This is a genomic window from Glutamicibacter soli (genome assembly GCF_003309065.1).
Classification (GTDB): Bacteria; Actinomycetota; Actinomycetes; order Actinomycetales; family Micrococcaceae; genus Glutamicibacter; species Glutamicibacter soli.
On sequence record NZ_POAF01000004.1, the window covers coordinates 286,297 to 342,309 of the forward strand.

The following is a 56,013-nucleotide window of genomic DNA, read 5'->3' on the forward strand; positions in this document are numbered from 1 at the left end:
ATAGCCTGATCGGTATTGCCCTTATGGGGATGAGTGAAGACCGTGAAGCTGCGCAGTTGCGTGGTGTGGATGTCCGACGTTTTGCATTTCTGGCTTTTGCCTTTACCGGCGTTCTGGCAGGATTTTTAGGGCTCTTTGTCGGCCCGAAAACTTATGCGGTGGCAACGCTGGGTGCGTCACTGGCACTCAAAGGATTCGTTGTACTCGCCATCGGTGGTTTTGGATCGTTGACCGGCACTCTCGCTGGCGGACTGATCGTAGGGCTTACGGAAGCCCTCGCCAGCCGGTACATCGGTGCTGACTTTGCGAACCTGAGCGTATTCCTAATCTTGGTCGTGATTCTAATGGCGAAGCCTTCAGGGCTGTTCAACCGGCAAAAAGAACGGACGGTATGACGTGTTAGCACTTTGGTTGAAAATCCGGGCACTGCCGACATGGGCGTTGCCGCTCCTTCTCGGAATCGTGCTGTTGCTGTTGCCTTCCTTGGGCATGAACTATGGAATGACCCGACAGGTTATCCTCACTTTGTTGCTGGCTCTCATTGTCTCGGGGCTGAACCTCAACTTGGGCTATGCCGGTGAGTTGGCGATGGGGCATATTGCAATGTATGCGGCGGGTGCCTACACGGCTGGCCTTATTGGCAAAGCCGGAATCACCGAAATCTGGGTCCAGCTTCTTGTCGGAGCTCTGGCTGCGTTAGTCGTTGGCCTGGTTTCGGGAGTTCCGGGCCTGCGACTCGGCGGCTGGTCCTTGGCCATGACATCATTCTTCCTGATCCTCTTGATCCCGGACGTCCTCTCGATTTTCAAGGAGTCGACCGGTGGACGCAATGGGCTGACGGGAATCGCCACTCCCACGCTTTTCGGGGAGCCGGTAACGGAAAATCAGTACTACGTTCTGGTCGTCGTAATAGCCATTCTATGGTTTGCTTTCATGCGCAACGTCGTGGTTTCCCGACACGGAACTGCATTTCAAGTGCTCAAGCAAAGCCCTGTGCTTGCCTCATCGTTAGGCATTTCCGTGTTCCGTATGAAACTTTCTGCTTATGCGCTGGGTGCAATCCCGGCAGGCTTGGCCGGCGTCCTCTTTGCCAACCTGGATATGTTCATTTCGCCAGAAGCCTTTACCTTCACCGTGGCTATGACAGTACTGGCCGCGTCCATATTCGGAGGTTCGGCCAGTGTTTACGGTGCCTTGGTTGGTGCTGGGGTTCTCCAATTCGGCTTGAACCAAGCAACCAACTTCCAGGAATATGGGCTGATCATCACTGGTGGATTCCTGCTCTTTGGAGGAGTCCTCTTTAGCGGAGGAATCGCCGGTGTAGGGCAGAAGATTGTCCGCAAGCTGGACTACAAGGCAGCGGAGCAGGCAGGACGTTCAAAGGGCAGCTCTGCGGAGAATGCCGTTGCGGATGTGGAAGTGCTGCAAGGTGCAAATCTGTCTGTGCAAACGGTTTCAAAGGCATTTGGCGGTAACAAGGCGTTGTCTCAGGTCAGTCTCGAGGCAAAGCCCGGAGCCGTGACAGCGATCATTGGTCCGAACGGCTCTGGCAAAACCACACTGCTGAATATGATTTCTGGATACTACGAAACGGATGAAGGCGTTATCGCGCTGGACGATTTGCAGATCCAGGGGCAGCCTTCCTATAAGGTCGCTCGATCCGGCGTTTCGAGAACTTTCCAGACGCCCAATATCCCGAAGAATCTGAGCGTCATTGAAGCGGTCGAATCCGGCCGGTACTCGACGCAGAGGGCTTCGATCCTTCAAGCAGTCTTTCGCACTCCAAAATTCCGCCGTATTCGCCGCGAGGATCGTTCCGAAGCGCAACGTGTGCTTAACCTCGTGGGTCTCGGATCGCAGCTCAATGCTGATGCCGATTCGCTCCCGCTCGGCAACCGTCGGTTATTGGAAGTTGCCCGTAGTTTGATTGGCTCACCCAAGGTCATCTTGTTGGACGAGGTTGCCTCGGGGCTGGATGAAGACGAGCTTGACGTACTTGCTGATCTCATTCTGCGGCTTCGCGAGGCAGGCTTGACCGTTGTCATCGTCGAGCACAACTTCCAGCTAGTGCTGCGGCTAGCGGATGTTATTTACGTTCTTGCCCAAGGCTCGGTGATGGCTCACGGCGCACCTGCCGAGATTGAGAAGAACCCGCGGGTCATGGAAGAGTACCTGGGCATTGTTTCGGACTCTGATGGAACTAGCTTGGTAGGAGCATGAAATGACTGAAGAGAATATCCTGCTCGAAGTCGAACACCTGCAGACCGGCTACGGCGATCTGAAAGTCGTGCGTGACGTTTCCTTGACCGTTCGCAGTGGTCAGATCACGGTCCTCTTGGGACGCAACGGTGCCGGAAAAACTACTACCCTGCGAGCAATAACGGGACTGAACCGAACTTATGGCGGTGAGGTCCGGTACCTTGGAAAGAAGTTGGGTGAGACCGTTGCTCATCGGCGCGTTGCACAGGGCATGTCATATGTTCAAGAAGGTAAAAGGGTCTTCCACGAACTGACGATTGAACAGAACCTGTTGCTTGGCGGTTTTTCGACGAAGTCGAAGAAGCGTGCGCTGCTGGAAGCAGTTCAGGAGATCTACGAGTTCTTCCCGATCCTCGGCGACAAGAGAAGTCTCCCAGCGTCCAGCATGTCTGGTGGGCAACAGCAGATGCTAGCCATCGGCCAAGCCTTAATGGCCAAGCCAAAACTTCTCATCCTTGACGAACCAAGCCAGGGCCTGGCTCCTGCCATCATGAAAGAAGTCATGGAGCGCGTGCACTCGCTCAAAGCCACAGGACTTGGAATTCTGCTCGTTGAGCAGGCCGTTCAGGAATCGCTGGAGATTTCTGATGAAGTTTCCGTGCTTGATATGGGTCGGACATCCCTAGCTGGCCCGGCCTCGTCAATGACCCTTGAACAACTCCAAGAAGCGTACTTCGGCACCAGTGAATCAGTGCCTGCGAAGCAGATGGCGGAGTAGATAAGAATTGCTACTCGATCCCATTGAGCCGTCGTGCCAATGGGTGATAGAACTATAATCATGTCAACATAGAAACAAGCATTTGCTTGGTTGTCGCACATTGTCTCGCGGCAAGGAGAAAGGTGGGAAAACGATGTCAGTCGTTATTGACCTTAAGGACCGGGTAGTGCTCGTTACGGGCGGCGCCCGCGGAGTCGGTGCCGGAATCACCCAGGCATTTCTCGACGCCGGCGCCGTCGTGGAGATCTGCGGACGCAGCCTCCCGGAGGCCGGCGGAATCAGCGAGCACCCTTCGGTGCACTTCACCCAGGTGGATGTCCGCAACGCGGAGCAGGTCCAGGACTGGGTTTCCGAGGTGCACAGCCGTCGCGGCCGCATCGACGTCGCCGTCAACAATGCAGGAGGCTCGCCCTTTGGCCGCTTTGAAAAGGGCTCTGCACGCTACCTGCAGGCCATCACGGAACTGAACTTCCTCTCAGCCGCACATGTCGCCAGCGCAGTGCTGCCGGTGATGATGCGTCAGCCTGAGAAGGGCTCGGTCGTGAACATCACCTCCATCAGCGCCCGCCGCCCGAGCCCGGGCACCGCGGTGTACGGCGCGGCCAAGGCCGCGCTGGAAAGCCTGACTGGAAGCCTCGCGGTGGAGTGGGCGCCGCACATCCGCGTGAACGCAGTCAGCTGCGGCCTGGTGGCCACCGAAGGCGCCGTAGACCACTACGGCGACGAGGAAAGCTTCGAGCGCGTTGCGGCAACCATCCCGCGCGGACAGCTCGCAGCGCCAAGCGAGATCGGCGCCGCCTGCGTCATGCTCGCCTCGGATATGGCATCCCACATTACCGGCGCGGTGCTGGACGTGGACGGCGGCGGAGAATGGCCGGCCTTCCTGGCGCACACCCCGAACGCCGATGAACTGAAACCACTTGAACTTGAAGTAGAAGGAGCACTCTAATGGCAGAGGCAGTTATTGTTTCAGCGGCGCGTTCGCCGATCGGCCGAGCCTACAAGGGCTCGCTGCGCGAAATGCGCGGCGACGACCTGGCCGCGCAGATGGTGCAGGCAGCGCTCAGCGCGGTGCCGGAACTGGACCCGAACACCATCAACGACCTGATGATGGGCTGCGCGCAGCCAGCCGGCGAGCAGGGCTACAACATCGCCCGCATGGTCGCCATGCAGCTGGGCCTGGACTCGGTTCCAGGCACCACCGTGCACCGCTACTGCTCGTCCTCGCTGCAGACCACCCGCATGGCATTCCACGCCATCAAGGCCGGCGAAGGCGACGTCTTCATCTCCGCCGGCGTGGAAACCGTATCGCGCTTCGGACTGGGCAAGTCCGACGGCATGCCGGACACCAAGAACCCTGCCTTCCTCGCGGCCATGGACCGCACGAAGGCGCTGAATGAGGATGCTTCCTCGCGCTGGAGCGACCCGCGCGCCAAGGGCGAGCTGCCGGACATATACATCGCCATGGGGGACACCGCGGAGAATGTCGCCCAACTGCGCGGCGTCTCCCGCGAAGCCCAGGACGAATGGGCAGTGCGCAGCCAGAACCTCGCCGAAGCAGCAGGGCTTCGCGGATTCTGGGAAAAGGACATCACACCGGTCACCCTGGGCGACGGCACCGTAGTGTCCACCGATGACGGACCGCGCGCCGGCGTGAAGCTGGAGAAGCTCGCCACCATGGCCCCGGTATTCCGCGAACACGGGACCGTGACCGCTGCGAACTGCTGCCCGCTGAACGACGGTGCCGCAGCACTGGTGATCATGAGTGATACCAAAGCCAAGGAACTGGGCCTGAAGCCCCTGGCACGCATTGTGTCCACCGGCGTGGCCGCGATGACTCCCGAGCTGATGGGTCTGGGGCCGGTCGATGCAGTCAAGCGCGCCCTGGCCAACGCCAAGATGTCGATCAAGGACATGGACATCATGGAGCTCAACGAGGCCTTCGCCGCCCAGGTGCTGCCGTCCATCGACGACATCGGCATCGACCCGAACAAGGTCAACGTCAACGGCGGCGCGATCGCCTTGGGTCACCCGTTTGGCATGACCGGCGCCCGCATGACCACCACCGCGATCCACGCGCTGCAGGAACGCGACGAGCAGTTCGCCGTGGAAACCATGTGCGTGGCCGGCGGCCAGGGCATGGCACTGGTGCTGGAGCGCTTGAACTAACACCAATCCACGAGAACCGACAGAACCGCGCATGTCTGGGGAGGAAATTCCCGAGGCATGCGCGGTTCCGTCTTCATGCAATAGCCCGGCCCTGCTTTTTGTGGTGATCCAAAGTCACGCTGAAGTTTTGTGGCTTTGAATCTATGGCAATTCAAGGTTCTTGCGAATACGGCTAACGCTGATCGCCAACGGGCTGCGGTAATACATCCTCGATCATTCTTGCCACGACAAGTAGATCCTTTTCGTAATTGCGAACAATTTTCCTCTTGACGTTCTGGAAATCACGGTAGTCAATGATGAGCAGCGTCAATCCTTGCTCAGGAATCATTGTCGCCTTTTGGGCGTCATATAGCTTGCGCTGTTCACCGCGCAGGTGCCCCGATGCGGTGACCTTGTTGTCGAAGAATGGGACGGCTTCTGAGTGCTGTTTCTCGTGGTACTCGACCACGAGTCCCCTGTCTTCCCAATAGCCATCGACCGGGAGCGGCGCTCGGAGCCCGGTCTTTTTCGAAGGCAGTCCCAGAAGCCAATCGAATGTTTTCTGCTGCTCGCAACCAGAACCTAGCACTTCATTGCATAGTTTGAGTACGTAGTACTCATCGCTCTTTGCCCGTTTCGATGTCGGCTGCGGTTCGGGTGTGTACTTTGGTGGTTTGGGGAAATACCGGTCTGTTCCCGAATCCAACCCCCAAGCTTCGTCGAAGTCCCCGTAATCGCCGTAGGCGAAGGGTAGATCCGTAGGTTTGCTGACCTGGCTCATGAGTTGTGAAGACCAGTCCACGTAGGCGCGGTTTCCGGTGTCTTCGAAGCCACTTCGCTTCAGGGAAGGCATCGCATCGACAATGGCCTCGGCAACGTCGACGTGGCTCACATCGGCGGGGAATTGAATACATTCGTTGAAGACATTTCCGTCGGCAGTTGTATACCGACATGACTCTTCCGCGTCGTAGGGAGCGCCAAACTCATCGCCGACGTGCCACTCGGTGACGTTGAAGATGATAATGCGTCAAGCGGTGCCCGAGGCATTCCATCCGGGCAAGATTCTCAAGCCCCGGTACCCGAGACGGTGAAGCAGCCTGACTGCTTCCAAAATCCTGAGGGGGAGTTGCGGATCCATTGTCCTCCTTGAAACTGTCTACTTATCGAATGTTCCCACGGAGTTCCGACACGTTAAAAGCCGGGCCGGGAAGCTGTGAAACAGCTCCCCGGCCCGGCTCGATCATTCGATTGACTAGCCTACTGGCTGCGGTACCGGTACCTCACGATTGCGTACCGCGCGCGGGTCGATGACCTCGCGGATCAGGCGCAACTCCTCGTCGGTTGGCAGGCGCGTTTCCGGCGCGTTGGAGGCATCCAGCGGGAATCCGGTGTTGTCGGTGACTTCCTGCGGATCCACGCCCGGGTGCACCGAGAGCACCTTCACGCGGCCGTCCTCGTCGTAGCCGAGCACGGCGAGGTTGGTGATGATGACACCCAGATGGTGATGCTTGAGGCCGGCCGCCTTGGCGCGGTCGTTGCCCACGCCGGAGACCATGTCCACTGAAGGGACGAACAAGCGTGCGCTGTGGCGTGCAATCCAGTAGTCCACGCGGTGGTTGGCGGTATTGCCAGGCGCCCCGCGCACGCCGATGAGCTGGCGCTTCGGCTTGTCCCAGTCGCCGATCAGCGAAATGTTCTGGTTGCCGTACTGGTCGATCTGGCTCGCGCCCATGATGCTCTGGCGGCGGCCGGTGGCCACGATGTCGAAGATGCGGCGGAACGGAGCCCAGCCCTCGATGACACCGCCGGCGGAGGCCGGCTTGCCTAGTGGGGAGGCTTCGCTCATCATGAAGGCTTCGCCGTCGCTGAGGATGATGTCCGGCGAATGGGTCAGCTTGGCCAGGCGTGCGCCAATGGATGGGACAATGCCCACCGCATGGGCGAGCAGCTCGCCGGATTCGCGGTAGATGTCCGAGCAGGCTGCAACGCAGATCTCGGCAATGGTGGCGTCGTTAGACATTGGCTTTCTCCTTTTCTGCGTGGAAGCGCTCGACGGCTGCATGGAATGCCGCCTCGTCGCCTGCCAGGAATTCTGCGGTGAAGGCATCCCACGCCGCCGGGTCCTTGGCGGATGCAGCGTAGTGCTTCTGGAAGACTTCGTCGCGGCCGTAGTCGGGCTCGCAGGTGGTGAAGTGCGCACCGCGCGGGGTCTCGACGACGCCGGTGACGTACATGCGGCTGAGCATCAACGTGTGGTACGAACCTTCATCGAGCAGATTTTCGGTCGGAACGATCTTCTCGGTGCTCACGAAGGTGCGGTCGGCGGCCATTGCGTAGAGGTCGTCGAAGTACGGGTCCGGGCCCAGGAACTGGACGTTGCCGGCTGCGTCGGCACGGTTGACGTGGATCAGCGCGACATCCATGCGGATGGCCGGAACCGCAACGTACTCGTCGTCCGAATACGGAGACTTGACCGTCTTCAGATGCTTGTTGGCTGGCAGGACATCGGAGCCAAGACCTGCAAGGGTTGGCAGGAAGGACAGACGTGCGGCGCCGGCGCGCAGGCCGGTCACGAACATGCCCTCATCGTATTCCTGCAGCTCCAGCTCGCCGCGTTCACGGGCTGCCGTGAACAGAGGATCCAGCGGGATGCTGTCCAGGGTGACGAAGCCGTAGATCAGCTTCTTGACTTTGCCGGCTGCGACCAGCAATCCGACGTCCGGGCCGCCTAAGGAGACCACGGTCAGGTCCTTGACGTCGGTCCGCAACAGTTCGCGGACGAAGGCCATGGGCTTGCGCCGCGAGCCCCAGCCGCCGATGCCGATGGTCATTCCAGACTTGATGGACGCTACCGCGTCACTGAGTTCCAATCGCTTGTCAGGCATTGGGTTTCCCTCATTTCTTCACCGAATAATAAACCTAGCGCTCGCTTGGTTGTAAGGCTAGCATGGATGAAATGAATTAGTCAGGGCAGTCCCATCGGTCAGCAACCGTGATGCATGTTGACTTGATTCATGGTTCATGAGGTTCGCATCAGTGTGAAGCCTGCGGTCGCAACGTAGTTGCCCCAGTTTGGCCAGCTGCGGCAAGCGCTAGCAAGGTACCAAGCGGTGCTTGAATCCCGAGTAGACATTCCAACGTTGGTTGGGTCGGCCAAGCGATCTGCAGGCCGAACGGCTGGATCGAAGGAGGTGGCACGTCATCGCCCGTGAAAACGTATTGGCATGTCCCGGACGATTTCTGCCGAGCCCGAGCTGGGCATTCTGTGCGGGACGGATCCGGAATTGCGAACATAATCCGCTTTTGCCCAAGAGTGGGTTCATTTCCTGCACTGCGGTTCATTCTCTTGGGTGCTCCGTTGTATTCATCTCCGTAGATTGCATCGCTGCGTGGCTGATCACGAGAAGTAGGCCAATTGCCGAAATTATCTGGCCGACGGTTGCGTGTTTTGCCTGTGGAGAGTGCTGCCGGCGTGACGGAGAACAAACTACGATTTGCGCATGGGCAGAGGAAAAATTGCTTGGCTGGTGGCAGGAACACTGACGGTGTGTGGGCTGTTTTGGTTTTTTACGAGGCCTGCCGACTATGTAAACGGGGTGTTCCAATGGATGCACCCCGGTGCTCAGGCATTGGCGGCGGTCGCACCCATTGGCACCTTGGTAGCTGTAGGCACGGCATCATTCCTCGCTTATCGAACACTTCGCTACAGGACCCGTGTTGACGACGCGGATCAATGGTGGAAACGAGCGCAATACGGAATCGATCTGGTTCACGGGACTGCCGCGCAGAAGGCTGCGGGGAGTGACCTCATCAAGACGCTTCTCGGTCCTTGGCTCAAAAACGCCGAGGACGGTGCCCCGGTGAAAAAGGCAAGGAAAGCGCGCAAGCGAGCCGGAGCCTACGGATGGCGGGTGTCGGAGGATGAGAAAGAGATGCTGAATCGAATTCTTCAAAGAGCTTTGGAAGGGAGCGCCCCGGACTCCCTGACCGACAAGGAGCTCGAAGAATTAGAAGCTAAGGAGAAAGAGGGTAAGAGATCGTGTGCCGCCCAGTTGGAGAACGCCGATCCAAGTGATGCGACGATAGAAACGTCAACTGCCAAAAACAAAACTTCTCAGCCGAATCATGGGTCCGGCCGTAGAATGAGCATGGGAGAGGAGGTAGCAGATGAGCCCAAAAAAGAAGGCGACGGATACGGATATTCAGCTGACGACCAAGGCTCGCGTGGTTAAACTTGGGGACAATTACATTGTGCTCGGCCAGAACAATGAGCCACTGACTGCAAGGTATCCCGCTGACAGCTTTCGATACATAACGGACGGGGCGAAGTCAGCCTACCAACTGGCTACCTTGGACGGTAAGAGGCCAAGCGACGCGATTATTGCCCTGGCAAATTACGTTCCTCCCGGACCAAGAACTGCATAACGAAAAGCCCCGCCAAATGACGGGGCTTTGTCGTAGTTAGAGGCGCTGTTGCCGGGGAAAGCCGGGGCTAGGCGCGGCCTCCTGGAGGGCCCAGGATCAGCATGACGGTGAAGATCAGTGCGACGCTCACGACTGCGATCACCGCGGTCAGGATTGGGCGGCCGACCATCCAGCGGAACAGGGTGTCAATCCACTTGTCATCGTCCGGGTGATCGCTCTTGGTGGTGCGCCATTCGCCTTCCAGGCGTCCCTGCTTCTCCAAGCGGCGTTCATAGGGAATCGTCAGGTAAGGGACGATCGAGGTGGCTGCGGCAAGCACGATGGAGCGCTTGGTCCAGCGCTGGTTGATGCCGACGAGCACGCCGGTGGCAACGTAGGACAGGAACACGAAACCGTGCATGAATCCGGCAATGGAAACCGGCCAGTCGCCCACCTTCACGACGTACTTCAACAGCATGGCGATGATCAGAAGCGTCCAGGTGACAGCTTCGGCCCGGGCAACGATGCGGAATAGGGTGCGTGGTGACATAACTTGATTTCTGTCCCTCGGGATTGCGAATAACTCGGTTCTCCGTTTAGAACCCACCAAAGTCTAACGGGTGCTCCTGTGTGCACAATTTGAACGATGGGCCGGCTATGGCTCCGGCATGAGGCAAAAAAAGACGCCATCCCGTCCGCCGAGAATCTGCGGCGGACGGGATGGCTGCTGCGAGGCCGATGCGGTTAGGCCGCGGTCAGGCCCAGCAGTTCGCCGAGACGCTGGCGGTGCGTCCGGGCTTGCCCGAAGAGCTGGCTGGTGGCATGAGCGCGCTTGAAGACCAGCTGGGCATCGTGCTCCCAGGTGATGGCGATGCCGCCATGCAGCTGCACGCACTCCGCTGCGATGTGGTCCAGCGCGTCCGAGCACCAGGCCGCGGCGGATGCCGCACGCTGCGGCAGGTCGTCGGCTCCGGTGCCGGCGGACCATGCGGCGGCCCAGGCCGCGGTGCGCGCGGTCTCCACCTGCACCAGCATGTCGGCCATGCGGTGCTTGAGCGCCTGGAAGGATCCGATGGCGCGTCCGAACTGCTCGCGCTGCTTGGAGTATTCAACCGTCATGTCCAGTCCGCGCCGGGCGGTGCCCGCCTGCCAGCAGGCCAGCGACACCAGGGCGATGTCGCGGACCTTGGCCAGGGCGGCTTCGGCGTCCAGGGCCAGTGCGCGGGCCGGCACCTGGTCCAGGGTGTAGGTGGCGAAACGCAGGGTGGTGTCCACCGCAGGGGTGGAGATCCGCCCGATCGCTTCCGGATCCAGGATCTCGAAGATGCCCGGTCCGTTCTCGGTCTGGGCCACGGCCAGCACCAGGTTGGCGCCCAATCCGTCGATCACCAGGGTTGCCTCGCCGTTCAGCACCCAGTCCTCGCCCTGCGGGGCGGCGGCAAGGTCGTTGGATGCGGGATCCCAGCGGCCCTTGGAGTCCGCCCAGGCGAGCGTGGCCAGGGTTTCGCCTTCGGCGATGCCCGGCAGCAGTCGCTCGCAGGCCTCGGTGTTCCCGGATTCGAGGATGGCCGCGGTGGCCAGCACGGCCGAGGAGAGCAGCGGGGACGGAGCCAGGTGGTAGCCGAGGGTCTCCAGGACCAGTCCGGTCTCCAGCCAGCCGCAGCCTGCCCCGCCGAATTCCTCCGGGATCGCCAGGGAGGCGACGCCGATTTCCTGGGCGAGCACCTGCCACAGCTGCGGGTCGTAGCCGCGCTCGGATTCGGCCGCGCTGCGCACTGCCAGCGGGTCGGCATGGCGGGCCAGTACCGCGTGCAGGGTCTTGGCCAGTTCGTTTTGTTCGTCGGTTAATGAGAAGTCCATGATGTCCTCTAGCTGGCAGGCGACAGGATCGCGGCGGGAGCCAGGATCGACGCGGCGATGCGTGAACGGTGGTAGCGGCCGGTGCCCCAGGCCGAAGCCAGCGCGTGCACCCGGGTGAGCCACAGGCTCAGGTCGTGCTCCTGGGTGTAGCCGATGGCGCCGTGCACCTGCAGTGCGGTGCGGGCGGCCAGGATTGCGGCGTCCGAGGCGGCGACCTTGGCGGCGGACACGCTGCGTTCGCCGGCCGGGGTGCCCAGATCCAAGGCCGCGCCCTTGAGCAGCGGGCGGGCGAAGGTCAGCGCCACGCGGACGTTGGCCAGCTGGTGCTTCAGCCCCTGATATTCGCCAATGACGCGGCCGAACTGCTCGCGCAGCTTGGCGTAGGCCACTGCCTCTTCCAGCAGGCGTTCGCCGGCGCCGAGCAGCATGGCGGCGCTGCCCAGAGTGGCGCGGTCGATGGCCAGCGCCACGGCCTGCGGATCCAGCGCGGCGGCCGGGCCGGCAGGGACCAGCTCATGCAGGGTACGGGCCGCGTCGATGGACTCCTGTCCTTCCCCTGCCCCGGCAGGGGTGATGGAATCCTCGGTGACGATGAACTGCTGCGAGCACAGCTGCGCATCCAGCGCGTAGGGCACGAAGCCCGGGATCGCGGCGGTGGCGATCACCGAGCCGTCAGCCAGGGATTCGCGCAGCGCTGGATCCACCAGATCCGGCAGCAATGCCGCGGATTCCAGGTAGGGGCCCGGGGCTGCGTGGTAGCCCAGACGCTCGAAGGCGACGATCAGGTCCACCGGGGTGCCGCCCATGCCGCCGTCGGCCTCGTCGATGCACAGGCCCAGCAGGCCGAGCTCGGCAAGCTGCTCCCACAGTGCGCGGGCCGGAGCCGCATCGCCTTCCGAGGCCGCGCGGGCCACGGCGGTGCCGCCCACGGATTCGATGACCTGGTCGATGGCCTCGGCCAGCGCCCGCTGTTCCTCACTGATTACGAATTTCATGACGCCTTCCGTCCGTCGCCGCCGCGTGGCAGGCCAAGTATGCGTTCTGCAATGATGTTGCGCTGGATTTCGTTGGTGCCCGCGTAGATCGGGCCACCCAGGGCGAAGATGTAGTCATCCACCCAGCGTCCGCCGGCCTCCGCGGAGGCAGAGCGCAGTTCCGCGGCCGGGCCGAGCAGATCCAGGCCGGTCTGGTGGATCGCGATGTCCAGTTCGGACCAGAAGACCTTGTTCACGCTGCCTTCGGCGCCGATGTCGCCGCCTTCCTGCAGCGTGCTGACGGTGCCCCAGGTGTACAGGCGGTAGGCCTCGGACTTGATCCAGGCATCCACCACCGCGTCCTGGGCGAATGGATCCTGCTCCTGGTTGCGCTGCCACAAGTCGATCAGCCGGTCGGTGGCGGCGCAGAAGCGGCCGGGGGAGCGCAGCGACAGGCCGCGCTCGTTGCCGGCGGTGCTCATAGCCACGCGCCAGCCGTCGCCCGGGGCGCCGAGCACGTCCTCGTCCGCGACGAACACGTCGTCGAAGAACAGCTCCGCGAACCCGGTGGTGCCATCCAGCTGGGTGATCGGGCGGACCGTCAGGCCCGGCGCATCCAGCGGGAACAGGAAGTAGGTCAGGCCGCGGTGGCGCTGCGCCTCGGGATCCGAGCGGAACAGGCCGAAGCCGCGGTCGGCCCACGGGGCGCGCGAGCTCCAGGTCTTCTGGCCGTTCAGGATCCAGCCGCCGCGCTCGTCGTCGCGCTTGGCGGTGCTGCGGATGGAGGCCAGGTCGCTGCCGGCGCCCGGCTCGGACCAGGCCTGGGCCCAGATCAGGGTGCCGTCGGTCATGTCGCGCAAAAAGCGCTCATGCTGCGCCTCGGTGCCGTGCCCGAACAGGATCGGAGCCAGCAGCGAGATGCCGTTCTGCGCCACGCGGGTCGGGGCTCCGGCGCGGTAGTACTCCTCCTCGAAGAGCACCCACTCGATCAGCCCGGCGCCGCGGCCCCCGTATTCCTCCGGCCAGGATACGACGGACCAGCGTCCTTCGGCCAGCTTGGCTTCCCACTGACGGTGGGCGGCGAAGCCCTCCTCGGTGTCCATGGAGGGCAGCGGGGTGGCCGGCACGTTTTCGGCCAGCCAGGCGCGTGCTTCGGCAGCGAACGCGAGCTGCTCTTCTGTCAGGTCAAGATCCATTTATTTTGCCGCCTCCGCCATGTTCTTGGCTCCCATGCCGGCCAGGGAATCCTTGCCGACCTCTGCGTTGTGTGCGTGGGCTGCGTGGTGCAGCCCGAAGACCGAGTCCATGCCGGCGCGCAGGCCCTGCAGGTCCTCGGATTGGTTGACCGCCTTCTTGGCCAGGGCCAGGCCGAGGCGGGGCATGGCGCCGATGCGCTCGGCCAAATTCAGCGTGTGCTCCTCGAGCAGTTCGCGGTCAACGACGTGGTTGACCATGCCCAGCTCGTAGGCGCGGCGGGCCGTGAAGCGGTCGCCGGTGAACAGCATTTCCTTGGCCGCGCGGGGGTTGGTGACCCACGGGTGGGCGAAGTATTCCACGCCGGGAATACCCATGCGGACCACCGGGTCCGAGAAGAATGCGTCTTCGCTGGCCACGATGAAGTCGCAGGACCAGGCCAGCATCAGGCCGCCAGCGATGCAGGCGCCGTGGACCATGGCGATGACGGGCTTGGGCAGTTCGCGCCAGCGGCGGCACATGCCCAGGTAGACCTCGGATTCGCGGGCGAAGCGGGAGTCGACGCCCTCGGCGCCGACGTGGTCCCACCAGACCACTGCCTTGCGCTCGAAGCTCTGGTCGGCGTCGCGCTCCGGGGTGCCGATGTCGTGGCCTGCGCTGAAGTGCTTGCCGTTGCCCGCCAGCACGATGGCCTTGACCGCGTCGTCCTCGACGGCGCGGGTGAACGCGGCGTCCAGGGCATAGGTCATTTTCGAGTTCTGTGCGTTGCGGTACTCGGGGCGGTTCAGTCGAATGATCGCCGTGGTGCCGCGCACTTCGTAGGTTACGACGCCGTCACTGTCGTTCAGAGTCATCGCGGGCCTCCTTATCCTGTGTCGCATTTCGGCTGGGAACCCAGCCGTGAAAACTTGCTTGGGACTACAGTAACCAAACAAGTGCTTGGTTTGCTAGCATAAGCGAAGATCAACCGAGAGACCAATGGATATCGAGAGTGAGGGGGATGTCGTGGATCTGAATTATTCGGCGGAAGATGACGCGTTTCGTCAGGAATTCCGGGCTTGGCTTGAAGCAAACCTCGTCGGCAAGTTCGCCGCACTGCGCGGACTGGGCGGCTCGGGGCGCGAGCACGAAGCCTTCGAGGAACGCCTGGAGTGGAACCAGCACATGGCCGCCCACGGCTGGAGCTGCGTCAGCTGGCCCAAGGAGCACGGCGGCCGCGGGCTGAGCCTGCAGCAGCAGGTCATCTTCCACGAGGAGTACGCCCGGGCCAATGCGCCGGCTCGCGTGAACCACCTGGGCGAGGAACTGCTGGGCCCGACCCTGATCGCCTTCGGCACTCCTGAGCAGCAGGCCCGGTTCCTGCCCAAGATCATCGCGGTCGAGGAACTGTGGTGCCAAGGCTACTCGGAGCCGGGAGCAGGCTCCGACCTGGCCGGGGTGAAGACCAAGGCCCGGCTGGAAGACGGAAAGTGGGTTGTCGACGGCCAGAAGGTGTGGACCTCGCTGGCGCACACCGCTGACTGGTGCTTCGTCATCGCCCGCACCGAGCCGGGATCCGTGAAGCATCGCGGCCTGTCCTACCTGCTGGTTCCGATGGACCAGCCCGGCGTGGAGATCCGCCCGATCCTGCAGCTGACCGGAACCTCGGAGTTCAACGAGGTCTTCTTCGACGGCGCCACCACTGATGAGGACCTGGTGGTGGGCGAGCCCGGCGCGGGCTGGTCGGTGGCCATGGGCACCCTGGGCTTCGAACGCGGTGTCTCCACGCTCGCCCAGCAGATCGCCTTCCAGCGCGAGCTGCAGCTGATCATCGACCTGGCGCGCACCAACGGAGCGATCGAGGATCCCATTATCCAAGACCAGATCGTCAAGTCCCAGATGGGGCTGGATATGCTTCGCATGCACGGGCTGCGCACGCTCAGCGGCGAGCAGGGTATCGAGGCCTCGATCACCAAGCTGCTGTGGGCTCCATGGCACCGCTCGCTGGGCGAGCTGGCCATGGCCGTAGCCGGCGCTGGCGGGCTGACCGTCGCGCAGGCGCCGTATGAGCTCGACGAGCTGCAGGCCCTGTATCTCTTCAGCCGCGCCGATACCCTCTACGGGGGATCGGACGAAATCCAACGCAACGTAATCGCCGAGCGCGTGCTCGGCCTGCCCAAGGAGGCACGAGTATGACCATCCAGCGCATCGCACAGCCGGCGCCAGAATACGTTCCCGCCCATGGTCTGCTCGCCGGACGACGCGTTGTCGTGACCGCCGCAGCCGGAGCCGGCATTGGGGCCGCGGCGGCACGCCGCTGCCTGGAGGAAGGTGCGGACCTGGTGGTGCTGGGCGATACCCACGCCGGCCGGCTCGAGGCCTCCGCCAATGAACTCGGCGCCGAGTTCGGCGCCGAGCGCGTGCGCTTCGCCGTCTGCGACGTGACCAACGAGGAGCAGGTCCAGGCGCTGCTGGACGTCGCCGAGGAAGCCGGCGGCGTGGACGTCATGATCAACAACGCCGGGCTGGGCGGCACCGCCTCCATCCTCGACATGGAAGACGAGCAGTGGGAGAAGGTCGTGAACGTGACCCTCACCGGCACCTTCCGCTCCGTGCGCGCCGCCAGCCAGCGCATGGTGAAGAACGGCACCAAGGGCGTCATCATCAACAACGCCTCGGTGATCGGCTGGCGCGCCCAGGAAGGGCAGGCCCACTACGCCGCCGCGAAGGCAGGCGTCATGGCGCTGACTCGCTCGGCAGCCATGGACGTGGCTCCGCACGGCATCCGCATCAACGCAGTCGCCCCGTCGCTGGCCATGCACCCGTTCCTGGCCAAGGTCACCTCGGACGAGCTGCTGGAAGAGCTGACCTCCCGCGAGGCCTTCGGCCGCGCCGCCGAGCCCTGGGAAATCGCCAACGTCATGGTCTTCCTGGCCAGCGACTATTCCTCGTACATGACCGGTGAAGTGGTCCCCGTCAGCAGCCAGCAGGCCTAAAGGAGAGAACAGATGACTGAGGCTTACATTATTGACGCCGTGCGCACCCCGGTGGGCCGCCGCGGCGGTTCGCTGGCCGAAATCCACTCGGCCGACCTGGGCGCCCACGTGATCTCGGCGCTGGTCGAGCGCACCGGCATCGACCCCGGCGCGGTGGACGACGTGATCTTCGGATGCACCGACACCCTGGGCTCCCAGGCCGGCGACATCGCCCGCACCGCATGGCTGGTGGCCGGGCTGCCGGACCATGTGCCGGGCGTGACCATCGACCGCCAGTGCGGTTCCAGCCAGCAGGCGGTGCACTTCGCGGCGCAGGGCGTCATGTCCGGCACCGCAGATTTGATCATCGCCGGCGGTGTGCAGAACATGTCCAAGATCCCGATCTCCGCGGCCATGATCGCCGGCGCCGAGTTCGGATTCACCACGCCCTTCGCCGAGTCCCCTGGCTGGGTCGCCCGCTACGGCGACCAGGAGGTCTCGCAGTTCCGCGGGGCGGAGATGATCGCCGAGAAGTGGGACATCACCCGCGAGCGCATGGAGCAGTTCGCGCTGGAAAGCCATGAGCGCGCAGCCGCCGCCGTGGACGAGGGCCGCTTCGACTCGCAGGTTGTTCCGCTGAACGGCCTGGAGCAGGACGAGACCATCCGCCGCGGCACCACGCTGGAAAAGATGGCGACGCTGAACACGCTCACCGAGGACGGCCGGCTGACCGCCGCGGTGGCCTCGCAGATCTGCGACGGCGCCAGCGCCGTGCTGATCGCCTCCAAGAAGGCAGTGGAAGAGCACGGGCTGACCCCGCGTGCCCGCATCCACCACATGTCGGTGCGCGCCGACGACCCGGTGTGGATGCTCACCGGCCCGATCCGCGCAACGAAGTATGCGCTGGAGCGCGCAGGCATGGGCGTGGACGAGATCGACCTGTTCGAATGCAACGAGGCCTTCGCCCCGGTCGTGCTGGCCTGGATGGACGAGCTGGGTATCGACCGCGAGAAGGTCAACGTCAACGGCGGCGGCATCGCCCTGGGCCACCCGATCGGCGCCACCGGCACCCGGCTGATGACCACGCTGCTCAACGAGCTGGAACGCACCGGCGGCCGCTACGGCCTGCAGACGATGTGCGAGGGCGGCGGCCAGGCTAACGTCACGATCATCGAGCGGCTCTAGCCTTCGGCCCGCAAGCCCATTAACCAAAGATCCCCGCCGGGTAGACCCGGCGGGGATCTTTTCGATCATCACTCGCACCTTTATGAGGTACTTATAACTGTAGGACCCGGAACTGTGCCTGCCCTATGCAGGGCATCGGCACTGCCCGGGGAACTACTTGGCGTTGACCGACAACGGAACGTCGACAGGTTCCAGCTCGCCATGCGGCGGGTTCTTCGGAATGAAGCCGGCCAGGATCACGGCGGCCACGGAGAACCCGGCGCCGAGCAGCAGTGCCGCGCGGAAACCCTGCTCGGTCGGGATCATGGCGCCATGGAAGTCGGTGGACATCTGGGCCAGCACCAGGCCGATGACCGCGGCGCTGGCGGTGGTGCCCAGCGAACGCATCAGCGTGTTGAAGCCGTTGGCCGCGGCGGTTTCGCTGCGCGGCACCGAGCTCATGATGATCGACGGCATGGCTCCGTAGGCGAAGGCCACGCCGCTGTTGACCAGGGTCGCGGTGAGCAGCAGGCCCCAGGTGCTTCCCATGCCCCACAGGCCCACCACGTAGCCGACGGCCAGGATGGAGATGCCCAGCATCAGCGTGAACTTGGCGCCCAGCTTGTCGGAGAGCTTGCCGCCCACCGGGGAGAGGATCAGCATCATGAAGCCGGCTGGGGCGACCCACAGACCGGCGGCCAGGACGGACTGGCCCAAGCCGTATCCGGTGCTGGATGGCAGCTGCAGGATCTGCGGCATGAGCAGCATGCTGACGTACATGCCGAAGCCGACGAAGATCGAGGCGATGTTGGTCAGCAATACGCGGGGGATGACCGCGGTGCGCAGGTCAACCAGGGGGTCGGTGGTCCGCAGCTCCCAGAAGCCCCAGAAGACCAGCGCCAGCAGCGACAGGCCGAAGAGGCACAGGGTCAGCGGCGAGGCCCAGCCCCAGAAAGAGCCCTTGGAGATGGCCAGCATCAGCGCCAGGATGCCCGTGGACAGGCCGATGGCGCCGAGCCAGTCGAAGCGCTGGCCGGCGGCTCCGGCCTTCATGCCCGGGATGAACTTCCAGATCAGCAATGCGACGATCAAGGTGACCACGGAGCCGCCGACGAACAATGCGCGCCAATCGGAGAATTCGATGACCGCGGCGGAAATCGGCAGCCCGATGGCGCCGCCAGCTCCCAGGGTGGCGCTGACTGTGGCGATGGCGGAGGAGAGCTGTTCCTTGGGCACGAGGTCGCGCAGCATGGCGATGCCCAGCGGGATCATGCCCGAACCGAAGCCCTGCAGGGCGCGGCCGATGATCATGATCGTGACGTTGGGGGCGAAGGTGCAGACCAATCCGCCGAGAATCAAAGGCAGAGCGAGGATCAGGATCATCCGGCGCTTGCCGAAGAGGTCACCCAGGCGTCCGGAAATCGGGACGGCCACCGCTCCGGCGAGCAGCGTGGCCGTCACGATCCAGGCGGTGTTGTCGGCGGAGGTATTGAAGATCTCGGGCAGTTGCGGGATCAGGGGCGCAACCATCGTCTGCGTCAGTGCAGAAGCGATGCCGGCAGTTGCCAGGATGCCGACGGCGGTTCCCGGAGGAGTGGCGGATTTTTTGGCGCGATGCGTCAAGGGGTCCTTTCAGGGTGATGTGTAAGATACATACAGTATTCATAATACACATTCCGGGGTACGATGGAAGGCCTGAAAGGGCGTGAATACCATCAAGCGACACACTGCAGATATCGAGTACGAGCAGATGCTTCTCAGCCGCTATTTCGTGGCGCAGCATCGGCGGGGAAACGGATTGGACCGCAGCGCGTACCTGATCCTGAGCCACATCGATGCGCGCGGGCCGATGACGATCGGCGAGCTGAGCTCCGCGCTGCGTCTGGACGCCTCGACCTTGCAGCGGCAAGTGGCCGCGATTGTGCGCGACGGGTTGCTGGAGCGGGGCTTGGACCCGAACGGAAGCGCCGCCCGAAAGCTGACGATGACCTCGCATGGCCGCGACATGCTGGAAACCGATCGTGACGGATATATCCAGGACCTCGACGCCATCACTGCAGACTGGTCGGCGGAGGACGTCAACACTTTTGCCGAACTGCTGCGGCGCTACAACGGGGCCATCGAGGAGTTCCGGGACGTCAAGAATTCACGTTGACCCCCGCGGTAGCCGCGTGCGGGGCTTTTCCAGCTGCCATCTCGACCATGGCCAGACGGGCACGAAGTCTGAATGAAACCTTGGATGCATCGAAGATCGGTGTATTGAAGCGTAGTCTCGGGACGACCGTTGAACGTTTGGACCAGCGAGGAGTGAACAATGGATGGATGCGAAAGCAAAAACTACAACTTGTCACTGTCCCTGACAACGGATCAATATGACGACCTGACAACCGCGCTGGAAGCGCATCGTGACGGCTTGCGCCGCATCGCCGGCCAAGCCGCCAACGGCTTCGGTCTGGGTTCCGGATACTGGAATGGGCGGGCCGAGGAAGTCCAGGAGCTTTTGAGCTGTGTGCGCCGGCTTGCGCAAGGCGAAAATTCCTCCGGAGTCAATGATGCTTCAGGTAATTCGTCGAGGCGCTTCCCTCCGAAATGACGGGCAGTTCATATTGATAGTCGAAAGGGCGATTCGAGTTGCCAGCTGTATTCGCGGCGTCCGAGCTTTCCGGAGCAGGATTGCTTGGCACAAGAGTTGAGGCCGTTCCATCTTGATGGAACGGCCTCAATCATGCGCGGGCGGCGTACCGACGCTCCGCAATGGCCGTGTCGGACTAGATGGCGAGCCGCCGCACGTATTGCGGCATCCTGGTGCCGGCGTACCCGGAAACTCGGGACCAGATGCGCGACTGCGCTGTGCTTCCAATACTTCACCCGGCAGGTGAGCATGACTTCGAGCTCGGCTCGCGCGAACAGCGATCCGATCTGCATGGCATCCGCTTCAACGTCAACGGTTTCAATGCCTGATTGGGCCTGGCAACTCAGTAGCTTGAGCTCATCGGAAGCTGGGTCGATGATGGCCACGAGGACCGTTTTCCCGCGCATTCACACCAGGCCCATGGCATCGGTGACGGATTCCTTGGCTCCAATCATGGCAACCGGCATGTGTACTGGCTCCACCTTGTTTGTATCTTTCCGAGCGGTCACATCAGTCACGGCGCACACCTCGCCAACGCAGGTTTCGGCGTGGATTCGCGATGCTGCGCAGTGTCCAAGAAATACCATGGGAAAAAGTAGTCCACTTTTCGAGGAACTTGCGCGAAGCCCCACGTGAATGTTCCGGTGGACGGTGAAGTTCGCGCCGGGGATTTCCCATGCAAAGCGCCCGGAGCTTCGCGACAAAGTCGGACTGGTTCCCTCAGCGGGCTGGTAATTGTTTTTCGAATCCAGGGTGCGCTGCACTGGCGCAAACATGTCGAATCGCCTGGCAAGAACTATCGGACTCTGCCAGAATTCGAGTGATTCCAGAGCGCGCATCCCGCGGTCCGGTCGCTGGAACTGCCGCGCGGACGCGGCGGCACGCAAAAACCGCCGTGCCGGCAGCGATAACTCGCTGCCCGCACGGCGGGCTGCATGGCCTGAGGGACTGTCCTACGCGAGGGCGTCCTTGCTGTTCTGCACGAAGCCCGGAAGCACCGAGAGGCGTTCAACAGCGTCATCGATGATGCGGTCCACGAGCTGCTCGCAGGTCGGCAGGTCGTCGATGACGCCGACTACCTGTCCGGAAGCCAGCATGCCGGCCTGCGTATCGCCATTGACCAGACCTGCCTTGAGCAGCATCGGGGTGTTGGCGGCGAGCATCATCTGGCCCCAGCTGCGCCCGGTGCTGCGCTTCATGCGCAGTCCGTCGCGGGCCAGTCCCAGCCAGGTCTGCCCGGAAAGTTCCTTGAACTGCAGGGTGCGCCGCGCGGTGCCCAGCATTCGGCCCAGCGGCGAGCCGGATTCCAGGCTGTCGATGAACTCGGTGCGCAGCAGGCGGTGCGGCATGCCGTCGGCCTTGGTGGTCACCACGGTGCCGTCCAGCCCGAATTCGAGGTAGCGCTTCTTGATGTGCTCGGGCACGGCGCTGTCGCTGGTGAGCAGGAAGCGGGTGCCCATGCCGATGCCGGCCGCGCCGTAGGACAGCGCGGCGGCCAGGCCGCGCCCGTCGAAGAACCCGCCGGCCGCGATCACCGGGATGTCCACCGCATCCAGCACGGTGGGCAGCAGCAGGGTGGTCGGGGTGGCGCCGGTGTGGCCGCCGCCTTCGCCACCCTGGATCATCACCGCGTCGGCCCCCCAGGAGGCGACCTTTTCCGCATGGCGCGGCAGGCCGACCGAGGGGATGACCACCGCGTCGTTTTCCTTGAGCTTGTCGATCAGCTCGCGCTTGGGCGCCAGTGCGAAGGAGGCCACCTTCACGCCGTACTTGATCAGCAGATTCACCCGGTCCATGGCGTCGGCCGCATCGGCGCGCAGATTGACGCCGAAGGGTTTGTCGGTGCGGGACTTGGTCTCCACGATGGCCTTTTCAAGCTCGTCGTAGGTCATGGTCGCCGAGGCGAGGATGCCCAGGCCGCCGGCCTCGGCGGTGGCGGTGACCAGGCTTGGCCCGGCGACCCAGCCCATGCCGGTCTGCACCACTGGGTGCTGGATTCCGGTGAGCTCGGTCAGGGAGGTGCGGATGCGGTTCGTGGTGCTCAAGGGCTGACCTCTTGTTCTCTGCGGTGGGCGGGGTCCAGGACCTCGCGAATCAGTCGAAGCTCCTGCTCGTCGGGCAGGCGGGTGGCAGGGATCGTTTCCGGCACGTGCAGCTCGAAGCCGGTTGCGTCCAGCACCTCGTCCAGGGGAACCCCGGGGTGCAGGCTGAGCAGCGCCATGGTGCCGCCCGGCCCGCTGAAGTCGTAGACTCCGAGGTTGGTGACCACCCGGTGCACGTGGTGGAAGCGCGCCGCCCCGGGGCCGGCGGCCTTGGCGCGGTTCGCGCCGACCCCGGTCACGAAGTCGACGTCGCGCACGAAGCTGCGCGTGGACTGCCGGGCGATCCAGTAGCTGGTGGCGTGGTTGATGGTGTTGGTGGCCGCGGCCCGGGAGCCGAGCAGCTGGCGGTGCGGCTGGAAGTGGTCCCCGATGGCCGAGAAGTTGTGGTTTCCCTCCCGGTCGATCTGCGCTCCGCCCATCACCACATGGCGCTTGCCGGCGGCGATCAGCTCGAAGAGCTCGCGGTAGGGCAGGTAGCCGGCGCTGAACTCGCTTACCCCGCCCAGGGCCGGGACGTCCCCGTAGATGGTGGACTCGCCGTCGCTGAGCATGAGCGAGGGCGCGTGGGTCAGCGCGGCCAGCCGGGCGCCGAGCGTGGGAATGATGCCGGCCGGGCTGGCGAGGATGTCGTGCTGCCCGCGGAACAGGTCGCTGCAGGCTGCCACGGCGATCTCCGCGCGGGTGGCGGTGCTCAGGGTCTCAGGCATGTACGGCCTCCTTCCGCCAGATGGTCTCATTTTCCAGGTACTCGGCGCGGTAGCGCTCCCACAGTGCGGGATCGGAGGCCGCGCGGGCGTACTCGCGCTGCAGCTCCTCGTTGCGCGGGTACGCCGGCAGGCAGGTGGTGAAGTGGGCGCCGCCGGGGGCCTCGTAGACGTGGTCCACCATGGTGCGGTTCAGCAGCAGCGTGGAAGGGTGCGCGCCCTCGGTCAGTTCCCGGGTGCTAACCACCGATTCGGCGCTGAGGATGGTGCGCGCGGCGGCCCGGGCGAACAGGTCGTCCACGTAGGGGTCGGGGCCCAGGCACTGCCCGTTGCCCAGCGCGTCGGCGCGGTTCAGGTGGATCAGCGCCAGATCCAGCGGCACCGCCGGCATCGCCACCAGCGTTTCGCCGTCCTCGTAGGGTGAGGTGATGGTGCGGATCTGCGGGTTGACTGTCAGCACGTCCGAGCCCAGTCCGGTGCGGGTGACCTCGAAGGGCAGGCGCCGGCCGGCCGCGCGCAGCCCGGAGACCAGCATCGATTCGTCAAGTTCCGTGGTGGCGATGGCCCCGGATTGGCGGGCGGCCGCGAAGTGCGGGTCAACTGCGATGGAATCCAGGGTGACGAACCCGTGGACGACCTCGCGCACCTGCCCGGTGGCGCACAGCGTGCCGACGTCCGGGCCGCCGAAGCTGACGATGCGCAGGTCCTTGGCTCCGGAGCGCACCAGCGCGGCGACCAGGGCCATGGGCTTGCGCCGGGACCCCCAGCCGCCGATGCCGATGGTCATCCCGTCCTGGAACAAGCCCTGCAGCGACTGCGCCTCGATGACCTTGCCGGTCATGCCTAGGCTCCGGTGGCGACGAAGTCGTCGCGCAGCTCGTCGGCGACGCCGCCGAGGTTCAGCTCGAAGGTGAAGCCCTGCTCGAAGCGGTAGCTGCGGTTCACGTCGATCGGGTCGATGCAGTTCAGCGCCTCCTTGGCCGCGCGGATGACGCGCGGGTCCTTGGCGGCGATCTCGTTGGCGTAGGAGAACGCGGTCTCGTCGAGCTTGTCGGCGCTGACCACCTCGGCCACGGAGCCCAGCTCCGCCAGGCGCTGGGCGCTGATGTTCTTGCTGGTGAAGTACAAGGTGCGCAGCATGTGGGCCGGGACCAGCCGGGCCAGATGGGTGGCTGCGCCCAGCGCGCCGCGGTCCACCTCCGGCACGCCGAAGTAGGCGGTGTCGCTGGCCACGATGGTGTCCGCGTTGCCCACCAGGCCCACGCCGCCGCCCAGGCAGAAGCCGTTGACCGCGGCGATGACCGGCACCGCGCACTCGTAGATGGACTTGAATGCGGCGAAGCAGCCGCGGTTGGCGCCGAGGATGGCGTTGAAGTCCTCGGTGGACTGCATTTCCTTGATGTCCACGCCGGCGTTGAAGCCGCGGCCCTCGGCGCGCAGGATGACCGCGCGGGTCTTGGCGTCCTTGGTGGCTTCGTTCATGGCGTCCGCGACGCCGAACCATCCGGCGACCGGCAGCGCGTTGACCGGCGGGTAGTTCATGGTGATGACGCGGACTCCGTTGGAGTGCATTGCTGAAGTGATCGACATTGGGACCTCCCTGTACCAAACGTTTGCTTGTTTGTTACCCTAGCACTTGCTTGGTTTCAGGTACACTGGCAATCCATAAGCACCACATCGACGAAAGGAAAAAGCCCATGACTGGCATTTTGAGCGGCCGCGTCGCCATCGTGACCGGCGCAGGCCGCGGACTCGGACGCGAACATGCACTAGAACTGGCCCGCCAGGGAGCGATGGTCGTGGTCAACGACTTCGGCACCACCCTGGGCGGCGCCATCGACCCGGCGAACCCGGCCCACGAAGTGGTCGCGGCCATCCGCGCCGAGGGCGGGCAGGCCGTGGCCAACGGAGCCGATGTGGCGAACTTCGAGCAGGCCGGCGCCATGGTGCAGCAGGCCATCGACACCTACGGCCGGCTGGACATCCTGGTCAACAACGCCGGATTCGTGCGCGACCGCATGCTGGTGAACACCACCGAAGAGGAATGGGACGCGGTCATCCGCGTGCACCTCAAGGGCCACTTCGCCCCGCTGCGCCACGCCTCCAAGTACTGGCGCGACGAGGCCAAGGCCGGGCGCACCCCGCAGGCCCGCGTCATCAACACCACCTCCGGCGCAGGCCTGAAGGGCAGCGTCGGACAGGCCAGCTACTCGGCCGCCAAGGCGGGCATCACCGGCCTGACCCTGGTCGCCGCCCATGAACTGGCCCGCTACGGCGTCAACGTGAACGCCATCGCCCCGGCCGCCCGCACCCGCATGACCGAAGACGCCTTCGGCGAGACCATGGCCGCCCCGGAAGAGGGCTTCGACGCCATGAACCCGGCCAACGTCTCCCCGGTCGTGGCCTGGCTGGCCAGCGCCGGCAGTGAAGTCACCGGCCGCGTCATCGAGGTCGAAGGCGGCCGCGTATGCATCGAGGAAGGCTGGAACCACGGCCCGCAGGTCGACTCCGGAGCCCGCTGGGAGGCCGCGGCCGTCGGCGCCCAGATCGAGCAGCTGCTGGCCCAGGCCGCCGTCCCGGAACCGGTGTACGGATCATGAGCACCGCAGCAGTGGACCCGATGACCGCCGGCGCCTGGGCCGGCCGGCATCTGGGCGAGAAGACCGTCGGCTACACCCAGGACCAGGCGATCCTGTACGCGCTCGCCGTCGGCGCCCGGCCCACCGACCTCGACCTGATCTTCGAGGACCGGCTGCGCGTGCTGCCGTCCTTCGGCCTGACCCTGGCCCAGTGGGCCCCGGACCTGCTGGCCGACCGCGGCGCCTTCGACAACCGCGCCGTGCACGGGGCCCAGGAGCTGCTGGTCTCCAAGCCGCTGCCACGCAGCGGGGAGCTGGCGCTGAACGCCCGCGTGGGCGAGGTCTGGGACAAGGGCGGCGCCGCCGTCTTCAACATCATCGTCGAATGCGACCACTTCCAGGCCACCTGGCAGATCTTCGCCCCCGGCTTCGGCGGTTTCGACGGCGATCGCGGCCCGGCCCGCGCCGCCGCCCCCGAAACCCCTGCCACGGGCACCGCCAGCATGCAGACCGCGCCTAACCAGGCAGCGCTCTACCGGCTGCTGGGGGACAAGCACCACATCCACATCGATCCGCAGGCAGCCAAGCGCATCGGGCAGGACCGTCCGATCCTGCACGGGCTGTCCTCGCTGGCCGCAACCACGCTGCCGCTGGCCGAACTGGCCGGGGCGCACCCGGCGGACCTGGTTCAATTCGGCGGACGCTTCTCCGGGGTCGTTTTCCCCGGGGACCGCATCGAGGTCAAGACCTGGGACAACGGACGATTCGAGGCCGCAGTGGCCGACCGTACGGTAATCGCCGACGGATTGGCGGTCTTCGGCTAAGCACAGCCGCAGACCGGGGCGCGGCAGCGCCACGACAGCTAGATAGAGGGAACACATGAGAGTCATCGTCTTGATGAAGGAAGTCCCGGATACCTACGGCGAACGCGCCATAGATCTGGAAACCGGGCTGCTGAAGCGTGCGGACGCCGAGCCGGTGCTCGACGAGATCACCGAGCGCGCGCTGGAGGTAGCGCTGCGCCACCGCGAAGCGCAGCCGGGCACCGAAGTGGTGCTGCTGAGCGTGGGTCCGGAAGGCAGCCTGCCGACCACCCTGCGCAAGGGCCTGGCCATGGGCGCGGACCGCGCGGTGCACGTGCAGGACCCGGCGCTGCTCGGCGCGGACCTGACGCTGACCGCCCAGGTGATCGCCGCCGCGGCCAAGCAGATCGGGTTCGACCTGGTGATCGCCGGCAACGTGTCAACGGACGGCGGAGGCGGCGCACTGCCGTCCATGCTGGCCGAACTGCTCGGCGTGGCCGGGCTGGCGGCACTGTCCAGCGTGCAGATCGACGAGCTGACCGTGGCAGGCCAGGTCAACACCGACGTGGAGCGCTACGAAGCCAGCGCCGACCTGCCGGCCGTCATCTCCATCACCGAGGCGCTGCCCGATGCCCGCTTCCCGAACTTCAAGGGCATCATGGCGGCCAAGAAGAAGCCGTTCGAGACCTTGGACCTGCAAGCCCTGGGCCTGGCCCCGGGCGAAGAGGAAGCGCGGTCCATCGTGATCTCCGCCGCCGCCCGCCCGGCGCGCAGCGCCGGTAGGCGGATCGTCGACGAAGGCGACGCCGGCCAGCAGATCGCCGAATTCCTGGCCAAGAACCAACTGATCAAGGGGCATTAAGATGAGCAGCAATTCCGGGAACCCGATCCTGGTCCTGGTGGACACCTCGCCGGAGGGGCAGCTGCGCGCAGGCGCGGGCGAACTTCTCGGCGCGGCCGCCTCGGTGGGCAGCGCCGTGGCGCTGGCCCTGGCCCCCGCCGCACAGGCCGAGCGCCTGTCGCAGGAGCTGGCTGAACTGGGCGCGACGCGCGTACTGGTCGCCGACTCCGCGGCCGCCGGCAACGCGGTCATCGCGCCCTTGGTAGATGCGCTGGCCGCCGCCTACGCACAGGTGCAGCCCGAGGCGGTGCTGGCCCCGAACTCCATCCGCGGCCGCGACGCCGCCGCGCGTTTCGCCGCCCGCGCCTGCCTGGCGCTGGCAGTGGACACCGTGGGCATCGACCGCGACGCGGAAGGCATCATCGCGCACCACTCGGTGTACGGCGGCGCCTACCTGGTTGATTCGGCAGCCACCACCGGCGCCCTGGTCATCACCCTGCGTCAGGGCTCCAGCGATGCTCGCGCCACCGCGCAGCCGGCCCAGCTCGAGCTGCTGGCCGTGCAGTCCTCGGGCGCGCCGGACGCCGTGATCACCTCCCGCGAAGAAGCGGTTATCGAGTCCTCGCGCCCCGACCTGCGCGGAGCTGACATCGTGGTCTCAGGCGGACGCGGGCTGGGCTCGGGGGAGAACTTCTCCCTGGTCGAGTCGCTGGCCGACGCCCTGGGCGGTGCCATTGGCGCCTCCCGCGCCGCGGTGGACGCCGGCTACGTGCCGCAGACCATGCAGGTGGGCCAGACCGGCGTCACCGTCGCCCCGCAGCTGTACATCGCACTGGGAATCTCCGGTGCCATCCAGCACCGGGCCGGCATGCAGACCTCCAAGACCATCATCGCCATCAACAAGGACCCGGAGGCGCCGATCTTCGACGTCGCCGACTTCGGCGTGGTCGGAGACCTGTTCACGGTGGTTCCCCAGCTGGTCGAGGCTATTGAGGGGAAGCGGGCTAACTGATGGCACGGCAGGGACTACCGCGAACCCCCGGAGCCGCCCCGGCCCAGCCTCCGGCTCCGGTGCAGGAAAACGAACAGCCTCAGCAGGCCGCCGAGCCCGTTGCCGCCACCTCGGCGCCGGCGGCCTCGGGCGGCGTGCGCCGCGGGTTGCCGCGTCCAGGCGCCACGCAGGCGGCGGCCGGCCAAGCTCCGGCGCAGCAGGCCGCTTCGGCGGCAGCTGAACAGGCTGAGCAGCCCGCCGAGCCGGTGTCCGCGCCGCTGGCCGCCGCGTCCGGACGTCGCGGGCTTCCGCGCCCGGGTGCCGCAAGCACCCCGGCCGCTGCGGAATCGGCACCCGCCGCGCCTATTGCACCGGCTCCGGAGCAAGCGCAGGTCCCTGCCGCGCCGCAACCCGCGGCGGCGAAGACGCAGGCCCAGCCTGCCGCCAAGCCGTCTGCGGCGCCGGCCAAGCCGGCTCCGAGCGCGCCCGGCGCCCTGGCCAAGCTCTGGGCCACCGCCCGCGGCAAAACGCTGCTGCTGGCCGTGGGACTGCTGGTGCTGCTGGGCGCCGCGGTGCTTGCTGCCCGCTGGCTGGTCTCGCTGGACTCGGTGCAATCCTTCCTGGCCCGCTACCCGGGAGAGACCCACTTGCCCGAAGGAGCTCCGGTCGGGCTGCCGGCGTGGATGGGATGGCAGCACTTCTTCAACATCTTCCTGATGGTGCTGATCATCCGTTCGGGATGGCAGGTGCGCACGCAGCGCCGCCCGCCAGCCAGCTGGACCGCGAAATTCGGCAAGAACCCCAAGAAGATCAGCATCAACCTGTGGTTCCACCAATTCCTCGACATCCTCTGGCTGGTCAACGGCGCGGTGTTCGTCATCCTGCTGCTGACCACCGGCCAGTGGATGCGCGTGGTGCCGACCAGCGGGGAAGTCTTCCCGAACGCGCTCTCGGCCGCGCTGCAGTACCTGTCCCTGGACTGGCCGACCGAGAACGGCTGGGTGAATTACAACAGCCTGCAGGTGCTGGCCTACTTCGCGACCATTTTCCTGGCCGCGCCGCTGGCCGCGATCACGGGATTCCGGATGTCCGGAGCCTGGCCTACGAGCGCCGAGAAGCTGTCGCGCGCCTACCCGATCGAGGTAGCCCGGGCGATCCACCTGCCGGTGATGTTCTACTTCGTGGCATTCATCGTGGTGCACGTGGCCCTGGTCTTCTCCACCGGGGCGCTGCGCAACCTGAACCACATGTACGCGGCGCAGGACGCGGTGAACTGGACCGGATTCTGGATCTTCTTCGCTTCGCTGCTGGTCATCGTCGGCGGCTGGTTCGCCGCCCGGCCGATCCTGCTGGCCCCGCTGGCCTCGCTGTTCGGCAAGGTCGGGCGCTAGCTGCTGCACTCTGGAAGGACCGCTCCGCGCATTTCTGCGACGGGGCGGTCCTTCGTGGTTTCCAACGGGATGATAAGGAATTATTTGATCCTTGAGAGTGCGAAAGTGGGACTGCCCTTGCAGGGTTCCCTCGCGCGGGGTTCACTTGAATATCGAGAGTCCATCATTTCGGGTTGGGGACCGGGCAGGATTGAGAAACGAGTAGACGTTTGGCACAGCGCAAGACAGAACGAAAGAACCTGCAGGGCGAAGAAACCCGAACCAGAATTCTTGAAAAGACCATGCGACTGGTCGCGGTCCACGGATACTCTGGAACCAGCCTCAGCATGGTGCGCAGGACCTGCAACGTATCCGCAAGCTCCATCTACTGGCACTATTCGGGCAAGGATGAGCTGGTCGCGGCCGCCCTCGAGCACGCCTACCGTTCCCAGGCCCAGCGGCTGCCGAACTGGCTGGACACCCCGCCATCCTCCTCGCGCGCGCACGACTTGTATTCGCAGCTCATGCACTCGCCCAATGGCGAAGGCGAAATGGGCTACTGGCGCGTTGGCCTCCAGCTGGCGCTGACCAAACCCGAAGAACCGATCCCGGCCCGCGACCGCTTCCTGCAAATCCGCGCAGAAGCCATCGAATGGACGGCTGACTGGTGGGAGCGCACGCTGCCGGAAAACATGCCGCAACGCCGGGACGCGGCCCGCCTGATGGGGAACTTCACGGTCGCCGAGCGCGAAAGCAGCTTCCTGAAGCTGCGCGGCCCGCGCACCACCGATACCGCCCGGCTGACCCGGATGATCGCCGCCGCGCTGGACACGGTGGCAGAGCAGCTGCCGGTGCTGGCCGAGACCCATGACCTCACTCCATCCACGCCGACCCCGCCGCAGATGGCGGTGCTGGTATCCGCCGAAGACGCGGAATCGGGGCGTGAAGCCTTATTGCGGGCTGCGCAGGAGGTCATTGGCCAGTCCGGATATGATGGGGTGAGCATCTCCAAGGTCTGCGAACGTGCCGGGCTTCCCGCCAGCTCCCTGTATTGGTCTTTCAAGGACAAGGACGAGCTGCTGTCCACGGTGATATCCAACGCCTGCGCTGGGTGGAAGCAGCTGCGCGAAAAGGAATTCGCGCTGCCCCCGGGCGAGCACTGGGCCGAACAGATCCGCTCGTTCATCCTGCCATCGCTTAAGGGCTCGGAGCACGGCCAGAGCGCGGTGCCGATGAGCCTATTGCTGCTCCTGCAGCGTGCCGAGCACGTCCACGCAGGCCGCAGCGAGCTTGAAGGAGTACTGCAGGAGACATTCGAAGCGACCGTCGAATGGTTCGCCGCGCTGCTGGGCTCCGCAGCCGGGCCGCAACGCCGCCATGCCCAGGATGTCGCCATCTGCCTGTTCCGCATGCTTGACGGGATGCTCATCGGACGCCGGGTTGACGATCAGTTCTATGATCCGCAGCTGCTGGCAACGTTGATCAGCAACGCCATCGTCCAGATTGCGCAACGGGACGCCCAAGCCGCGTGAATCCTCCGCGGGGCATCGTTTTCCGGAGAATTCCGTACAAGCTGCCTACAGGCGATTTGGCCGCGGCAACGGTGCCACCCCGCAGGGGTCCGATCCTGGCAGGTATGCGCCCGAGCGCAGGATGGCTCCATCCGGCGGCATCAGGCAAGGCTGTCCGGATGCCGGAACCAGACGATTGGGGACCTTGGAAGCGCGATGCGCCGAGTCATACATACGCCAATGTTCCGCGCTTCGCCCCTGATGCTTATACTTTAGGGAAGAACGTTCATATTCCCCGTCGAGCTTTTCCGCAGGTAACTAAATGCAGGCTCCTCGATACTCCATCACGCTGGTGGAATGCGGCGCCTGGCCACAGCGCGTGACGATGATTGCAGTGCTCAATGCCAAGGGAACATGAATCTATTGGATTACCGAGGAGATCATGATGGGTCGGCAGACCGCCATTCCCTTGTCGCTGACAAGCGACCAGCTGGACGATCTCGTCAGTGCGTTGGAAGCGCATCGCGACGGATTCAAGAAATTGGCTGCGGAAGCCAGCCTGGGTTTCGGCTTGGATTCCACCTATTGGCAGGGGCGGGTGGATGATGTGCAGAACCTGCTCGACACGGTGCATCGCCTGGTCGGCGAAGATGACCTCGGCTCGCGCACGGCGGGCTACGAGGAATCCTAGCGGCGGACCGCCTGAATTTCCGATCCTAATGCGGCTCTGCGGGCGTCGCTGTCCTAGCCCAGCATGCATCCGTGCGGACGAAGCACGGCACCTCGTGGATCGCAGCGCTATGGGCCCAAAAAGATACCCGGAATGGCGAAAGCCGGCTGCGGTCGTTCCTGACGCATAGTTCGGCCAAGGTGGTTTCGGGCCGCAAGGGCTCGACTCTGGTGAAAATGGGGCTGGGGATGGTAATGTGCCACAGCTCCAAATGCTCGCTGTCCGTGTCGCATAACGCGAGAAGCACTGCGCGGCCGTGGATGGATACAAATCCCATCACGTCGTCGACCCGCTCGGTGGGGTCGGCCAGCACCACGGGCATGCCTTCGACCCAACCGTAGCTAGCTAGATGCCGTTTGGCGGCGGGAGAACTGAGAAGCTCTTCGACGCGCTGGCTGGCGTATGTGCGCAGCTCCGGGTATTCCATATTTTCCTCCGCTGACGGCAGCTCTCCGCAAGGTGATTGCCCACGAAATCCTGAGGCAGCTCGTGCCCGCAGGAATCCCCGGGTGTCGCCTTCGGCGCTCGGTGATCATCGTGGAGTATTCCTCTGACAATACGCCCATAATCCCGAATATCACATTCGCTGTCTACCACTATGTACGGATAATACGCTCTGCGAGTTCGGATTGTCCCTCGGCGGTCGATCCGGCCCGGCGCTTGTGAGCAATGCGACGGAGAAGACCCCCGGCGGAAAATTTCCGTCGGAGGTCTTACCCGGGCTGGAGGATGAGGCGGCCTAGTCTTCGGTGCCGCTCATTTCTTCCGCGGTGCGCACCAGTTCCTGTGCCCAAGCCAGCACCTGGGCGCCGGAAGCGCCCTGCGGCAGGCCGGAGGCGCGCAGCACCAGGCGGACCTTGCCCGCGGCGTCGCGGACCGGAACCATCAGCGAATCCACGTCGTAGCTGCGCTCGTCAACGAAATCCACCGGGGCGTAGCCGGAGGAGGTCTGCGCGATGATTTCGCGCAGCCTACGCTCCTGGGCCGGGGTGTACAGGCCCGAGGAGTATTCGCGTAGCACCGAGTAGACCTCGTCATCCGCGTAGTCCCCGCGCATGGTAGCCGACCAGCCGCGATCACGGGCCACCTGCAGGCGGGCACGGTAGTCCTCCGCGGTGCATTCGTCCGCCGGCAGGGCGCGAGCCAGCCAGCGTTCGATGGTTTCTTCGTCCTCCCAGGCCAGGCACATTTCGCCCATCGGCGGCATCAGCGGGATGCGTTCACCCAGGCGCTGTCCGTCATGGAATTCGCCGGTGCCGGAGACGATCACCGCCATTTCATCGCCGATAACCGCCATGATGGAAATATCCGCGTCCAGCGAGGTCGCCAGCTGCTCCATCTTCGCGCTGTGGCGCTCCGCGCGACGCACCCCGCGGATCAGGTCGGTCTCGAACGGCGCATGCAGCGACAGCGGGGCGAAGCGGCCGTAGCCGCCCTGGAAGAACAGCAACGGGGGCACCGGGGAGCAGACCTGCAATTCCTGCACCGCGCCAACCACAATGTAGTGGTCCCCTGCGTCGGTGATGGATTCGAAGGTGCAGTCGATGTAGGCGACCGCGCCGTCCAGCACCGGGGCGCCGGACGGAGCGGGGGTCCACTCGATGTCCTCGAACTTGTTCGGCGCGCGGCCGGCGAAGCGGCGGCACAGCTCTTCCTGGTCGGCGGCCAGCACGTTCACGCAGAAGGAGCTGGCGGTGCGCAGCTTCTTGAAGGTGGAGGAGGTCACCGTGGGCAGGAAGCCCACCAGCGGCGGATCCAGCGACACCGAGGTGAAGGAGCCGACGATCATGCCGACCGGTTCGCCGTCCTCGGTGATGCCGGTGATCAGCACGACGCCGGTCGGGAAGTGTCCCAGGACGTTGCGGAACGCCATCGGATCTGAGACGGGCGGGGTCTGTGCCCCCAGTGCTACTGCATTCACGGTCTTTTCCTTTCAGTACTTCGCTGGCGCAGCTACTTCTGGCCGATGAGGTCCAGCGCGACGTCCACGATCATGTCTTCCTGGCCGCCGACCATGCGGCGCTTGCCCAGTTCCATGAGGATGTCGGTGGTAGGGATGCCGTAGCGCTCGCTGGCGGCTTCGGCATGGCGCAGGAAGCTGGAGTACACCCCGGCGTAGCCCAGCGAGAGGGTTTCGCGGTCCACGCGCACCGGGCGGTCCTGCAGCGGGCGGACCAGGTCGTCCGCCGCGTCCATGAGGGTTGGCAAATCGCAGCCGTGCTCGAAGCCGTACTTGTCCGCGGCGGCGATGAACGCCTCCAGCGGGGCGTTGCCCGCTCCTGCGCCCATGCCTGCCAGCGACGCGTCCACCCGGTTCGCGCCGTGCTCCACGGCGGTCAGCGAGTTCGCGATGCTCAGCGAGAGGTTCTCATGGGCGTGGATGCCGATCTCGGTGGCCGGATCCAGCACCTGGCGGAAGGCGTCGACGCGTTCGCCCACGCCCTTCGGGGTCAACGCTCCGCCGGAGTCCACCACGTACACGCAGGTCGCGCCGTAGCTTTCCATGAGCTTGGCCTGGCGGGCCAGCTCGGCCGGCTCGGTCATGTGGGACATCATCAGGAAACCGACGGTGTCCATGCCCAGCTCGCGCGCGGCGGCGATGTGCTGCGCGGAGACGTCCGCCTCGGTGCTGTGGGTCGCAATGCGCACCACGGTGGCGCCGGCCGAGTTGGCGGCCTTGAGATCCGTGATGGTGGCGATGCCCGGCAGCGCCAGGGTGGCGACCTTGGCGTTCTTCACTGCGGCGGCCACCGCGGAGATCCACTCCAGGTCGGTGTGGGCGCCGAAGCCGTAGACGCAGGAGGAGCCGTTGATGCCGTCGCCGTGGGCTACCTCAATGGAGGCGACCCCTGCCTTGTCCAGGGCGGTGGCGATGGCGACTGCCGACTCGACGCTGTACTGGTGGCGGATGGCGTGCATGCCATCGCGCAGGGTGACATCTGAGATGTAGAGCTTGCTCATGCCCGGGCCTCCTGGAGTTCTGGGTTTTCTGCGGTGGTTGAGTGGTGCTGCGCCCAGCGTTCGGCCACGGCCATGGCGGCCGAGGTCATGATGTCCAGGTTGCCCGCGTAGGCCGGCAAGTAGTGCGCCGCGCCGGTGACCTCGAGCATCACGGTGACGCGCACGCCGGTGAAGTTGCCCGATTCCGGCAGGTACAGCGGGTTCTCCTCGGTGAAGGTCTCGAACTGCACTGCCTGCTTGAGCTGGTAGCCCGGGACGTAGCCCTGCACCTTGGCGGCCATCTCCAGGATCGAGGATTCGATCCGGCCCAGGTCCGGATCGCCCTCCACCAGCGCGTAGACGGTGTTGCGCATGAGCATCGGAGGCTCGGCCGGGTTCAGGATCATGATGGCCTTGCCGCGGCCCGCGCCGCCGATGTCCACCAGCGCCTGCGAGGTGGTCTCGGTGAATTCGTCGATGTTGGCGCGGGTGCCCGGGCCTGCGGAGCGCGAGGAGACCGAGGAAACGATTTCCGCGTAGCGCACCGGGGCGACGGCGCTGATGGCCGCGACCATCGGCACGGTGGCCTGGCCGCCGCAGGTGACCATGTTCAGGTTCGAGTCATCCAGGTGGTCTTCCAGATTGACCACTGGGATGCAGGACGGGCCGACGGCGGCAGGGGTCAGGTCAAGGACGCGGACCCCGGTGTCCTTCAGCTTCTCCCAGTTGGCGCGGTGCGCGCCGGCGCTGGTCGCGTCGAAAACGATCTTGATGTCCTTGAAGTTCGGCAGCGCCAGCAGCCCGTCGATGCCCTCGGCGGTGGTGGCCACCCCGAACTTGGCCGCGCGGCGCAGGCCGTCGGATTCCGGGTCGATGCCGACCATGGCGCCCATTTCCAGGCGGGTCGAGCCGCGCATGACCTTGATCATCAAATCGGTGCCGATGTTGCCGGAGCCGATGATGGCCACCGGCCAGCGATTGTGCTGTTCCATTAGTTCTCCTCGTGCGTGATGCGGACCTGTCCCAGGCCCTGGATGGTTGCCACCGCGTTGGCTCCGGCGGGGAAGTCGACCATGGGGCCCAGCGCCCCGGTCATCAGGATTTCTCCGGCGCGCAGCGGCCGGCCGAGCGAAGCCATGCGGCGCACCAGCCAGAGCGCGGCGCGGTAGGGGTGGCCCAGGCAGGCGGCGCCGGATCCGACCGAGCGGACCTTGCCGTTGACTTCCATGGCCATGCCGACGGCCGACAGGTCCAGCGCCGTGGGCAGCAACGGCACCGTGCCGGTGACGATCTGCCCGCAGGAGGCGTTGTCCGCTATCGTGTCGAGAATCGAGATATCCCAGTTCTCGATGCGGGAGCCGACGATTTCAATGGCCGGAAGCAGGTGGTCCACCGCGGAGATCAGCTCGTTGATGGTGGTGTCCGGGTGCGGCAGGTCCTTGTTCAGGACCAGCGCGATTTCCGCTTCGACCCGCGGCTGCAGCACCGCGTTGGCGGCCAGCGGCTCGCCGTCGGCCAGGCACATGTCTGCGAACAGCACCCCGAAATCAGGCTGGTTCACACCCATTTGGGCCTGGACGGCCGGCGAAGTCAGTCCGATCTTGCGGCCGACGACACGGCGCCCGGCGCTGATCGCGTGGTCCTCGTTCAGGCGCTGGACCTCGTAGGCGGCTTCGATGCCGCCGGCTGCCAGCTCGTCGCGGATGGGGCTGATGGCAACGCCGTTGAGTTCAGCCTCGCGCAGACGCAGGGCGAGATCCGCCAGTGCCGTGGACTGTGCGCGAACCGTTTGAGTGTGTGTAGTCATCCGTCCTCCAAAGTGAAACTCCAGTATCTACAGCTCGCTTCGGGGCGTGATTCTGTTGTCTCAGAGAGCGGGATAAATAAATTGAAACTAGTTCTAGTTTTTCTCTGTAGTGACGTGTACAGTGAATGAAAACGAAGACGTGGTTCACATCACATGGAAGTTTTGCAGCAGCTTCCGCGAGGTGGACACAAGCATGGCCTGCGCAGCGAAGCGCAGTAGAAGACCTGAATCCCTTTTCCCAGGAAGGTTTCCAAATGAGCGTTCTGACCTCTGCCCCAACCCTTGTCCCGACCGTTCAGGCCACCACCCAGGCACCGTCCATGGTCTCCCGGATGACGATGATCATGGAGGCCTTCGAGCCGCAGGATGCTCGCCTGCTTCTGGACGAGATCACCGTCCGTGCCGGCCTTCCGCGGTCCACGACCCACCGCATCCTCGACCAGCTGGTGCAGCTCGGATGGCTGGAGCACGCCCCCGACGGCTATGGCATGGGGTGGCGCTCGCTGAAGTACCGCAACAACGACTCGATCAGCAGCCGCATCCGCGCTGAAGCTGCGCCGCTGCTGCACGATCTGCAGATCCGCACCGGCAAGGTGGTGCACCTCGCGGTGCTCGAGGGCGCGAACATCCGCTATCTGGATAAGCTGGGCGGCCCGACCGCGGTGAACATCCCGTCCCGCGTGGGCGGCGTCAACCCCGCCCACGGAACCGCACTGGGCAAGTCGATGCTGGCGTGGATGGATCCGGAGGACCTGGACGAGATTTTCGCCAACGGCCTGCCCGGGGTCACCGGCAAGACGCTGACCGACTCGACCTTGCTGTACTCGGAACTCGCCCGCATTCGACGCCGTGGGGGACTGGCCTACGAATCTGGCGAGAGCTATGAGGGTATCACCTGCGTGGCAGCGGCCATCCGCGTTCGCCGCAAGCCGGTTGCCGCCTTGTCGCTCGTGGGGCGAGGCCGCGACTCCATGGAGCTGGTGGCTCCGCTAGTCCAGCAGGCTGCGCATCGAATCTCCGAAGCGCTGAGCGCTCCGGCCTCCATGACCGCCTGACCCGCACCCGGCGGCGCTCCGCTCGTTGACCGGCATCGCATGTATGCTGCCAGCCCCTGCTCCACGGAAGTCTGGCAGCATTTCCAGTCGTTGGGTATTTTGCGCGGGCGATAAGGCGATAACGGGACGCGAACCACCGTAACCTTGAAGAAAGCAAGGTGACGCTGGAAAGAGGTGGTCCCCATGGCCAAGAAAAAGAAGAAGCCGCAACGCAAGCAGGGGCATCCGGCGAAGGTCAACGCCAACGTGATGTCGCTGGCCCATGCAAAGGTCAAGCGGGGTCTCGACGCGCTGACGCCGGACTATGTGCGGTGGTACGAGCAGACCTACCAGGGCACCGGTGCGGTGGAAATGGATCTGATGGCGGTGCGCGATTCGCTGAGCTTCTACGCGGATCTCGTTGGTTTGGATTCGGTGACGGATTTCGATCCCCAGGCAATCGTGGCCATTGTCCACGGCTTGGTTGAGCGCGAGGAGCACCGCGAGGACCAGAAGCACCTCGGCATGATCCTGTCCGAGGCTTGGATTTCCTACAGCCTGTTCCTTGAGGAGTCCGGTCTCTGGAAGCATCACGCCAGAGAGCTGGAGATGCTGCGCGAAGGCCTGCACAGCACGCAGTTCTCGTTCAACGGGGGGCCTGGAATCGGCGGGATCTTCGAGGAAGAAGCCGAGCTGAGCACGGAAGAACGCGAGGCCGCTGCGAAAGCGCAGTTCGATGCCATGCCGGTAGTCGCGCTCGGGCACGCGATGGCCGCGTGGGTTGCCCAATCGCCGGAACGCCGGTGGGACTCCAATGATCCGCAGCCTTTCATCCAGTCCGCCATGCAGGAGCTGGAAGCATCAATTCCCTCCGGAATTACCGGCGAACGCCGTGAGATCATCATGGGTTATGTCTTCATGAGCCTGGTTATGGCAGGGGTGCTGAGCCTCGACTTCGGCCAGCCGCAGCTCATGGAGAATGCCGAGGGATTCGCGACGGCCGAAGGTGACGTGGGCCTGGGTGCCACCTATCTGCTGGTGCGTTCGATGGTCCAGCTGCTGATCGCGACGCCGGAAGAAGGCAACGAGGAAGCCGACGAAGTTTGGGATCTGACGCTGGGCTGGCTTACCGCAGCCCAGGACGGCGAGCCCCATTTGGTGGCGGAAGATCGGTACCCGGACCGCAGCGAGGAAGTCTGGGCGAAGGCCCACGCACGAATGCGGGAAATGATTGATCTGGGAATCGTCGAATCCGGCGACTACTACACGGTGCCGCCCATGGTGCAGACCATTCTGGCAGACCTGGAAGACGAGGATCTGGGCCCCGAAGACAACGAGGAATCACTCTACGGCGACGCCGCGGACTGGGAGGAAGAAGAGCTGTTCCGCCCCGCACGCACCGAGCCGTATACCGGGAAGGTCCTGCAGCTGAAGCTCGGACTGCGGGATACCAAGCCGCCGATCTGGCGCCGGGTGCTGGTGCCCATGGACCTGCACCTCGGCGACCTGCATGACATCATCCAAGCCGCCTTCGACTGGGACAACACCCACCTGCACATCTTCCGCACCGGACTCTACGACGGAACCAGCTACGGGGCGGACATCCCCGAGCTGGAAGTCGACGTCGATGAAACTGCGGCCCTGGTTTCGGAGGTGCTCAAGGCCGAGAAGGACAGGCTGGAGTACAGCTACGACTTCGGCGACGACTGGCGGGTGCGCATCGACGTGGAGAAGGTCCTCGACGCGGACGGGGAGTTCCTGCCGCGGTGCATCGGAGGCCGGCGCTTCTCGCCGCTGGAGAACTCGGGCGGAACCGAGGGGTGGGACGCCAAAATGGACATCATTCGGGACGCCGGGCATCCGGAACACGAGGAAGTCCAGGAGTGGCTGGCCGACACGTATTTTGAGATCCCGGATCCTGCGGAGTTCACCATTGAATCGGTCAACGAACGGCTGATGGCGGAGTTCTAAGACTCCAAGACGTCGTTGGCCCCGCAGCGCCCAACTTCCCTTGGGCCGCGTTGCGACCCGGTATTCAGGCCGGCAAAAGATCCCCTTGGACCTGCTGTCATGCAGGTCCAAGGGGATCTTTGGCGTTTGCGGCTACGGCTTGCGCTGGATGAACACCACGGTGTCTTCAAGCGTGGCCGGGTTCCCGTTGGGATCGGTGATCTCGCGTTCGATGACTTCCGCCTGCAGGACGCTCCACTGATCGGAATCCAGCTGCAACGCTTCGAGCTCGGTATCCGGCTGCGGGAAAGCTGGAACGTCGCCGTCGAAGGCCGGGGCGAAGGAAGGGCGTGCGGCGTGGGACAGCGCCAGCAGATGCCCGCCGGGTGCCACCAGTTGTGCGGCTCTGCGCAGGATCTCGGCGCGCGCGAACTCGAACGGCGCTTGGAAGAAGCTCAGCGTCACCAGGTCGAAGGTCTGGGAGGTGTTCCACTCGGACAGGTCCGCTGCGATGAAGGTGGCCTGCGGTTCGGTGAAGCCGTGCTTCGCCGCGTCCTGCCGGGCGCGCTCCACGGCGGTCGGGGAGATGTCGACGCCGGTGGCCTGCCATCCCCGCGATGCCATCCACATCACGTCGCTGCCCTCGCCGCTGCCCAGGTCCAGGGAGGTGCCCGGGGCCAACGGCGCGACCAGACGCTCAATGACCTGGTTGACCTTCCCTGACCAGACGCGCTCTGAACCGCCATAGTGCTTCTCCCAGAACTCGACTCCGCGAAGCTCCTCGGTATCGTGATGGTGGTCCATGCCTGCATTCCCCTTAGTCCGTAGCCGATGGGTCGTCATCAACGATCCTAGGCACATGCGGCGGTTGGAGCGAGGCGGTTTGCGCTACCGGCAAAAACTCGTACGTTCCTACCGTGCGCTGACCTTTCCGAAGAGCCGGGCGATGGAGGCCAGGATCATCGGCCTGCAGGCCGCCCATGCGGCGGCGGTGGCCAGAATGGCTAGGGCGAACAGCCACAGGCCGGTCCAGTTGTCGGCGAACGTGGCCGGATCCGTGGAGCCCTGGGCCGCGAACATGTGGTTCAAGTTGCGCAACGCACCGGTGGACAGCACCAGCGCTACGTGCACCACGATGAACAGCGCAAAGTAGAGCATGGTGGGGAAGTGCAACGCGCGGGCCACTTCGATCGGGTAGCGCTTGGTGAGCGCCGCTGCGTTCTTGGGCCAGAAGGCACTGAGCCGGAACCCGGTCACCGCCGCCAAGGGAGCGGCAATGAACACCGTCGCGAAGTAGGCCAGCTGCTGCAGCGAGTTGTAGTTCACCCAGCCGTTCTCCGTGGGCCAATCCAGCGTCATGTACTGCAGCGCGGCGGACATGGCGTTGGGGAAAACTTCCCAGGAGGTCGGGATGATTCTCATCCAGTGCCCGGACGCGAAGAGCAGGACCACGAACACCAGGCCGTTGACCAGCCAGAGCAGATCCAGGCTTTGGTGCAGCCACAGGTTGATGCTTACCTTGGGGCTGCGTTTCGAAGACCAGTAGGCCGGAGGTTTGCGCTGGTGCCGCACCTGCAACCCGGACCGGATGATCAGAACCATCAGGAACAGGTTGAAGAAGTGGTTCCAGGCAAGCCATCCCGGGATTCCCACGGGTGCCGACTCGGGCAGGTGGTATTCGCCCGGGTAGCGGGCGATGAAGCTGGAGATCGCGTCGAACCCGACGAACCAGCGGGCCAGCAGGACGACCGCGGTGGCCATGCCCAGTGCGCAGAAGGCGCCCAGCACCCCGGCCAGCACCCACTGCCTGGTGGTCAGCGGGCCGTGGCGCTTCGGCTCGGACTTCCTGGGTGCCGCCGTGGCAGCCGCGGCAGGCCTTGCTGGGGCAGTTGCCGGGGCGAGCGGCTTGCGCGGCTGTGGTGCCGCAGTCGGCTTGGCCGATGCGGCCGCCGCTGGGGCAGGCGCTGGCGCGGGCTCGGCAACCGAGGCCGCCGCCGCAACGGGCTGGGTCAACTTAGCCTGGGGTTCAGGTGCTTCGGGCTTCGCCACACGTGCCGCGGCAGGTTTGGTCGGCGTTGCCGGTGCGACGGGTTCCTGCGCAGCGGGGGCTGCGGGCTGTGCGGGTACAGTGCTCTTGGGGGCAGGAGTCGCCGGAGCCGAGTGGGCCGGAGCGGCCGAGACCGGAGGCCATAGCTGGCCGCCGGGTGTCCGGGGCAGCCCGCGGCGTAGCTTCTCCGCCGGAGCGGATTCAGCGGCCGGATCGGCCGATGCCTGGACCTCAGGGGCAGATGGTTCGGAAGCTACCGTGCCAGCTGACGCGGCGACGGCCGGTTCTGCGGCGGGCGCGACTTCCGCCGGCAGGGAGGCAGCTTCGGTTGCATCGGCCAAACCGGCCGACGCCACGGACCTTTCCGCCGGAGGCCAAGACTCCCCGCCCGGCACACGCGGCAGACCGCGACGCAGGGTGCCTGCTACTGCAGCCGCCGGGGAAGCGGACTGCACCGGTGGCGCAGGAGCCTCAACCACCGGATTCCCGGCCGCAGGACTGTCCACAGTGGAACTTTCGGCGGCGGGACCTTCGACAGCGGGAGCCGTGGCGGATGGCTGCGCGGCATCGAGCTGGCCGGGATCGGCAGGGAGCGCTTCGGAGGCCGCGGCCAGGAACTTGGCAGGAGGCCACGGTTCGCCGCCGGGAATGCGCGGCAGCCCCTGGCGCGGCAGACGAGTCGGGGTGCTCATGGCTACCGGCCCTTCGCGGCTTCCAGCGCCGCGATCAGCTGCGGAACCACCTTGAACACGTCGCCGACCACGCCGAAGTCGGCGATGTCGAAGATCGGTGCGTCGGCGTCCTTGTTGATGGCCACGATGGTCTTGGCGGTCTGCATCCCCGCCTTGTGCTGGATGGCCCCGGAAATTCCCAGCGCCACATACAGCTGCGGGGAGACCGAGACGCCGGTCTGGCCAACCTGCGCTGCATGGGGAACGAAGCCCGCATCCACTGCGGCGCGGGATGCGCCCACGGCGGCCCCCAATGCATCGGCCAGCTGCTCCACCAGCGCGAACTGCTCCGCGCTGCCCAGACCGCGGCCGCCGGAGACCACCCGGTCCGCAGAACGCAGTTCCGGGCGAGAGGAAGTCGACTCGATGGTCTCCAGGTTGGTGACCTCGATGTCCGGCTTGCCGCTGGCGGCGACCTCCAATGCGGTGGACTGCTCCGGCTGCGCGTCGGCGCGGGCCTCGATGCTGCCCACCCGCACGGTGATCACCGGAGCGCCGAAGGTTGGGGCGCTGGTGGTGGAGAAGCTTCCGCCGTAGATCGCATGCGATGCGACAACACCCTGGTCATCCCGGGAAACTCCGACGGCGTCGACGCTCAGCGAGGCCCGCGCGCGCACGGCGAAACGGGCCGCGACCTCGCGGCTGGAGTCGGTGTGGCCGGCCAGGACCGCCTGCGGCTGGACCAGAGCGGCGGCTGCCTGCAGGGCATCCACCAGCGGGACGGTCGGCCGGCCCTCCAACGGCACCGTCAGCACCTGGACGGCCCCGGAGGAGCTGGCCTGCGCCGCCAGCGCGGGCAGGGCCTGCGCCGGCCCGGACACCAGTGCCACGGGGGTTCCCACGGCCGCCGCGGCGCCCAGCAGCTCGGCATGGTTCTTGGCCAAGGCGGGACCCGGCGCGGTTTCCAGGAGAACGAGAATTGAATCGGTGGCAAAAGTTGTCATGAGTGTTCTCCGTTCACGCCAGGTTGTTCTTGACCAGGAAATCGGCCAGGGCGTTGCCCGCCTCGCCGTCATCGGTGATGACGGTGCCGGCCTCGCGTGGCGGCTTCTTGGCCACCGAGAGCATGATGGTCCTCGCTGTGTCCGCCGGCAGCGGGTCGATGCCCAGGTCCGCCAGGCCGAGGGCCTCGATCGGCTTCTTCTTGGCGGCCATGATGCCCTTGAAGTTCGGGAACCGCGCATCGGGCAGGGACTCGGTGATGGAGGCGATGGCCGGCAGGGGCACCTTGATCTGGGCGCGGACACCGTCGAATTCGCGGGATCCTTCCACAGCCTCCGGGCTGATCCGGACTTCGGAGAGTCCCGTGGCGGCCGGCAGGTCCAGCAGCTCGGCCAGCATGGCGGGAAGCACCCCGGCGGCGCCGTCGGTGGACATGTTGCCGGTCAGGACCAGATCGTAGTTCCCGCGGCGCAGCGCGGCGGCCAAGGTGTCTGCGGTGAGCAGGAGGTCGGCGCCGAGCAGCTGCTCGTCACTGATGTGCACTGCGGACGCTGCCCCCATGGCCAGGGCCTTGCGCAGGGTTGCCTGAGCGGAATCCGGGCCCATGGTCAGCACGGTGATCTCCGTTCCCGGGGTGCCGTCGGCGTACTTGAGCGCGACTTCCAGGGTGCGCTCGCCGATTTCATCGAGGACTGCCTCGGATGCCGCTCTGTCCGCCAAACCGGTTTCCAGATTCAGCAGCCGGTCCGCCCCCGTGTCGGGGACTTCCTTGATCAGAACAGCGATCTTCATCAATCTCTCCTCAGCTAATCGCCACGCGCTGCACGCAGCCCGGTGGTTGTCGGGCCGCTGTCGGGCGGTCGAGGATGCCGACCGCCAAATGAAGCATGTGTTGTAAAACACAATACTGATTAATGCCGCCTGGTGTCGGATTGCGGGTCGTGGTTCACCGTCATGTCATGGAAAAGGCGAGGTGAAGCGCGAATCGCCGGCAGGGGGAGGAGGGGCGCGCGGGGCTCGGAGCCGCTAGCTTCTTCAGGTCGCCGCGGAACGCTGTTCCAGCAGGGTGCGGATGCCGTCGAAGTGGTGTGCCATCAGCGCTTGGGCGGTCTGGACGTCCTTGGCGATGACCGCATCCAGGATGCGCCGGTGGCCGCGGGCGGTCTCGACCAGTATTTCCTGGTCGTGCGGGAAGTTGCTGATTGAATCGTGGATCGAGTGGTAGACGTCCCAGAAGACGCCCATCAGGTTGGAGAGCAGCCGGTTGTCCAGCGGTTCGAAGAGGATCTGGTGGAACTGGCGGTCCGCTTCGGTGAATACCTCGCCGGCGGCGGCGTGCTGCTCCATCTGCTGCACGCAGTCGCCCAAGCGCTGCAGGTGGTTTTCGGTGGCGGAGGCGATGGCGATGCCGATCAGTCCGGTTTCCAGGGCTTGGCGCACGTCGACCAGTTCGCTGGCGCTCTGGCCGTTCTGGCGCAGCGACATCTGGCCGCGGAAGGACAGCGTGTCGTAGAGGGCGCTGAGATTTTCCTCGGCGACGAACATGCCGAAGCCGTGGCGGGTGTCGATGATGCCCTGAGCCTGGAGTACCTTGATCGCCTCGCGCAGGGAGTTGCGTCCGACGCCCAGCTCGGCCATGAGTTCCTGCTCGGTGGGCATGGGATCGCCCGGAGCCAGGTTGCGATCGAGAATGATCCCCGTGATGTCGTTCGTCAGAGCGCGAAGGCGAGATCTGGCGTCGGATCGCCGAGCGGCTGTACTCATATTTCGGGTTTCCTTTCCGGGGGCTTCGGTGCGGAATGTGATGCTGTTGACGAAATTGCGTGATTCCTATTACAGTCTAATCCATAGATCGGACATCCCACGTCCGACGAACAGACATTTTTCTCTCGGAGGTGGAAAACAATGCCGATCAAGGACGTGGCAAACAAATCCATGGAACGTCGAAATTTCCTCAAGATCAGCGGCATGATCGGTGCCGCGGCGGTCTTCTCGTCAACCCTCGCCGCCTGCTCCTCGGGCGACACCGGCACCAGCACCGGCGCTGATGCCAGCGGCGCGGCAGGATCCCTGGCGCTCACCGCCGGCATCTCCTACGCGCTGTCGACCGGCTTCGACCCGATGACCTCGTCGGGCGCGACCCCGTTCGCCGCCAACATGCACATCTTCGAAGGCCTGGTCGACCTCCACCCGGCAACCCGCGAGCCGTACCTGGCCCTCGCCGCGGCCGATCCGAAGCAGGTCAACGACACCACCTGGGAAGTCGAACTGCGCAAGGACGCGAAGTTCCACAACGGCGAGCCGGTGACCGTGGACGACGTGGTCTACTCCTTCGAGCGCGTGCTGGATGAGAAGAACGCTTCGCTGTTCGCCCAGTTCATCCCGTTCATCAAGTCGGTCAAGGCCAAGGGAGATTCCGCCGTGACCTTCACGCTGAACTACGCCTTCCCGCTGTTCCCGACCCGCATCTCCGTGGTCAAGGTCGTCCCGAAGGCCGTTGCCTCCAAAGATCAGGCAGGCTTCGACGCCAAGCCAATCGGCTCCGGCCCGTACAAGTTCGTCTCGGCGACCAAGGACGACAAGATCGAGTTCGCCAAGTTCGCTGACTACAACGGCAAGTACGCCGCCAAGGCCGACACCATGACCTGGTTCCTGCTCTCGGACGCCGCGGCCCGCGTGACCGCCATGGAGTCCGGCCGCGTCGCAGCCATCGAGGACGTGCCGTACCTGGACGTAGACCGCCTGAAGTCCAAGGTCAACGTCGAGTCCGTGCAGTCCTTCGGGCTGCTGTTCCTGATGTTCAACTGCGAGCAGAAGCCGTTCACCGACGTCCGCGTCCGCCAGGCCCTGCACTACGCGCTGGACACCGAATCGATCATCAAGACCGCGCTGCTGGGCAACGCCAAAGCCGCGACCTCCTACGTGCAGGACACCCATCCGCAGTACGTGAAAGCCGACACCGTCTACACCTACGACCAGGCCAAGGCCGAGTCGCTGCTCAAGGAAGCCGGCGTCACCTCGCTGAACTTCGAGCTGCTGACCACCGACACCTCCTGGGTCAAGGACATCGCCCCGCTGATGCTCGAATCCTGGAACAAGCTGCCGGGCGTCACCGTGACCATGCAGAACCTGCAGTCCGGCGCGCTGTACGCGGATAACGTGGACGCCGGCAAGTTCACCGTGGTGGCCGCCCCGGGCGACCCGTCGGTCTTCGGCAACGACCTGGACCTGCTGCTGTCCTGGTTCTACCGCGGCGACGTCTGGCCGAAGAACCGCTTCCGCTGGACCGGCACCGCCGAGTACAAGGAACTGCAGAAGAACCTGGACGCCGCGGTGAAGGCCAAGGACGAGGCCGGCGCCAAGGCCGCCTGGGCCAAGGCCATCAACCTGGTCGCCGCGCAGGTGCCGCTGTACCCGATCCTGCACCGCCAGTTGCCAACGGCCTGGGACTCGGCCAAGCTCGATGCCTTCCAGCCGCTGCCGACCACCGGAATCTCCTTCGTCGGAGTTGCACCGAAGGGCTAGCGCCTTCCTGCTTCGATGAAGGCCTCGTGCAGGGCGCCGCGTCCGGCCGCACCCGGGTGCGGCGCCCTGCACACCCGCCGAAATATTCTTCCCCAAAACCCAACGGAGTCATTGCGTGGGAAATTTCCTGAACTTGCTGCTGCGTCGCCTGGCGGCGCTGCCGGTGATGATCTTGGGCATCTCGCTGCTGGTGTTCATCATCCTCAAACTCGCCCCCGGCGATGAGGCGACCAGCGCGCTGGGCGAAGGCGCCAGCGCCGAGGCCAAAGAGGCCTACCGCGAGGAGCGCGGCCTGAACGACCCGCTATTCATCCAGTACTTCTCCTTCCTGGGCCGCCTGATCCGCTTGGACTTCGGCGTGACCACTCCGCCGGCCCAGCCGGTCTCCGAGATGATCGCCAAGGCGTTCCCGCTGACCCTGCAGCTGACCTTCTTGGGCGTCATCATCGCCGTGGTCATCTCCCTCATCTTCGGCGTCATCGGCGCGCTGTACCGCGACAAGTGGCCGGACCAGCTGGTGCGCATCTTCTCCATCGCGGCCATTGCCACCCCGTCCTTCTGGCTTGGCATCCTGCTGATCCAGTGGCTGGCCCTGGGTGAGAACCCGCTGTTCCCCTCCGGCGGCGCGGCCCCGGCCGGATCCGGTGCGGGAACCTGGCTGCAGCACATGGCGCTGCCGGCCCTCGCGCTGGCCATCCCGGTCTCCGCCTCGCTGATCCGCGTGGTGCGCACCTCGATGGTGGAGGAGCTGGACCGCGACTATGTCCGCACCGCCATCGGCAACGGAGTGCCGCCCAACGAGGTCATCAGCCGCAACGTGCTGCGCAATGCGCTGGTCACCCCGGTGACCGTGCTGGGCCTGCGCATCGGCTACCTGCTCGGCGGCGCGGTGGTCATCGAAATGATCTTCTCGCTGCCCGGCATGGGCCAGCTGATCATGAACGGTATCACCAACCAGGACACCAACCTGGTCCAGGGCGTGGTGCTCGCCATCGCGATCACCTTCGTGCTGGTGAACATCGTCGTCGACCTGCTCTACCTGCTGATCAACCCGCGTATTAGGACGGTGTAGCAAATGACTATCATGGCACCGCGCAACAAGCTCGTGGCGCGCCTGAGCGACTCGGGCGCCCGCTTCAAGTCACTGACGCTGGGTTCGAAAATCGCCCTGACCTTCCTGCTGGTTATCGGCGTCATCGCGGTCATCGCGCCGCTGATCGCCCCGCACGACCCGCTGGCCACCGGAATCCCCGCCCAGCCGCCCAGCGCCGAGAACCCCTTCGGCACCGACCGTCTGGGCCGAGACATCTTCTCGCGCCTGCTCTACGGCGCCCAGTCCTCGCTGCTCGTGGGCCTCGGCTCGGTAGCGCTGGCCCTGCTGGCCGGCGGCCTGCTCGGCTCGCTGGCGGCCACCGGCTCCAAGTGGGCCAACGAGACCATCATGCGCATCATGGACATGCTCATGGCGTTCCCGGGCATCGCCCTGGCCGCCGCGCTGCTGGCTTCGCTGGGCAACACTCTGCCGGTCATCATCATCTCCATCGCCGTGATCTACACCCCGCAGATCGCCCGCGTGGTGCGCGCCAACGTGCTGGCCCAGTGGGGCGAGGACTACGTGCGCGCCGAACGCGTGATCGGCGCCGGACGCTTCTTCATCCTCATCACCCACGTGGTGCGCAACTGCGCCGCCCCCGTGCTGGTGTTCGCCACCGTGATGGTCGCCGACGCGATCATCCTCGAAGCCTCGCTCTCCTTCCTCGGAGCGGGCATCCAGGACCCGGCTCCGAGCTGGGGCAACGTGATCTCCTACGGCCGCACCCTGGTGCTCAACGGCGCCTGGTGGGCCACCACCTTCGCCGGTTTGACCATCCTGCTGACCGTGCTGGCGTTGAACATCCTGGCCGAAGGCATGACCGACGCGCTGGTCAACGTCAAGGGCTCGGCCAAGAAGAAGGCCGCCGGCGAGGAAAAGGCGCAGGTCGCCAAGCAGGCAGCTGACACCGCCGAAGCCGAACGCCTGGAAGCCGAACTCGCCGCGCTGGCGGCCACCGAGGCCGCGCGCACCGACCGCCTGGTGCTCGACGCGTCCTCCGGGACCCCGCGCACCATCCTCGAGGTCAAGAACCTGTCCATCCGCTTCCCGCAACGCTACGAGGACACCCCGATCGTGCAGAACGTGTCATTCTCGGTGCGCGAGGGCGAGACCATGGCGCTGGTCGGGGAATCCGGCTGCGGCAAGTCCATCACCTCGCTGGCCATCATGGGCCTGCTGGGCCCCAGCGCCAAGTTGTCGGGCTCCATCACCTTCGAGGGCCGCGAGCTGCTGCCGGCCACCGCCGACGGCGGAACCCTGGCCGGGGACGACAAGGTCTACAAGGGCCTGCGCGGCGAGCAGATCGCCATGGTCTACCAGGATGCGCTGTCTAGCCTGAACCCCTCGATGCTCGTGGGCGACCAGCTGCGCCAGCTGACCCGCCGCGGCGGGCGCAAGAGCCCCGAGGAGCTGCTGACCCTGGTGAAGCTGGATGCGGCGCGGACCATGAAGTCCTACCCGCACGAGCTCTCCGGCGGACAGCGCCAGCGTGTGCTGATCGCCATGGCCCTCTCGCGCAGCCCCAAGCTGGTGGTCTGCGACGAGCCGACCACCGCGCTGGACGTCACCGTGCAGAAGCAGGTCGTGGACCTGCTCAACGAGCTGCGCGAGCAGCTAGGCTTCGCGATGGTCTTCGTCTCCCACGACCTGGCCCTGGTGGCCTCGCTGGCGCACCGTGTCACCGTGATGTACGCCGGACAGGTGGTCGAATCCGGGCCGATCAGCGACGTGCTGATCGCCCCGCACCACGAATACACCCGCGGCCTGCTTGGCGCGGTGCTCTCCATCGAGTCGCAGGCCGACCGCCTGCACCAGATCCCCGGCACCGTCCCCAGCCCGTACGACTTCGCCGACGGCGACCGCTTCGCCGAGCGCTCCCAGCGCCCGGATGCCGACCCGGATGCGCACCTGGCCTTCGTGCCGGTGTCCGCCGGCAGCGAGCACCGCTGGGCAAGCCACCGCGGCGCGGGCGACACCCCGGTTGCAGAACAGTCAGGAGCAGCGCGATGAGTAACACCGTGCAGAGTCCGGTCATCGAACTCAAGGACATCCACGTGCACCACAAGATCCGCGGCGGCAAGCTCTTCTCGCCGCGGTTGGTCAAGGCAGTGAACGGCGTGGACTTCGCGGTTAGCCGCGGCGAGACCGTAGGCATCGTGGGCGAGTCCGGCTGCGGCAAGTCCACCCTGGCCTCCGTGCTGGTCGGCCTGCAGGAGCCAACCAGCGGCACCGTCCTGTTCCAGGGCGAGCCGGTGGGCCGGCGCAACGCCGCCGCGCGCAAGAGCTTCGGACGCTCGGTCGGCGTGGTCTTCCAGGACCCGGCCACCGCGCTGAACCCGCGCATGAGCATCATGGACACGCTCACCGATCCGCTGCGCGTGCACGGCATCGGCACCGCGGCCAGCCGCCGGGCCAAGGCCCTGGCGCTGCTCTCCGTGGTGGGCCTGCCGCCCTCGGCCGCCTCCGCGCTGCCCAGCCAGGTCTCCGGCGGCCAGCGCCAGCGTGTGGCCATCGCCCGCTCGCTGGCCCTTGAGCCCGAAGTCATCGTCGCGGACGAGCCGACCAGCGCGCTGGACGTCTCAGTGCGCGCACAGGTGCTGAATCTGCTCACCGACCTGAAAGCGCAGCTGAACCTGGGCATGGTGTTCATCTCCCACGACATCCAGACCGTGCGCTACGTTTCGGACCGCATCTGCGTGATGAACGCCGGGCAGATTGTGGAAGAGGGCGACGCGGCGCAGGTCTTCGACACCCCGTCCAACGACTACACCCGCACCCTGCTCGGCGCCGCCCCCGCGCTGCTGGAGCACTAGCCGCCGGCATCCTTGCGGGCACAGAAGAATTCGACCCGGCGTCCGCCGGATCATCAGTAGAAAGAACAAGTTTCGTGGCATTTGCGAACAACCCCAAGTACACCGGCGTCATCCCGCCGGTAGTCACCCCGCGCACCGCCGAGGGCGCCATCGACGTGCCGGGCCTGCGCTCGGTCGTGGAGCACCTGGTTACCGGGGGAGTGACCGGCCTGTTCGTGCTCGGCTCCTCCGGCGAGGTCCCCTACATGACCAACGCCGAACGCGAGCTGGCGGTCTCCACCATCGCCGAGGCCAACAACGGCCGCGTGCCGCTGATCGTCGGCGCCAACGAGCAGACCACGCAGCGCGTCATCGAGGAAGGCCGCCGCATGATCGAGCTCGGCGCCCAGGCGCTGGTGGTCACCACCCCGTACTACGCGCTGTCCAACGCCGCGGAGATCGAGGCGCACTTCCGCATCATCCACGCAGCCCTGGACATCGACATCTTCGCCTACGACGTGCCGGTGCGCACCCACGTGAAGCTGCCGCTGGACGTGGCGATCCGCCTGGCCACCGACGGGGTCATTGCCGGCGTCAAGGATTCCTCGGGCGATGACGTCTCTTTCCGCCAGCTGCTGCTGGCCACCAGCCACATCGAGGGATTCTCCGTCTTCACCGGCCACGAGGTCGTCGTCGACGGCGCGCTGCTCGGCGGCGCGCACGGTGTGGTTCCGGGCCTGGGCAACGTGGATCCGGCCGGCTACCGCCGCTTGTTCGACGCCGCCGTGGCCGGCGACTGGGCGCAGGCCGCCAAGGAGCAGGACCGCCTGGCCCGCGTCTTCGACATCGTCTACACCCCTGATTCCTCCCGCGTCTCCGGCGGCGCCGCAGGCCTGGGCGCCTTCAAGACCGCCCTGGTGGAGATGGGCGTCATCGCCGGCAACACCATGAGCGCGCCGATGGCCGACCTGAACGACTCCGAGGCCGCCGCCATCCGCGAAATCCTGGCCGAGACCGGCTTGCTGGGCGCCAAGTAGGTCCGCCCGGAATGCAGCACAACCCCCGCGGCGCCGGTGCGGTGATCGCCCTGGACCTGGGCGGCACCAAGATCGCCGGCGCCGTCATGGACCCGCAAGCCGGCATCCTAGCCTCGGGCGGACTGCCCACCCCTGCCACGCAGGGCGCCGACGCGGTGCTCGACGCCATGGCCAAACTGGTCGCCGACCTGCGATCCCGGGCCCGGTGCGGCATCGACGGCCTGGGCCTGGGCGCGGCCGGGGTCATCGACCCGGCCACCGCCCGCGTGCTCTCGGCCACCGACACCATCTCCGGCTGGGCGGGCACCGACCTTGCCGGCCAGATGTTCCAGCGCACGGGTCTTGAGACCCGTGCGGTCAACGACGTGCACGCGCACGGGCTGGGCGAAGCCCGGTTCGGCGCGGGCCGCGGCGCCCGCGAGGTGCTGCTGCTGGCCGTGGGTACCGGCATCGGCGGCTCCCACCTCATTGACGGGCAGGCGCACACCGGCGCCCACCGCGTGGCCGGGCACATGGGCCACATCGACTCCCCGCTAGCCGCAGGGATCCCGTGCTCCTGCGGACGCACCGGGCACCTGGAAGCCATCGCCGCCGGGCCTGCCATCCACCGCCACTACCTGCGGCTGGGCGGAAACCCGGAGGCTGTCGATACCCGCGCGGTGGCAAAGCTGGCCGAATCCGGCGACAAACTTGCGGTGACGGCGCTGCGCACCGGGGCCCTGGCCGCGGGCAGGGCCGCTGGATCGCTGGCGAACATCCTGGACCCCGAGCTGGTCATCATCTCCGGCGGCATGGCGCACGCCGGGCCCGCCTGGTGGCAGTGGCTGCGCGAAGGCTACGCGGCTTCCGCGATCGACTCGCTGCAGGGCACGCAGCTGGTGCCCGCGCAGCTGGGCACTACCGCGGCGTTCTACGGCGCCGCCAGCCTGTTCTGGACCCCTGAAAGGACAACTCCCTGATGCTGCTGACCCCAGCCCAACTTGAAAGCCTGCGGGGCAAACTCATCGTTTCCGCGCAGGCCTACCCCGGCGAGCCCATGCGGCTGCCGCAGACCATGGCTCAGGTGGCCGCCTCGGCGGTCATCGGCGGCGCGGCCGCGGTGCGCGTGCAGGGGCTCGCGGACATCCAGTTTACCCGTTCCGCGGTGGAAGTTCCGGTCATCGGCCTATTCAAGGACGGCCACGAGGGCGTGTTCATCACGCCCACCGTGCACCACGCGCTGGCCGTGGCCCAGGCTGGGGCACACATCGTGGCGCTGGACGGCACCCGCCGCGAGCGGCCCGACGGGCTGAGTCTGGAGCAGACCGTGCGCGCCGTGCACGAGCGCTCCGGCGCCCTGGTCATGGCCGACTGTGGTTCGCTGAGCGACGCGCTGGCCGCTGCCGAGGCCGGAGCCGACCTGATCGGCACCACGCTGGCCGGCTACACCGGCGAACGCGCGAAGACCGACGGCCCGGACCTGGAACTGATCGGGCAGATCGCCGCGGCCGGGCTGGACCGCCCGCTGGTGGCCGAAGGCCGCATCCACACCCCGGCGCAGGCCCGCGCGGCCGTGGACGCCGGCGCCTTCGCGGTGGTAGTGGGCACCGCCATCACCCACCCGGCAACCATCGCCTCCTGGTTCGGCGACGCGCTGGCCGCCGACTGAGTTGCCAGCGGCACCGCGTCGAACACCCCACCCGTGCGGCGGGCCGAGCCCCTCGGCGCGCTGCACGGGCTACGCATATTTAAGTTGTAAGTTCGCTTTTGACTAGTATTTAAATATTCAAAATATTGATAATTTAACTACCAAACGTAACGCCGAACACATAAGCTGGGTGTGACGTCCCACGTCGTACATCTGAAGAAACTCGGAACCCCCATTTCCCGAGTGAAAGGAACCAGCCCCGATGAAATTCCCCGATCGTCATCGCCGCCGATCCATTGCCCTGGCCGTGGCAGTCTCATTGGCTCTGCCGCTGTCGATGATGCCGGCAGCCAATGCCTCCGGCTCGCTCAGCACGCCAAACCCCGCCGACGCACCCGGCCAGTTCTCAGAGGTCAACCTCGGGCAGGACCGCACCGAGGCGAACTTCTTCTACCGCATCCCGGCTCTGGCCCACGTGGGCGACGGCGTCGTGCTGGCCTCCTGGGACGCGCGCCCGGGCAGCGCCGCCGATGCCCCCAACCCCAACACCATCGTCCAGCGCCGCAGCGTCGACAATGGCAAGACCTGGGGACCGATGACCACCGTGGCTGCGGGCTTCACCGGCAGCGTCAGCGAAAGCAAATACGGCTACTCCGACCCGAGCTATGTCGTCGATGAGGAATCCGGAAAGATCTTCAACTTCTTCGTCTACTCCAAGGACCAGGGCTTCCACGGGAGCACTTGGGGCAATGACGACGCCAACCGCCAGGTCATCAGCGCCGCCGTGATCGAGTCCACGGACGGCGGCGAAACCTGGAGCGCTCCGCGGTTGATCACCGACGTCGCCAAGCCGGGGGACGGTCCCGTGCCGGGCGCGGTGCGCAGCACCTTCGCCACCTCCGGCGCCGGTATCCAGGTCACCCGCGGGGAGTACAAAGGCCGACTGATCCAGCAATACGCCGGCGACGTGATGCAGGCCAACGGCTCGCGGACCTACCAGGCGTACTCCGTGTACTCGGACGACCACGGGGCCACCTGGCAGCGCGGCGAATTCACCGGAACCTCCATGGACGAGAACAAGATCGTGGAGCTCTCCGACGGCAGGATCATGCTCAACTCGCGCGATTCCGCCGGAGGCGGCTTCCGCAAGGTCGCCATTTCCGAAGACGGCGGGCACAGCTACTCCAAGGTGAGCCAGGACCGCCAGCTGCCCGATCCGACTAACAACGCGCACCTGACCCAGATGTTCCCCGACGCCGCCGCGGGAAGCGATGAGGCCAAGAAGCTGCTCTACACCGGCGCCAACTCGCAGACCGGCCGCGAGAACGTCTCGGCCCGCGTCTCCTGCGACGACGGGCAGACCTGGCCGGGACTGCGCACCATCCGGCGCGGGTTCTCCGCTTATTCGGTGGCAACCGCCCAGGCCGACGGCCAGTTCGGCGTCTTCTACGAAGGCAACTACACCGACTCCATGATGTACGCCTCCTTCGACGAGGAATGGCTGAACTACGTGTGCGCACCAATGTCCGCGCCGAAGCTCACCCTGGACGCCGGGCAGAGCGCCACCATGGAGGTGACGATCACCAACCAGGAAAACCATGCGATCAGCGGCATCCTGCAGGTGCAGCAGAGCAGCCAGGTCTCCTCCGAGCCGGTCGCCGTTGAGCAGCTCGCAGCCAAGGAGCAGCGCAGCATTCAGCTTCCGGTCACCGCCTCCGTGGTGGCCAACGGCAAGCAGCGGCTGCAGCTGCAGTTCACCGAGGCCGGCGGCAAGATGTCGCAGGCTCTCGTGGAAGCGGAGATCGCCGGCAAGGAAGTGACCGGGCTGGAGATCTCCGGGGAGCGGGCCGATGCGGGACGTGACCTTGCGGCCGCCCCGTACCAGGCCGGTGAGAAGCTGCCCTACACCTTCACCGTGAAGAACGCCGGCAACGTCAACCAGTGGGTGGTTCCGACCGAGGGCAACTTCGCGCCGTTCGCCGCCCGGCCCGTCGGGCAGCCCAGCGACGCGGGCAACTGCCGCTATTCGAACCTCGCGGCCGGCACATCCTATAGCTGCGCCACCCCTCGCCACACCGTGACCGAGGCGGAGCTCGCCGACGGCTTTTTCGTCCCGAAGACCACCTGGACCGCCGGTAAGCTCGACGACCACGCCAAGGTGCTCAACGACTACGTGATCACCTCCGACGAGGTCGACGTGCTGGAGCGGCGTCCGTCGCTGTCCGCCGAGGCCTCCGACCCGGTATTCAAGGACCTGGATGCCGACGGCTACGCGTCGGCCGGGGACACCGTCACCTACGAGGCGAGCGTGCGCAACAGCGGCAACGTCCGCCTGACCGGTCTGCAAGGCGCCGGCTGGGAAGCGGAGGAACTCGCCGCAGGCGGCAGCTCGACGGTGAAGATCACCCGCACGCTGACGGCCGCGCACATCGAGGCCGGCGTGCTGGCCGCAGGCACGGAAACCGTCGAGGGATTCAACGGCCTGCGCGTGGCGAGCGCGGAGCTGAAGCTGTCCGAGCTGAAGCTGAACGTGGCGCCGAAGGACGACGC

At 65.5% G+C, this 56,013-nt stretch carries 52 protein-coding genes (2 of these 52 cut by a window edge); 28 read left to right on the forward strand and 24 right to left on the reverse strand.

Translation table 11 applies throughout. The features are described 5' to 3' along the window. The 5 genes from C1H84_RS10435 to C1H84_RS10455 all read left to right on the forward strand — a co-directional run. Positions 1-395 carry the 3' end of a branched-chain amino acid ABC transporter permease gene (locus C1H84_RS10435; RefSeq protein WP_113607365.1) on the forward strand. It extends 463 nt beyond the left edge of the window, so the window shows 395 of its 858 coding nt (coding positions 464-858); its start codon lies off the left edge, out of view; it ends in the stop codon at positions 393-395. A gap of 1 nt (position 396) precedes the next feature. Then, the gene (locus C1H84_RS10440) at positions 397-2,220 is read left to right on the forward strand and encodes a branched-chain amino acid ABC transporter ATP-binding protein/permease (protein WP_113607366.1); all 1,824 of its coding nucleotides are present in this window, start codon (positions 397-399) and stop codon (positions 2,218-2,220) included. Position 2,221: 1 nt separating this feature from the next. After that, positions 2,222-2,977, forward strand: coding sequence for an ABC transporter ATP-binding protein (locus C1H84_RS10445; RefSeq protein ID WP_047120445.1), 756 nt, complete (start codon positions 2,222-2,224; stop codon positions 2,975-2,977). Between the two features lie 133 nt (positions 2,978-3,110). Then, on the forward strand, positions 3,111-3,926 hold the full coding sequence (locus C1H84_RS10450; RefSeq protein WP_113607367.1) for an SDR family oxidoreductase: 816 nt from the start codon (positions 3,111-3,113) through the stop codon (positions 3,924-3,926). After that, a complete protein-coding gene (locus tag C1H84_RS10455) occupies positions 3,926-5,146 on the forward strand; it encodes an acetyl-CoA C-acetyltransferase (RefSeq protein ID WP_047120443.1) in 1,221 nt (406 codons plus the stop codon). The genes C1H84_RS10450 and C1H84_RS10455 overlap by 1 nt, the downstream gene beginning before the upstream one ends. A gap of 172 nt (positions 5,147-5,318) precedes the next feature. On the opposite strand, the gene C1H84_RS18405 is transcribed toward C1H84_RS10455, so the two are convergent. From C1H84_RS18405 to C1H84_RS10470, 3 genes are all read right to left on the reverse strand, one after another. Beyond that, complete coding sequence (locus C1H84_RS18405; protein WP_220124903.1) at positions 5,319-6,017, reverse strand: hypothetical protein; 699 nt, start codon at positions 6,015-6,017, stop codon at positions 5,319-5,321. A gap of 360 nt (positions 6,018-6,377) precedes the next feature. Beyond that, positions 6,378-7,145 carry a CoA-transferase subunit beta gene (locus C1H84_RS10465; RefSeq protein ID WP_113607368.1) on the reverse strand — a complete coding sequence of 256 codons (768 nt, stop codon included), beginning with the start codon at positions 7,143-7,145 and terminating at the stop codon, positions 6,378-6,380. Next, a complete protein-coding gene (locus C1H84_RS10470) occupies positions 7,138-8,010 on the reverse strand; it encodes a CoA transferase subunit A (protein ID WP_047120441.1) in 873 nt (290 codons plus the stop codon). The genes C1H84_RS10465 and C1H84_RS10470 overlap by 8 nt, the downstream gene beginning before the upstream one ends. A 615-nt stretch (positions 8,011-8,625) precedes the next feature. Here C1H84_RS10470 and C1H84_RS10475 point away from each other — a divergent pair. Next, the gene (locus C1H84_RS10475) at positions 8,626-9,357 is read left to right on the forward strand and encodes a hypothetical protein (protein ID WP_146956022.1); all 732 of its coding nucleotides are present in this window, start codon (positions 8,626-8,628) and stop codon (positions 9,355-9,357) included. A gap of 260 nt (positions 9,358-9,617) precedes the next feature. On the opposite strand, the gene C1H84_RS10480 is transcribed toward C1H84_RS10475, so the two are convergent. From C1H84_RS10480 to C1H84_RS10500, 5 genes are all read right to left on the reverse strand, one after another. Continuing rightward, on the reverse strand, positions 9,618-10,079 hold the full coding sequence (locus tag C1H84_RS10480) for a DUF3817 domain-containing protein (protein WP_047120439.1): 462 nt from the start codon (positions 10,077-10,079) through the stop codon (positions 9,618-9,620). A 194-nt stretch (positions 10,080-10,273) separates the two neighbouring features. Further along, entirely contained in the window at positions 10,274-11,389 is a 1,116-nt protein-coding gene (locus tag C1H84_RS10485; protein WP_113607369.1) for an acyl-CoA dehydrogenase family protein, read from the reverse strand. A gap of 8 nt (positions 11,390-11,397) precedes the next feature. Next, positions 11,398-12,384: an acyl-CoA dehydrogenase family protein gene (locus C1H84_RS10490; RefSeq protein ID WP_113607370.1), complete on the reverse strand. Its 987-nt coding sequence runs from the start codon at positions 12,382-12,384 to the stop codon at positions 11,398-11,400. Continuing rightward, positions 12,381-13,559, reverse strand: a complete 1,179-nt coding sequence (locus tag C1H84_RS10495) for an acyl-CoA dehydrogenase family protein (protein ID WP_113607371.1) — start codon at positions 13,557-13,559, stop codon at positions 12,381-12,383. Before C1H84_RS10495 ends, C1H84_RS10490 begins: the two co-directional genes overlap by 4 nt. Beyond that, positions 13,560-14,411, reverse strand: a complete 852-nt coding sequence (locus tag C1H84_RS10500; protein WP_047120435.1) for an enoyl-CoA hydratase — start codon at positions 14,409-14,411, stop codon at positions 13,560-13,562. A 151-nt stretch (positions 14,412-14,562) separates the two neighbouring features. Here C1H84_RS10500 and C1H84_RS10505 point away from each other — a divergent pair, with 151 nt between their 5' ends. From C1H84_RS10505 to C1H84_RS10515, 3 genes are read left to right on the forward strand one after another with little or no spacing between them, the layout of a single operon-like run. Continuing rightward, positions 14,563-15,732 carry an acyl-CoA dehydrogenase family protein gene (locus tag C1H84_RS10505; protein WP_082124024.1) on the forward strand — a complete coding sequence of 390 codons (1,170 nt, stop codon included), beginning with the start codon at positions 14,563-14,565 and terminating at the stop codon, positions 15,730-15,732. Further along, a complete protein-coding gene (locus C1H84_RS10510; protein ID WP_047120433.1) occupies positions 15,729-16,532 on the forward strand; it encodes an SDR family oxidoreductase in 804 nt (267 codons plus the stop codon). Before C1H84_RS10505 ends, C1H84_RS10510 begins: the two co-directional genes overlap by 4 nt. Positions 16,533-16,544: 12 nt before the next feature. Continuing rightward, positions 16,545-17,696 (forward strand): acetyl-CoA C-acetyltransferase, encoded by a 1,152-nt coding sequence (locus C1H84_RS10515; RefSeq protein ID WP_113607372.1) that lies wholly within the window; start codon positions 16,545-16,547, stop codon positions 17,694-17,696. Positions 17,697-17,849: 153 nt separating this feature from the next. Here C1H84_RS10515 and C1H84_RS10520 read toward each other — a convergent pair whose 3' ends face one another. Beyond that, entirely contained in the window at positions 17,850-19,298 is a 1,449-nt protein-coding gene (locus C1H84_RS10520; protein WP_220124904.1) for an MFS transporter, read from the reverse strand. A gap of 82 nt (positions 19,299-19,380) precedes the next feature. Here C1H84_RS10520 and C1H84_RS10525 point away from each other — a divergent pair, with 82 nt between their 5' ends. Both C1H84_RS10525 and C1H84_RS18010 read left to right on the forward strand, forming a co-directional pair. Then, a complete protein-coding gene (locus C1H84_RS10525) occupies positions 19,381-19,830 on the forward strand; it encodes a MarR family winged helix-turn-helix transcriptional regulator (RefSeq protein ID WP_231735873.1) in 450 nt (149 codons plus the stop codon). Between the two features lie 159 nt (positions 19,831-19,989). Next, the gene (locus C1H84_RS18010; protein WP_146956024.1) at positions 19,990-20,268 is read left to right on the forward strand and encodes a hypothetical protein; all 279 of its coding nucleotides are present in this window, start codon (positions 19,990-19,992) and stop codon (positions 20,266-20,268) included. Positions 20,269-20,276: 8 nt separating this feature from the next. Here C1H84_RS18010 and C1H84_RS18015 read toward each other — a convergent pair whose 3' ends face one another. From C1H84_RS18015 to C1H84_RS10550, 5 genes are all read right to left on the reverse strand, one after another. Continuing rightward, positions 20,277-20,693, reverse strand: coding sequence for a hypothetical protein (locus C1H84_RS18015; RefSeq protein ID WP_146956025.1), 417 nt, complete (start codon positions 20,691-20,693; stop codon positions 20,277-20,279). 567 nt (positions 20,694-21,260) lie between these two features. After that, positions 21,261-22,352 carry an NAD(P)H-dependent flavin oxidoreductase gene (locus tag C1H84_RS10535; protein ID WP_113607373.1) on the reverse strand — a complete coding sequence of 364 codons (1,092 nt, stop codon included), beginning with the start codon at positions 22,350-22,352 and terminating at the stop codon, positions 21,261-21,263. Then, positions 22,349-23,116 carry a CoA-transferase subunit beta gene (locus C1H84_RS10540; RefSeq protein WP_053799076.1) on the reverse strand — a complete coding sequence of 256 codons (768 nt, stop codon included), beginning with the start codon at positions 23,114-23,116 and terminating at the stop codon, positions 22,349-22,351. The genes C1H84_RS10535 and C1H84_RS10540 overlap by 4 nt, the downstream gene beginning before the upstream one ends. After that, the gene (locus C1H84_RS10545; RefSeq protein WP_113607374.1) at positions 23,109-23,954 is read right to left on the reverse strand and encodes a CoA transferase subunit A; all 846 of its coding nucleotides are present in this window, start codon (positions 23,952-23,954) and stop codon (positions 23,109-23,111) included. Before C1H84_RS10545 ends, C1H84_RS10540 begins: the two co-directional genes overlap by 8 nt. A gap of 2 nt (positions 23,955-23,956) precedes the next feature. Beyond that, on the reverse strand, positions 23,957-24,703 hold the full coding sequence (locus C1H84_RS10550; RefSeq protein WP_113607375.1) for an enoyl-CoA hydratase family protein: 747 nt from the start codon (positions 24,701-24,703) through the stop codon (positions 23,957-23,959). Between the two features lie 107 nt (positions 24,704-24,810). On the opposite strand from C1H84_RS10550, the gene C1H84_RS10555 reads away from it, so the two are divergent. From C1H84_RS10555 to C1H84_RS10585, 7 genes are all read left to right on the forward strand, one after another. After that, on the forward strand, positions 24,811-25,713 hold the full coding sequence (locus C1H84_RS10555) for an SDR family oxidoreductase (protein ID WP_047120426.1): 903 nt from the start codon (positions 24,811-24,813) through the stop codon (positions 25,711-25,713). Further along, positions 25,710-26,516: a MaoC/PaaZ C-terminal domain-containing protein gene (locus C1H84_RS10560; RefSeq protein ID WP_220124905.1), complete on the forward strand. Its 807-nt coding sequence runs from the start codon at positions 25,710-25,712 to the stop codon at positions 26,514-26,516. Before C1H84_RS10555 ends, C1H84_RS10560 begins: the two co-directional genes overlap by 4 nt. Before the next feature lie 55 nt (positions 26,517-26,571). Next, positions 26,572-27,357: an electron transfer flavoprotein subunit beta/FixA family protein gene (locus C1H84_RS10565; RefSeq protein WP_113607376.1), complete on the forward strand. Its 786-nt coding sequence runs from the start codon at positions 26,572-26,574 to the stop codon at positions 27,355-27,357. A 1-nt stretch (position 27,358) separates the two neighbouring features. Next, on the forward strand, positions 27,359-28,348 hold the full coding sequence (locus C1H84_RS10570) for an electron transfer flavoprotein subunit alpha/FixB family protein (RefSeq protein ID WP_113607377.1): 990 nt from the start codon (positions 27,359-27,361) through the stop codon (positions 28,346-28,348). Then, on the forward strand, positions 28,348-29,718 hold the full coding sequence (locus C1H84_RS18525; RefSeq protein WP_244910880.1) for a cytochrome b/b6 domain-containing protein: 1,371 nt from the start codon (positions 28,348-28,350) through the stop codon (positions 29,716-29,718). The genes C1H84_RS10570 and C1H84_RS18525 overlap by 1 nt, the downstream gene beginning before the upstream one ends. 209 nt (positions 29,719-29,927) lie before the next feature. Beyond that, a complete protein-coding gene (locus C1H84_RS10580; protein ID WP_113607378.1) occupies positions 29,928-31,229 on the forward strand; it encodes a TetR/AcrR family transcriptional regulator in 1,302 nt (433 codons plus the stop codon). Positions 31,230-31,650: 421 nt separating this feature from the next. After that, positions 31,651-31,899: a hypothetical protein gene (locus C1H84_RS10585; protein WP_146956027.1), complete on the forward strand. Its 249-nt coding sequence runs from the start codon at positions 31,651-31,653 to the stop codon at positions 31,897-31,899. A 25-nt stretch (positions 31,900-31,924) separates the two neighbouring features. Here C1H84_RS10585 and C1H84_RS10590 read toward each other — a convergent pair whose 3' ends face one another. The 5 genes from C1H84_RS10590 to mhpD form a co-directional block, all read right to left on the reverse strand. Further along, positions 31,925-32,365, reverse strand: a complete 441-nt coding sequence (locus C1H84_RS10590; RefSeq protein WP_113607380.1) for a hypothetical protein — start codon at positions 32,363-32,365, stop codon at positions 31,925-31,927. A gap of 312 nt (positions 32,366-32,677) precedes the next feature. After that, positions 32,678-33,859, reverse strand: coding sequence for a flavin reductase (locus C1H84_RS10595; RefSeq protein ID WP_113607381.1), 1,182 nt, complete (start codon positions 33,857-33,859; stop codon positions 32,678-32,680). Positions 33,860-33,891: 32 nt separating this feature from the next. Further along, complete coding sequence (gene dmpG, locus C1H84_RS10600; protein ID WP_047120419.1) at positions 33,892-34,899, reverse strand: 4-hydroxy-2-oxovalerate aldolase; 1,008 nt, start codon at positions 34,897-34,899, stop codon at positions 33,892-33,894. After that, complete coding sequence (locus C1H84_RS10605) at positions 34,896-35,870, reverse strand: acetaldehyde dehydrogenase (acetylating) (RefSeq protein ID WP_181728108.1); 975 nt, start codon at positions 35,868-35,870, stop codon at positions 34,896-34,898. The genes dmpG and C1H84_RS10605 overlap by 4 nt, the downstream gene beginning before the upstream one ends. Beyond that, positions 35,870-36,685 (reverse strand): 2-keto-4-pentenoate hydratase, encoded by an 816-nt coding sequence (gene mhpD / locus C1H84_RS10610; RefSeq protein WP_113607382.1) that lies wholly within the window; start codon positions 36,683-36,685, stop codon positions 35,870-35,872. The genes C1H84_RS10605 and mhpD overlap by 1 nt, the downstream gene beginning before the upstream one ends. A gap of 254 nt (positions 36,686-36,939) precedes the next feature. On the opposite strand from mhpD, the gene C1H84_RS10615 reads away from it, so the two are divergent. Together C1H84_RS10615 and C1H84_RS10620 are read left to right on the forward strand one after the other, a co-directional pair. Further along, a complete protein-coding gene (locus C1H84_RS10615; RefSeq protein ID WP_053799068.1) occupies positions 36,940-37,740 on the forward strand; it encodes an IclR family transcriptional regulator in 801 nt (266 codons plus the stop codon). A 183-nt stretch (positions 37,741-37,923) separates the two neighbouring features. Then, positions 37,924-39,690 (forward strand): plasmid pRiA4b ORF-3 family protein, encoded by a 1,767-nt coding sequence (locus tag C1H84_RS10620; protein WP_113607383.1) that lies wholly within the window; start codon positions 37,924-37,926, stop codon positions 39,688-39,690. Positions 39,691-39,822: 132 nt separating this feature from the next. Here the strand turns inward: C1H84_RS10620 and C1H84_RS10625 are convergent, their stop codons facing one another. The 5 genes from C1H84_RS10625 to C1H84_RS10645 form a co-directional block, all read right to left on the reverse strand. Then, positions 39,823-40,473 carry a class I SAM-dependent methyltransferase gene (locus C1H84_RS10625; RefSeq protein ID WP_113607384.1) on the reverse strand — a complete coding sequence of 217 codons (651 nt, stop codon included), beginning with the start codon at positions 40,471-40,473 and terminating at the stop codon, positions 39,823-39,825. A gap of 108 nt (positions 40,474-40,581) precedes the next feature. Next, positions 40,582-42,408: a cytochrome b/b6 domain-containing protein gene (locus tag C1H84_RS10630; protein WP_113607385.1), complete on the reverse strand. Its 1,827-nt coding sequence runs from the start codon at positions 42,406-42,408 to the stop codon at positions 40,582-40,584. A gap of 2 nt (positions 42,409-42,410) precedes the next feature. Beyond that, a complete protein-coding gene (locus C1H84_RS10635) occupies positions 42,411-43,391 on the reverse strand; it encodes an electron transfer flavoprotein subunit alpha/FixB family protein (protein WP_047120415.1) in 981 nt (326 codons plus the stop codon). 13 nt (positions 43,392-43,404) lie between these two features. Further along, on the reverse strand, positions 43,405-44,181 hold the full coding sequence (locus C1H84_RS10640; RefSeq protein WP_047120414.1) for an electron transfer flavoprotein subunit beta/FixA family protein: 777 nt from the start codon (positions 44,179-44,181) through the stop codon (positions 43,405-43,407). A gap of 243 nt (positions 44,182-44,424) precedes the next feature. Further along, complete coding sequence (locus tag C1H84_RS10645; protein WP_113607386.1) at positions 44,425-45,153, reverse strand: FadR/GntR family transcriptional regulator; 729 nt, start codon at positions 45,151-45,153, stop codon at positions 44,425-44,427. Positions 45,154-45,294: 141 nt separating this feature from the next. On the opposite strand from C1H84_RS10645, the gene C1H84_RS10650 reads away from it, so the two are divergent. The 8 genes from C1H84_RS10650 to C1H84_RS10685 form a co-directional block, all read left to right on the forward strand. Continuing rightward, complete coding sequence (locus C1H84_RS10650) at positions 45,295-46,914, forward strand: ABC transporter substrate-binding protein (RefSeq protein ID WP_047120412.1); 1,620 nt, start codon at positions 45,295-45,297, stop codon at positions 46,912-46,914. 115 nt (positions 46,915-47,029) lie between these two features. Next, positions 47,030-47,986: an ABC transporter permease gene (locus tag C1H84_RS10655; protein WP_181728109.1), complete on the forward strand. Its 957-nt coding sequence runs from the start codon at positions 47,030-47,032 to the stop codon at positions 47,984-47,986. 12 nt (positions 47,987-47,998) lie between these two features. Beyond that, complete coding sequence (locus tag C1H84_RS10660; protein ID WP_113607416.1) at positions 47,999-50,017, forward strand: dipeptide/oligopeptide/nickel ABC transporter permease/ATP-binding protein; 2,019 nt, start codon at positions 47,999-48,001, stop codon at positions 50,015-50,017. Then, a complete protein-coding gene (locus C1H84_RS10665) occupies positions 50,014-50,820 on the forward strand; it encodes an ATP-binding cassette domain-containing protein (protein WP_113607387.1) in 807 nt (268 codons plus the stop codon). Before C1H84_RS10660 ends, C1H84_RS10665 begins: the two co-directional genes overlap by 4 nt. 74 nt (positions 50,821-50,894) lie before the next feature. Then, on the forward strand, positions 50,895-51,836 hold the full coding sequence (locus tag C1H84_RS10670; protein WP_047120410.1) for a dihydrodipicolinate synthase family protein: 942 nt from the start codon (positions 50,895-50,897) through the stop codon (positions 51,834-51,836). Positions 51,837-51,847: 11 nt separating this feature from the next. Continuing rightward, positions 51,848-52,795: an ROK family protein gene (locus C1H84_RS10675; RefSeq protein WP_113607388.1), complete on the forward strand. Its 948-nt coding sequence runs from the start codon at positions 51,848-51,850 to the stop codon at positions 52,793-52,795. Continuing rightward, the gene (locus C1H84_RS10680) at positions 52,795-53,484 is read left to right on the forward strand and encodes an N-acetylmannosamine-6-phosphate 2-epimerase (RefSeq protein WP_113607389.1); all 690 of its coding nucleotides are present in this window, start codon (positions 52,795-52,797) and stop codon (positions 53,482-53,484) included. Before C1H84_RS10675 ends, C1H84_RS10680 begins: the two co-directional genes overlap by 1 nt. Positions 53,485-53,725: 241 nt before the next feature. Then, positions 53,726-56,013, forward strand: partial view of an exo-alpha-sialidase gene (locus C1H84_RS10685; RefSeq protein WP_113607390.1) — the 5' portion only. It continues 580 nt past the right edge of the window; the window shows 2,288 of its 2,868 coding nt (coding positions 1-2,288); its start codon is at positions 53,726-53,728; its stop codon lies beyond the right edge, outside the window.

What these genes read in the sequence shown, in the direction of transcription:
- C1H84_RS10490 (WP_113607370.1), bottom strand. Translation starts at nt 12,384, where the DNA reads ATGAAATTCGTAATCAGTGAGGAACAGCGGGCGCTGGCCGAGGCCATC.
- C1H84_RS18010 (WP_146956024.1), top strand. Translation starts at nt 19,990, where the DNA reads ATGGATGGATGCGAAAGCAAAAACTACAACTTGTCACTGTCCCTGACA.
- C1H84_RS10630 (WP_113607385.1), bottom strand. Translation starts at nt 42,408, where the DNA reads ATGAGCACCCCGACTCGTCTGCCGCGCCAGGGGCTGCCGCGCATTCCC.
- C1H84_RS10640 (WP_047120414.1), bottom strand. Translation starts at nt 44,181, where the DNA reads ATGAAGATCGCTGTTCTGATCAAGGAAGTCCCCGACACGGGGGCGGAC.
- C1H84_RS18525 (WP_244910880.1), top strand. Translation starts at nt 28,348, where the DNA reads ATGGCACGGCAGGGACTACCGCGAACCCCCGGAGCCGCCCCGGCCCAG.
- C1H84_RS10555 (WP_047120426.1), top strand. Translation starts at nt 24,811, where the DNA reads ATGACTGGCATTTTGAGCGGCCGCGTCGCCATCGTGACCGGCGCAGGC.
- C1H84_RS10645 (WP_113607386.1), bottom strand. Translation starts at nt 45,153, where the DNA reads ATGAGTACAGCCGCTCGGCGATCCGACGCCAGATCTCGCCTTCGCGCT.
- C1H84_RS10620 (WP_113607383.1), top strand. Translation starts at nt 37,924, where the DNA reads ATGGCCAAGAAAAAGAAGAAGCCGCAACGCAAGCAGGGGCATCCGGCG.
- C1H84_RS10445 (WP_047120445.1), top strand. Translation starts at nt 2,222, where the DNA reads ATGACTGAAGAGAATATCCTGCTCGAAGTCGAACACCTGCAGACCGGC.
- C1H84_RS10675 (WP_113607388.1), top strand. Translation starts at nt 51,848, where the DNA reads ATGCAGCACAACCCCCGCGGCGCCGGTGCGGTGATCGCCCTGGACCTG.
- C1H84_RS10450 (WP_113607367.1), top strand. Translation starts at nt 3,111, where the DNA reads ATGTCAGTCGTTATTGACCTTAAGGACCGGGTAGTGCTCGTTACGGGC.
- C1H84_RS10510 (WP_047120433.1), top strand. Translation starts at nt 15,729, where the DNA reads ATGACCATCCAGCGCATCGCACAGCCGGCGCCAGAATACGTTCCCGCC.
- C1H84_RS10455 (WP_047120443.1), top strand. Translation starts at nt 3,926, where the DNA reads ATGGCAGAGGCAGTTATTGTTTCAGCGGCGCGTTCGCCGATCGGCCGA.
- C1H84_RS10605 (WP_181728108.1), bottom strand. Translation starts at nt 35,870, where the DNA reads ATGGAACAGCACAATCGCTGGCCGGTGGCCATCATCGGCTCCGGCAAC.
- C1H84_RS10495 (WP_113607371.1), bottom strand. Translation starts at nt 13,559, where the DNA reads ATGGATCTTGACCTGACAGAAGAGCAGCTCGCGTTCGCTGCCGAAGCA.
- C1H84_RS10560 (WP_220124905.1), top strand. Translation starts at nt 25,710, where the DNA reads ATGAGCACCGCAGCAGTGGACCCGATGACCGCCGGCGCCTGGGCCGGC.
- C1H84_RS10540 (WP_053799076.1), bottom strand. Translation starts at nt 23,116, where the DNA reads ATGCCTGAGACCCTGAGCACCGCCACCCGCGCGGAGATCGCCGTGGCA.
- C1H84_RS10550 (WP_113607375.1), bottom strand. Translation starts at nt 24,703, where the DNA reads ATGTCGATCACTTCAGCAATGCACTCCAACGGAGTCCGCGTCATCACC.
- C1H84_RS10515 (WP_113607372.1), top strand. Translation starts at nt 16,545, where the DNA reads ATGACTGAGGCTTACATTATTGACGCCGTGCGCACCCCGGTGGGCCGC.
- C1H84_RS10650 (WP_047120412.1), top strand. Translation starts at nt 45,295, where the DNA reads ATGCCGATCAAGGACGTGGCAAACAAATCCATGGAACGTCGAAATTTC.
- C1H84_RS10470 (WP_047120441.1), bottom strand. Translation starts at nt 8,010, where the DNA reads ATGCCTGACAAGCGATTGGAACTCAGTGACGCGGTAGCGTCCATCAAG.
- C1H84_RS10565 (WP_113607376.1), top strand. Translation starts at nt 26,572, where the DNA reads ATGAGAGTCATCGTCTTGATGAAGGAAGTCCCGGATACCTACGGCGAA.
- C1H84_RS10660 (WP_113607416.1), top strand. Translation starts at nt 47,999, where the DNA reads ATGGCACCGCGCAACAAGCTCGTGGCGCGCCTGAGCGACTCGGGCGCC.
- C1H84_RS10635 (WP_047120415.1), bottom strand. Translation starts at nt 43,391, where the DNA reads ATGACAACTTTTGCCACCGATTCAATTCTCGTTCTCCTGGAAACCGCG.
- dmpG (WP_047120419.1), bottom strand. Translation starts at nt 34,899, where the DNA reads ATGAGCAAGCTCTACATCTCAGATGTCACCCTGCGCGATGGCATGCAC.
- C1H84_RS10485 (WP_113607369.1), bottom strand. Translation starts at nt 11,389, where the DNA reads ATGGACTTCTCATTAACCGACGAACAAAACGAACTGGCCAAGACCCTG.
- C1H84_RS10615 (WP_053799068.1), top strand. Translation starts at nt 36,940, where the DNA reads ATGAGCGTTCTGACCTCTGCCCCAACCCTTGTCCCGACCGTTCAGGCC.
- C1H84_RS10545 (WP_113607374.1), bottom strand. Translation starts at nt 23,954, where the DNA reads ATGACCGGCAAGGTCATCGAGGCGCAGTCGCTGCAGGGCTTGTTCCAG.
- C1H84_RS10500 (WP_047120435.1), bottom strand. Translation starts at nt 14,411, where the DNA reads ATGACTCTGAACGACAGTGACGGCGTCGTAACCTACGAAGTGCGCGGC.
- C1H84_RS10665 (WP_113607387.1), top strand. Translation starts at nt 50,014, where the DNA reads ATGAGTAACACCGTGCAGAGTCCGGTCATCGAACTCAAGGACATCCAC.
- C1H84_RS10585 (WP_146956027.1), top strand. Translation starts at nt 31,651, where the DNA reads ATGATGGGTCGGCAGACCGCCATTCCCTTGTCGCTGACAAGCGACCAG.
- C1H84_RS10625 (WP_113607384.1), bottom strand. Translation starts at nt 40,473, where the DNA reads ATGGACCACCATCACGATACCGAGGAGCTTCGCGGAGTCGAGTTCTGG.
- mhpD (WP_113607382.1), bottom strand. Translation starts at nt 36,685, where the DNA reads ATGACTACACACACTCAAACGGTTCGCGCACAGTCCACGGCACTGGCG.
- C1H84_RS10465 (WP_113607368.1), bottom strand. Translation starts at nt 7,145, where the DNA reads ATGTCTAACGACGCCACCATTGCCGAGATCTGCGTTGCAGCCTGCTCG.
- C1H84_RS10570 (WP_113607377.1), top strand. Translation starts at nt 27,359, where the DNA reads ATGAGCAGCAATTCCGGGAACCCGATCCTGGTCCTGGTGGACACCTCG.
- C1H84_RS10680 (WP_113607389.1), top strand. Translation starts at nt 52,795, where the DNA reads ATGCTGCTGACCCCAGCCCAACTTGAAAGCCTGCGGGGCAAACTCATC.
- C1H84_RS10480 (WP_047120439.1), bottom strand. Translation starts at nt 10,079, where the DNA reads ATGTCACCACGCACCCTATTCCGCATCGTTGCCCGGGCCGAAGCTGTC.
- C1H84_RS10475 (WP_146956022.1), top strand. Translation starts at nt 8,626, where the DNA reads ATGGGCAGAGGAAAAATTGCTTGGCTGGTGGCAGGAACACTGACGGTG.
- C1H84_RS10590 (WP_113607380.1), bottom strand. Translation starts at nt 32,365, where the DNA reads ATGGAATACCCGGAGCTGCGCACATACGCCAGCCAGCGCGTCGAAGAG.